The organism is Salmonella sp. 32031103-2018-00083-FB-01-SM-01 (assembly GCF_017571995.1).
In the GTDB taxonomy this organism is placed as follows: domain Bacteria; phylum Pseudomonadota; class Gammaproteobacteria; order Enterobacterales; family Enterobacteriaceae; genus Salmonella; species Salmonella enterica.
In genome coordinates, this window is sequence record NZ_JAGEQL010000003.1 from 56,868 (window position 1) to 113,649 (window position 56,782).

At 52.9% G+C, this 56,782-nt stretch carries 52 protein-coding genes, 3 pseudogenes and 1 riboswitch (2 of these 56 only partly in view); of the genes and pseudogenes, 26 read left to right on the forward strand and 29 right to left on the reverse strand.

All coding sequences use genetic code 11. From position 1 onward, the window contains the following. The 4 genes and pseudogenes from J4614_RS09955 to bssR form a co-directional block, all read right to left on the reverse strand. Window positions 1-75 carry the 5' portion of an electron transfer flavoprotein subunit beta/FixA family protein gene (locus tag J4614_RS09955; protein ID WP_001523061.1) on the reverse strand. It extends 675 nt beyond the left edge of the window, so 75 of the gene's 750 nt are visible here — the first part of the coding sequence; its start codon is at window positions 73-75; the stop codon falls past the left edge of the window. 22 nt (window positions 76-97) lie between these two features. Further along, window positions 98-613 (reverse strand): CoA ester lyase, encoded by a 516-nt coding sequence (locus tag J4614_RS09960; protein WP_080083871.1) that lies wholly within the window; start codon window positions 611-613, stop codon window positions 98-100. Window positions 614-977: 364 nt separating this feature from the next. Then, window positions 978-1,224, reverse strand: a pseudogene (locus J4614_RS22120) (IS4 family transposase); the annotation flags it as partial. A gap of 102 nt (window positions 1,225-1,326) precedes the next feature. Continuing rightward, a complete protein-coding gene (bssR, locus tag J4614_RS09965; protein WP_000259651.1) occupies window positions 1,327-1,710 on the reverse strand; it encodes a biofilm formation regulator BssR in 384 nt (127 codons plus the stop codon). Between the two features lie 230 nt (window positions 1,711-1,940). Here bssR and rimO point away from each other — a divergent pair, with 230 nt between their 5' ends. Continuing rightward, a complete protein-coding gene (gene rimO / locus J4614_RS09970; protein WP_080083873.1) occupies window positions 1,941-3,266 on the forward strand; it encodes a 30S ribosomal protein S12 methylthiotransferase RimO in 1,326 nt (441 codons plus the stop codon). 90 nt (window positions 3,267-3,356) lie between these two features. On the opposite strand, the gene gsiD is transcribed toward rimO, so the two are convergent. From gsiD to iaaA, 5 genes are read right to left on the reverse strand one after another with little or no spacing between them, the layout of a single operon-like run. Beyond that, complete coding sequence (gsiD, locus tag J4614_RS09975; RefSeq protein ID WP_001236024.1) at window positions 3,357-4,268, reverse strand: glutathione ABC transporter permease GsiD; 912 nt, start codon at window positions 4,266-4,268, stop codon at window positions 3,357-3,359. 2 nt (window positions 4,269-4,270) lie between these two features. Then, entirely contained in the window at window positions 4,271-5,191 is a 921-nt protein-coding gene (gene gsiC, locus J4614_RS09980) for a glutathione ABC transporter permease GsiC (protein ID WP_000936067.1), read from the reverse strand. A 60-nt stretch (window positions 5,192-5,251) separates the two neighbouring features. Next, entirely contained in the window at window positions 5,252-6,790 is a 1,539-nt protein-coding gene (gsiB, locus tag J4614_RS09985) for a glutathione ABC transporter substrate-binding protein GsiB (RefSeq protein WP_000191439.1), read from the reverse strand. A gap of 32 nt (window positions 6,791-6,822) precedes the next feature. After that, window positions 6,823-8,694, reverse strand: a complete 1,872-nt coding sequence (gene gsiA / locus J4614_RS09990; RefSeq protein ID WP_001120574.1) for a glutathione ABC transporter ATP-binding protein GsiA — start codon at window positions 8,692-8,694, stop codon at window positions 6,823-6,825. Window positions 8,695-8,704: 10 nt separating this feature from the next. After that, window positions 8,705-9,646 carry a beta-aspartyl-peptidase gene (iaaA, locus tag J4614_RS09995; RefSeq protein ID WP_001030503.1) on the reverse strand — a complete coding sequence of 314 codons (942 nt, stop codon included), beginning with the start codon at window positions 9,644-9,646 and terminating at the stop codon, window positions 8,705-8,707. Window positions 9,647-9,849: 203 nt separating this feature from the next. Between iaaA and moeA the strand changes: the two genes are divergently transcribed. The 4 genes from moeA to J4614_RS10015 all read left to right on the forward strand — a co-directional run bounded on the left by moeA (window position 9,850) and on the right by J4614_RS10015 (window position 15,449). Beyond that, window positions 9,850-11,085 (forward strand): molybdopterin molybdotransferase MoeA, encoded by a 1,236-nt coding sequence (gene moeA / locus J4614_RS10000; protein ID WP_000395790.1) that lies wholly within the window; start codon window positions 9,850-9,852, stop codon window positions 11,083-11,085. After that, window positions 11,085-11,834, forward strand: a complete 750-nt coding sequence (moeB, locus tag J4614_RS10005; RefSeq protein ID WP_000829280.1) for a molybdopterin-synthase adenylyltransferase MoeB — start codon at window positions 11,085-11,087, stop codon at window positions 11,832-11,834. Before moeA ends, moeB begins: the two co-directional genes overlap by 1 nt. A 277-nt stretch (window positions 11,835-12,111) precedes the next feature. Next, window positions 12,112-13,011 carry a glycyl-radical enzyme activating protein gene (locus J4614_RS10010; RefSeq protein ID WP_079963212.1) on the forward strand — a complete coding sequence of 300 codons (900 nt, stop codon included), beginning with the start codon at window positions 12,112-12,114 and terminating at the stop codon, window positions 13,009-13,011. A 5-nt stretch (window positions 13,012-13,016) separates the two neighbouring features. Continuing rightward, on the forward strand, window positions 13,017-15,449 hold the full coding sequence (locus J4614_RS10015) for a glycyl radical protein (RefSeq protein WP_023137169.1): 2,433 nt from the start codon (window positions 13,017-13,019) through the stop codon (window positions 15,447-15,449). 77 nt (window positions 15,450-15,526) lie between these two features. Here the strand turns inward: J4614_RS10015 and J4614_RS10020 are convergent, their stop codons facing one another. Then, complete coding sequence (locus J4614_RS10020; RefSeq protein WP_000217910.1) at window positions 15,527-16,336, reverse strand: Cof-type HAD-IIB family hydrolase; 810 nt, start codon at window positions 16,334-16,336, stop codon at window positions 15,527-15,529. Between the two features lie 261 nt (window positions 16,337-16,597). Here J4614_RS10020 and J4614_RS10025 point away from each other — a divergent pair, with 261 nt between their 5' ends. Then, complete coding sequence (locus J4614_RS10025) at window positions 16,598-17,863, forward strand: DUF1479 domain-containing protein (RefSeq protein ID WP_001586229.1); 1,266 nt, start codon at window positions 16,598-16,600, stop codon at window positions 17,861-17,863. 121 nt (window positions 17,864-17,984) lie between these two features. Here J4614_RS10025 and J4614_RS10030 read toward each other — a convergent pair whose 3' ends face one another. Continuing rightward, a complete protein-coding gene (locus J4614_RS10030) occupies window positions 17,985-19,580 on the reverse strand; it encodes an ABC-F family ATPase (protein WP_000961434.1) in 1,596 nt (531 codons plus the stop codon). Between the two features lie 218 nt (window positions 19,581-19,798). Here J4614_RS10030 and ldtB point away from each other — a divergent pair, with 218 nt between their 5' ends. Further along, on the forward strand, window positions 19,799-20,719 hold the full coding sequence (ldtB, locus tag J4614_RS10035) for a L,D-transpeptidase (RefSeq protein ID WP_001056401.1): 921 nt from the start codon (window positions 19,799-19,801) through the stop codon (window positions 20,717-20,719). 43 nt (window positions 20,720-20,762) lie between these two features. On the opposite strand, the gene J4614_RS10040 is transcribed toward ldtB, so the two are convergent. Further along, the gene (locus J4614_RS10040) at window positions 20,763-21,875 is read right to left on the reverse strand and encodes an anion transporter (protein WP_001046525.1); all 1,113 of its coding nucleotides are present in this window, start codon (window positions 21,873-21,875) and stop codon (window positions 20,763-20,765) included. Further along, window positions 21,872-22,345, reverse strand: coding sequence for a manganese-binding transcriptional regulator MntR (gene mntR / locus J4614_RS10045; protein ID WP_000533542.1), 474 nt, complete (start codon window positions 22,343-22,345; stop codon window positions 21,872-21,874). The genes J4614_RS10040 and mntR overlap by 4 nt, the downstream gene beginning before the upstream one ends. 185 nt (window positions 22,346-22,530) lie before the next feature. Here mntR and mntS point away from each other — a divergent pair, with 185 nt between their 5' ends. Both mntS and J4614_RS10055 read left to right on the forward strand, forming a co-directional pair. Beyond that, window positions 22,531-22,659, forward strand: a complete 129-nt coding sequence (gene mntS, locus J4614_RS10050; protein ID WP_001001755.1) for a manganase accumulation protein MntS — start codon at window positions 22,531-22,533, stop codon at window positions 22,657-22,659. 264 nt (window positions 22,660-22,923) lie between these two features. Beyond that, window positions 22,924-24,504, forward strand: coding sequence for a phosphoethanolamine transferase (locus tag J4614_RS10055; protein ID WP_023137168.1), 1,581 nt, complete (start codon window positions 22,924-22,926; stop codon window positions 24,502-24,504). A 62-nt stretch (window positions 24,505-24,566) separates the two neighbouring features. Here the strand turns inward: J4614_RS10055 and ompX are convergent, their stop codons facing one another. Beyond that, a complete protein-coding gene (gene ompX / locus J4614_RS10060; protein WP_000716763.1) occupies window positions 24,567-25,082 on the reverse strand; it encodes an outer membrane protein OmpX in 516 nt (171 codons plus the stop codon). Between the two features lie 353 nt (window positions 25,083-25,435). Between ompX and rhtA the strand changes: the two genes are divergently transcribed. The 6 genes from rhtA to ybiO all read left to right on the forward strand — a co-directional run bounded on the left by rhtA (window position 25,436) and on the right by ybiO (window position 32,217). Then, entirely contained in the window at window positions 25,436-26,323 is an 888-nt protein-coding gene (rhtA, locus tag J4614_RS10065; RefSeq protein WP_001119555.1) for a threonine/homoserine exporter RhtA, read from the forward strand. A 302-nt stretch (window positions 26,324-26,625) separates the two neighbouring features. Continuing rightward, window positions 26,626-27,129, forward strand: a complete 504-nt coding sequence (gene dps, locus J4614_RS10070; RefSeq protein WP_000100805.1) for a DNA starvation/stationary phase protection protein Dps — start codon at window positions 26,626-26,628, stop codon at window positions 27,127-27,129. A gap of 476 nt (window positions 27,130-27,605) precedes the next feature. Next, window positions 27,606-28,352 carry a glutamine ABC transporter substrate-binding protein GlnH gene (gene glnH, locus J4614_RS10075; protein ID WP_000838671.1) on the forward strand — a complete coding sequence of 249 codons (747 nt, stop codon included), beginning with the start codon at window positions 27,606-27,608 and terminating at the stop codon, window positions 28,350-28,352. A gap of 145 nt (window positions 28,353-28,497) precedes the next feature. Then, a complete protein-coding gene (gene glnP, locus J4614_RS10080) occupies window positions 28,498-29,157 on the forward strand; it encodes a glutamine ABC transporter permease GlnP (protein ID WP_001159076.1) in 660 nt (219 codons plus the stop codon). Next, window positions 29,154-29,876, forward strand: a complete 723-nt coding sequence (gene glnQ / locus J4614_RS10085; RefSeq protein WP_023137167.1) for a glutamine ABC transporter ATP-binding protein GlnQ — start codon at window positions 29,154-29,156, stop codon at window positions 29,874-29,876. The genes glnP and glnQ overlap by 4 nt, the downstream gene beginning before the upstream one ends. A gap of 118 nt (window positions 29,877-29,994) precedes the next feature. Beyond that, on the forward strand, window positions 29,995-32,217 hold the full coding sequence (ybiO, locus tag J4614_RS10090) for a mechanosensitive channel protein (protein ID WP_208293160.1): 2,223 nt from the start codon (window positions 29,995-29,997) through the stop codon (window positions 32,215-32,217). On the opposite strand, the gene rlmF is transcribed toward ybiO, so the two are convergent. Continuing rightward, a complete protein-coding gene (rlmF, locus tag J4614_RS10095) occupies window positions 32,214-33,140 on the reverse strand; it encodes a 23S rRNA (adenine(1618)-N(6))-methyltransferase RlmF (protein ID WP_001275962.1) in 927 nt (308 codons plus the stop codon). The two genes, ybiO and rlmF, sit on opposite strands and share 4 nt — an antisense overlap. 204 nt (window positions 33,141-33,344) lie before the next feature. On the opposite strand from rlmF, the gene J4614_RS10100 reads away from it, so the two are divergent. Beyond that, window positions 33,345-33,611, forward strand: a complete 267-nt coding sequence (locus J4614_RS10100; protein WP_000146332.1) for a DksA/TraR family C4-type zinc finger protein — start codon at window positions 33,345-33,347, stop codon at window positions 33,609-33,611. A gap of 284 nt (window positions 33,612-33,895) precedes the next feature. Further along, on the forward strand, window positions 33,896-34,156 hold the full coding sequence (gene ybiJ / locus J4614_RS10105) for a DUF1471 family protein YbiJ (RefSeq protein WP_000849089.1): 261 nt from the start codon (window positions 33,896-33,898) through the stop codon (window positions 34,154-34,156). A gap of 155 nt (window positions 34,157-34,311) precedes the next feature. Here the strand turns inward: ybiJ and ybiB are convergent, their stop codons facing one another. The 3 genes from ybiB to rhlE all read right to left on the reverse strand — a co-directional run bounded on the left by ybiB (window position 34,312) and on the right by rhlE (window position 39,029). Further along, window positions 34,312-35,286: a DNA-binding protein YbiB gene (gene ybiB / locus J4614_RS10110; protein WP_208293161.1), complete on the reverse strand. Its 975-nt coding sequence runs from the start codon at window positions 35,284-35,286 to the stop codon at window positions 34,312-34,314. Window positions 35,287-35,315: 29 nt separating this feature from the next. Next, window positions 35,316-37,460, reverse strand: a complete 2,145-nt coding sequence (gene dinG / locus J4614_RS10115; protein ID WP_208293162.1) for an ATP-dependent DNA helicase DinG — start codon at window positions 37,458-37,460, stop codon at window positions 35,316-35,318. Window positions 37,461-37,667: 207 nt separating this feature from the next. After that, entirely contained in the window at window positions 37,668-39,029 is a 1,362-nt protein-coding gene (gene rhlE, locus J4614_RS10120; protein ID WP_000007065.1) for an ATP-dependent RNA helicase RhlE, read from the reverse strand. 229 nt (window positions 39,030-39,258) lie between these two features. Here rhlE and cecR point away from each other — a divergent pair, with 229 nt between their 5' ends. The 5 genes from cecR to J4614_RS10145 all read left to right on the forward strand — a co-directional run bounded on the left by cecR (window position 39,259) and on the right by J4614_RS10145 (window position 44,986). Continuing rightward, complete coding sequence (gene cecR, locus J4614_RS10125; protein WP_183051692.1) at window positions 39,259-39,933, forward strand: transcriptional regulator CecR; 675 nt, start codon at window positions 39,259-39,261, stop codon at window positions 39,931-39,933. Beyond that, on the forward strand, window positions 39,933-40,928 hold the full coding sequence (gene hlyD / locus J4614_RS10130; protein WP_000743431.1) for a secretion protein HlyD: 996 nt from the start codon (window positions 39,933-39,935) through the stop codon (window positions 40,926-40,928). The genes cecR and hlyD overlap by 1 nt, the downstream gene beginning before the upstream one ends. Then, entirely contained in the window at window positions 40,921-42,657 is a 1,737-nt protein-coding gene (locus J4614_RS10135; RefSeq protein WP_001287616.1) for an ATP-binding cassette domain-containing protein, read from the forward strand. The genes hlyD and J4614_RS10135 overlap by 8 nt, the downstream gene beginning before the upstream one ends. Continuing rightward, entirely contained in the window at window positions 42,650-43,780 is a 1,131-nt protein-coding gene (locus J4614_RS10140; protein WP_000045762.1) for an ABC transporter permease, read from the forward strand. The genes J4614_RS10135 and J4614_RS10140 overlap by 8 nt, the downstream gene beginning before the upstream one ends. A gap of 99 nt (window positions 43,781-43,879) precedes the next feature. Beyond that, window positions 43,880-44,986 (forward strand): ABC transporter permease, encoded by a 1,107-nt coding sequence (locus J4614_RS10145; protein WP_000469050.1) that lies wholly within the window; start codon window positions 43,880-43,882, stop codon window positions 44,984-44,986. On the opposite strand, the gene J4614_RS10150 is transcribed toward J4614_RS10145, so the two are convergent. Then, window positions 44,948-45,358, reverse strand: coding sequence for a YbhQ family protein (locus tag J4614_RS10150; protein WP_000871970.1), 411 nt, complete (start codon window positions 45,356-45,358; stop codon window positions 44,948-44,950). The two genes, J4614_RS10145 and J4614_RS10150, sit on opposite strands and share 39 nt — an antisense overlap. Window positions 45,359-45,490: 132 nt before the next feature. Here J4614_RS10150 and J4614_RS10155 point away from each other — a divergent pair, with 132 nt between their 5' ends. From J4614_RS10155 to J4614_RS10165, 3 genes are read left to right on the forward strand one after another with little or no spacing between them, the layout of a single operon-like run. Then, window positions 45,491-46,249, forward strand: coding sequence for an endonuclease/exonuclease/phosphatase family protein (locus tag J4614_RS10155; protein ID WP_208293163.1), 759 nt, complete (start codon window positions 45,491-45,493; stop codon window positions 46,247-46,249). Next, complete coding sequence (clsB, locus tag J4614_RS10160; RefSeq protein WP_000649639.1) at window positions 46,246-47,487, forward strand: cardiolipin synthase ClsB; 1,242 nt, start codon at window positions 46,246-46,248, stop codon at window positions 47,485-47,487. The genes J4614_RS10155 and clsB overlap by 4 nt, the downstream gene beginning before the upstream one ends. Continuing rightward, window positions 47,487-48,449: a YbhN family protein gene (locus J4614_RS10165; protein ID WP_001129824.1), complete on the forward strand. Its 963-nt coding sequence runs from the start codon at window positions 47,487-47,489 to the stop codon at window positions 48,447-48,449. Before clsB ends, J4614_RS10165 begins: the two co-directional genes overlap by 1 nt. A gap of 2 nt (window positions 48,450-48,451) precedes the next feature. On the opposite strand, the pseudogene J4614_RS10170 reads toward J4614_RS10165, so the two are convergent. The 9 genes and pseudogenes from J4614_RS10170 to moaA form a co-directional block, all read right to left on the reverse strand. Then, window positions 48,452-48,694 (reverse strand): annotated as a pseudogene (locus J4614_RS10170) (hypothetical protein); the annotation flags it as partial. Then, window positions 48,693-48,860, reverse strand: a pseudogene (locus tag J4614_RS22125) (hypothetical protein); the annotation flags it as partial. The pseudogenes J4614_RS22125 and J4614_RS10170, both read right to left, overlap by 2 nt. Before the next feature lie 23 nt (window positions 48,861-48,883). After that, on the reverse strand, window positions 48,884-49,591 hold the full coding sequence (locus J4614_RS10175; protein WP_063916615.1) for a Bax inhibitor-1 family protein: 708 nt from the start codon (window positions 49,589-49,591) through the stop codon (window positions 48,884-48,886). Window positions 49,592-49,736: 145 nt separating this feature from the next. After that, entirely contained in the window at window positions 49,737-50,441 is a 705-nt protein-coding gene (locus J4614_RS10180; RefSeq protein ID WP_000373611.1) for a Bax inhibitor-1/YccA family protein, read from the reverse strand. 47 nt (window positions 50,442-50,488) lie between these two features. Beyond that, window positions 50,489-50,941: a molybdopterin synthase catalytic subunit MoaE gene (gene moaE / locus J4614_RS10185; RefSeq protein ID WP_000545204.1), complete on the reverse strand. Its 453-nt coding sequence runs from the start codon at window positions 50,939-50,941 to the stop codon at window positions 50,489-50,491. Between the two features lies 1 nt (window position 50,942). Next, the gene (gene moaD, locus J4614_RS10190; protein ID WP_000598596.1) at window positions 50,943-51,188 is read right to left on the reverse strand and encodes a molybdopterin synthase sulfur carrier subunit; all 246 of its coding nucleotides are present in this window, start codon (window positions 51,186-51,188) and stop codon (window positions 50,943-50,945) included. Beyond that, on the reverse strand, window positions 51,181-51,666 hold the full coding sequence (moaC, locus tag J4614_RS10195) for a cyclic pyranopterin monophosphate synthase MoaC (protein ID WP_000080894.1): 486 nt from the start codon (window positions 51,664-51,666) through the stop codon (window positions 51,181-51,183). The genes moaD and moaC overlap by 8 nt, the downstream gene beginning before the upstream one ends. A gap of 2 nt (window positions 51,667-51,668) precedes the next feature. Beyond that, on the reverse strand, window positions 51,669-52,181 hold the full coding sequence (gene moaB / locus J4614_RS10200) for a molybdenum cofactor biosynthesis protein B (protein WP_000084604.1): 513 nt from the start codon (window positions 52,179-52,181) through the stop codon (window positions 51,669-51,671). Between the two features lie 21 nt (window positions 52,182-52,202). After that, window positions 52,203-53,192 (reverse strand): GTP 3',8-cyclase MoaA, encoded by a 990-nt coding sequence (gene moaA / locus J4614_RS10205; protein ID WP_000168180.1) that lies wholly within the window; start codon window positions 53,190-53,192, stop codon window positions 52,203-52,205. Beyond that, window positions 53,180-53,324: riboswitch (molybdenum cofactor riboswitch) on the reverse strand. It overlaps the preceding gene by 13 nt. A gap of 264 nt (window positions 53,325-53,588) precedes the next feature. Here moaA and yvcK point away from each other — a divergent pair. Next, window positions 53,589-54,497: a uridine diphosphate-N-acetylglucosamine-binding protein YvcK gene (yvcK, locus tag J4614_RS10210; protein WP_001246032.1), complete on the forward strand. Its 909-nt coding sequence runs from the start codon at window positions 53,589-53,591 to the stop codon at window positions 54,495-54,497. Window positions 54,498-54,588: 91 nt separating this feature from the next. Here yvcK and slrP read toward each other — a convergent pair whose 3' ends face one another. Further along, window positions 54,589-56,782, reverse strand: partial view of an SPI-1 type III secretion system effector E3 ubiquitin transferase SlrP gene (gene slrP / locus J4614_RS10215; RefSeq protein WP_208293164.1) — the 3' portion only. It continues 74 nt past the right edge of the window; only the last 2,194 of its 2,268 coding nucleotides appear in the window; its start codon lies off the right edge, out of view; its stop codon occupies window positions 54,589-54,591.

Genomic DNA, 56,782 nt, shown 5'->3' on the forward strand with positions numbered 1-56,782 from the left:
ATCAGAATGATCTTGCTTTATTCTAATTCTAACGTTATGATCGACAACTTGTTTTACACAAACTAAAGCTTTCATTGGTGACTCCTTCATATATTTACTAAATGCTATGAGCCAAAATCCTTTTTGCTTTTTCCAGTAACGGTTTATCCACCATTTGCCCTTCATGACTAAACGCTCCATGGGGATATTGAGCCAGTCGCATAATCTGGGGAACCCACTCGATTTCTTGTTTTAAATAGCTGAATGCTCTGTTTACATGTGAAATTTGTGGAGGGTGAATACATACCTTGCCACTGAACCCCATTTTACAGGAGTGAATAGCATTTTGTATTGTCAACTCGTTTTTTATAAATTCAGTTGTGATACCGTCAACAGAAGGATATGATCCAGCCAGGCGTGAAGTTATTACAATTTTTGCACGTACAGCAATCAGTACTTTTTCATCATTACTCATGAAATTCAGAGCATTTTCTCTGGCAATTATTTTTTTCTCAGATGACACCGCATTTTCTAAATCAAGGATTACGCTATCAGCACAACTGCTATTTGCTTTTTCAAATCGTTCAGGTTGGTCCCCCGTAACGAAAAGAAAAAACCGTTCTAACGTTTGCATTCTCGTCTCTCATTTGAATGGAGCATCTGATAATTCAATATATCTTAAAAAAATAATTTTCTGAATTAGCTTTTATCTAACCCCCCATTAAAATTGGTTCAGGTTCGCTGATAACAGAAAGAAACATGTAATTTATTGTTACAATAACAAAGATAAAAATAAAATTTAATTATTTGATATAAATAACGTTTCAGAATAGTAAACGGCCGACATTCCGTACCTGTTTCAGGAGTGAATTCGACTATACCGTTCCCTAAGAACATCAACGATTGTCTGGTGAACCGAATTTAGTCACCTTTGGCGGAGAACAGGCTGGCATATAGGAGAGCATGACAACCCGGGTCATTCCCTCCGTGATTTTTTAGTAACACGCTGAAAAAGTATCTGAAACTTCATTCTGCAAGTGAGACTTTCCCCGAAGTCGATCGATACGTTTTATCTTGTGCCTGACCGATGCTACTCCTGACAAATCACGCCCAATACTGAATAAGTGTAAGAGATGCACCGTTAATCACTACACTGGTAGCCTCAATCAGAGATTGACGGCGGTAAAGGTGCAAAGGCTCCAGTATATTTTTAAAGGATTTTTGGCATAATGAACGAGCAGGCATAGTGATGATTTCCTTGAAAGTGTTAGCGCAATCAATTAGATCACATAACACTATGCCTGTCCTGGTTTGCTGGGGATTCCTCAGGAGTCGCCTCCCCCTTATTCAGACCTGTGTAAGCGGTGAATGTGCTTTCAGACTCTGAATACTCAGCGTCAAAGTTGTCAGACAGTTTTCAAGTTTATCTGCGTTGACGGCAATAAAGGTCGGACAATCATGGTGTCCGCTCATTAAACAAACGGCGGCGGCTGCAAGCGCGCCTTCGGCACGACGCAGCGCGTTCCACTCTTCCTGATCGAGATGCAGTCCCTGCCGTAAAGCGTGATCGTGGAGCTCGCGATTCAGTTCAAAAAAATTGTCACGCAGAGTGTCACTTTCGCTGACTGACATATACCCCTTCGCTTTTCGCAATTGCAGATAAGCGGCAAGATCGATACGCGCGTTTATCAGCTTGTTGAGAAGATCGGTTCTCAGTCTGTCAACGACCATACCTTTTTTCCTCCTCTTTTCTACCAGGGTTCAACTTAATAGTATGGTCGTTTTTTAGACAAAGGGGTGTCAGAGATCAAGAATTTTCTTAGAATTGCCCTTTTTCACCTTTTGCTGATAACCACAACGGTTGATGCCGCCGCTCCCGATGAGATTGCGATACAATTTTTGTTCGGATATCTGTAGAATCCCTGCCCTGACCATTCCAATAAATGAACATTTTTTAAGCTATGAGTAATGTAACCCACCAGCCAAAGATCGGCTTCATTTCCCTTGGCTGTCCGAAAAACCTCGTTGATTCGGAACGCATCCTGACTGAGCTGCGTACCGAAGGCTATGACGTTGTGCCACGCTATGACGATGCGGATATGGTTATCGTTAATACCTGTGGCTTTATTGACAGCGCGGTACAAGAGTCGCTGGAAGCCATTGGCGAAGCGCTGAACGAAAACGGTAAGGTAATCGTCACCGGCTGCCTGGGCGCAAAAGAAGATCAGATCCGCGAAGTGCATCCGAAAGTACTGGAAATCACCGGGCCGCATAGCTATGAGCAAGTTCTGCAGCACGTACATCATTACGTACCGAAGCCGAAGCACAATCCATTTTTAAGCCTCGTACCGGAACAGGGTGTAAAACTGACGCCGCGCCATTATGCGTATCTGAAAATTTCTGAAGGCTGTAATCACCGCTGCACGTTCTGCATCATCCCGTCGATGCGCGGGGATCTGGTCAGCCGTCCGATTGGCGACGTATTAAGCGAAGCGAAACGTCTGGTTGATGCCGGGGTCAAAGAGATTCTGGTGATTTCGCAAGATACCTCCGCCTACGGCGTAGATGTGAAGCACCGCACCGGATTCCATAATGGCGAACCGGTGAAAACCAGTATGGTGAGCCTGTGCGAACAGTTATCAAAACTGGGCGTCTGGACACGTCTGCACTACGTCTACCCCTACCCACACGTTGATGATGTGATTCCGCTAATGGCGGAAGGCAAAATCCTGCCCTATCTGGACATTCCGCTGCAACATGCCAGCCCGCGGATTCTTAAACTGATGAAACGTCCCGGTTCCGTTGACCGCCAGCTGGCGCGCATTAAGCAGTGGCGCGAAATCTGCCCGGAACTGACCTTACGCTCCACCTTTATTGTCGGCTTCCCTGGCGAAACGGAAGAAGACTTCCAGATGCTGCTCGACTTCCTGAAAGAGGCGCGCCTCGATCGTGTAGGCTGCTTCAAGTACAGCCCGGTGGAAGGCGCAGGCGCGAATGAGCTGCCGGATCAGGTGCCGGAAGAGGTGAAAGAAGAGCGCTGGAACCGCTTTATGCAACTGCAACAGCAAATCTCCGCTGAGCGCTTGCAGGAAAAAGTGGGCCGCGAAATTCTGGTGATCGTCGATGAGGTTGACGAAGAAGGCGCTATCGGGCGTAGCATGGCGGATGCGCCGGAAATTGACGGCGCGGTCTATTTGAACGGCGAAACCAACGTCAAGCCGGGCGATATCGTGCGCGTGAAAGTGGAAAACGCCGACGAATATGATTTGTGGGGCAGTCGGGTTTAACGCCACCTCCCCCGGCGCGGGTGTCGGATGTGTTACCCCACCTGGCGAGCCCGTTCCAGGCCCGCCAGGCGTCAACGCCACCGGGCTGGCTTACCCCTTAATCTTCGGGTCCAGCGCATCGCGCAACCCGTCGCCTAACAGGTTAAACGCCAGCACAGTCAGGAAAATCGCCACCGCCGGGAAGAGCGCTACGTGCGGCGCGATGACCATATCCGCCCGCGCTTCATTGAGCATCGCTCCCCACTCCGGCGTTGGCGGCTGCGCGCCTAATCCGAGAAATGACAGGCTTGCCGCGGAAATAATTGACGTACCGATACGCATCGTAAAGAAAACCACAATTGACGAGACCGTTCCCGGCAAGATATGGCTAAACAAAATCGTCGTGTCGCTGGCGCCGATACTGCGGGCAGACTCAATAAACGTCTGCTGTTTTAAGACCAGGGTATTTCCGCGCACCAAACGTGCAAACGCCGGAATAGAGAAAATCGCCACCGCAACGATCACATTAGCAATACCGCTGCCTAACACCGCCACAACGGCAATCGCCAGCAAAATGCCGGGGAAGGCGAACAGCACATCGCAAATGCGCATAATGAAACGATCCCACCAGCCTTCATAATATCCCGCCAGCAATCCCAACACCGTGCCGATTATCGCGCCGATAAATACCGCGAACACGCCCGCCGCCAGTGAGATCTGCGCCCCAACGAGAACCCGGCTAAAGATGTCTCTTCCCAGCGAGTCAACGCCAAACCAGTGCTGCAAAGAGGGGCCATTGTTCAGGCTATCGTAGTCAAAATAGTTTTCCGCATCGTAGGGCGTCAGCCAGCGGGCAAAAATCGCCACCAGAATTAACGCCAGTACGAATCCCCCGGCGACCAACGCGACATGCTGGCGGCGAAAACGACGCCAGAACTCCCGCCATGGCGTGCGTATCTGGTCGGGTTTTACCACCGGCATAGCATGTAAAATCGCCTGACGGCGCCAGTTAAATAATCGCATCCTTACTTATACCTGATAGCCGGATTAATGGCGGCATAGAGGACATCCACCACTAAGTTGATAAGAATAAATTCCAGAGAAAACAGCAGCACTTCCGCCTGAATCACGGGGTAGTCGCGCATGTCGACCGAGTCGACCAGTAATCGCCCAAGCCCCGGCCAGTTAAACACTTTTTCGACGACGATCGATCCGCCAAGCAGAAAGCCAAATTGCAGTCCCATCATGGTGACGACCGGGATCATCGCATTGCGCAGGCCATGTTTTAACACCACCCACGTTTCACTGACGCCTTTCGCCCGCGCGGTCCTCATGTAATCCTCGCTCAGGACATCGACAAACGAGGAGCGCGTAAAACGCGCCATGACTGATGCCACCGCCGCGCCAAGCGTCAGGGAGGGTAAAATATAATGTTGCCAGCTATCCGCCCCCACGGTCGGTAGCCAGCCCAGATCCACGGAAAAAATCTGCATTAACAACATTCCCAGCGCAAAAGCCGGGAAAGAAATGCCGGTCACGGCAAGCGTCATTCCTAACCGGTCAGGCCAGCGATTACGCCACACGGCGGCGGCGATGCCGATCGCCATGCCAAACAGAACCGCCCATATCATACTGGTTATCGTCAGCCACAGCGTCGGCAAAAAGCGGCTGGCGATCTCCTCAGAAACCGGGCGGCGGGAAACCATTGACGTACCGAAATCGCCTTGTAAAACATGGGTGATGTAACGCCAAAACTGGACATGAAGCGGCTGATCAAGCCCCAGCTGCTGACGAACCAGCGCGATCACCTGCGCGTCGGCTTCTGGTCCGGCTATCAGCCGCGCCGGGTCGCCGGGCAACAAATGAACAAATAAAAACACCAACACTGCCACAATCAACAGCGTAGGAATTAATCCCAGCAGGCGCTTGAGAACATAGTTAAGCATCACACGAACCTTTTACCGGATGGCGGACAACGCGCGCGCCATCCAGCCCCATCGCATTACTTACTTCAAATCCGCATCGTCAAAGCTGAAACCGGTATCCGGCATAATCCAGAAACCGGTCAAATTTTTACTGTGCGCAGAAACCAATTTCTCCACCACCAACGGTATCCAGGGCGACTCTTTCCAGATAATATCCTGCGCCTCTTTGTATAATCGTGTTTTCTCCTGCGGATCGTTGGTCTTTAAGGCCGCCGCCAAATCGCTGTCGACCTGCTTGTTGCTGTAAAAAGCGGTATTAAACTGCGTCGGCGGCCAGTTTTGTGATGCGAAGAGCGGCGATAACGCCCAGTCAGCTTCGCCCGTCGACGCCGACCAGCCGGTATAGAACATTCGCACGCCGCTCTCTTTTTGCCCTTTGCCCTCAACTTCCGCGGCGCGCTGGCCAGCGTCCATCGCGGTTATCCGGGCTTTAATGCCAATCTGCGCCAGTTGCTGTTGGGTAAACTGCAACACTTTTTGCGCGGTGCTATGGTTGTGCGATGACCACAGCGTGGTACTGAAACCGTCTGGATACCCCGCCTCTTTCAACAGTTCGCGCGCTTTAGCCGGATCATAGGGCCACGGCTGATAGCTTTGCGCATAGGCTATCGACGGCGGCACCACGCCCGTCGCCGGCGTGGCGTATCCGGCAAACGCCACTTTAACCAGCGCCTGACGATTGATAGCGTAATTCAACGCCTCACGCACCTTAGGATTATCAAACGGCTTCTGCGTCACATTCATACTGATATAACGCTGCATAATGGACGGGCTGGCGACCAGTTCGAGGTTTTTATTTTTCGCCAGTAACGCGGCCTGCTCATAAGGGATAGGAAAAGCAAATTGCGCTTCGCCGGTTTGCAGCATCGCCGCGCGGGTATTGTTGTCAGTAACCGGACGCCAGGTAATAGAATCCAGCTTGGGTAAGCCCTGCTGCCAGTAACCGGCGAACTTTTTCACTTTGACAAAGTCGGTCTGATTCCAGGTTTCAAGCTGGTATGGACCGGTACCGACCGGATGAAAACCAATATCCTTGCCATATTTTTCCAGCGCTTGCGGCGAGATCATCGCCGTCGCCGGGTGCGCCAGAATATTAATGAAAGCGGAGAACGGCTGTTTCAGGGTAATTTTTACCGTTGCCGGGTCGACAACCTCCGTTTTTGCGATATTTTTATACAGGTTATAACGCTTGAGGTGGTTATCCGGATTGCTGGCGCGATCGAGATTCGCTTTCACCGCCGCCGCATCAAAATCCGCGCCGTCCTGAAATTTCACCCCCTGCCGTAGGGTAATGGTGTAGGTCAGACCGTCATCAGAAACGGTATAGCCTTTCGCCAGGACGTTTTTTACCTTCATGTCTTTATCCAGGCCAAACAGCCCCTGATAAAATGACTTCGCCACCGCCTGCGAGAGTGTATCGTTGGCGTCATACGGATCGAGCGTGGTGAAATTAGACCCTACCGCCACCACCACATCTTTGGCCGCCAGGGCCGGAAAAGCCGCAATGGATGAGGCCAGTCCCAGCGCCGCCAGCCATTTATGCGTAATAAATTGCGTCATGTTGTTCTCCTGAAACCCTGCCAGTCTGAATGTTATAAGCGCGAGAGCGCATTATCCTGCAGCGGCCGCGCAACATAATGTCCCGGCCCGACCAACTGTAATGAAACGGCGGGCGTCTCTTCGCCACGTTTATGAATATTGCTGGGTATATCATCTGATAGCAGAACGCGCCGCGGCCGGTGTCTGGAAGGATCGGCAACCGGCACCGCCGCCATCAATTTACGCGTATAAGGATGCTGCGGATTTTCAAAAACGGCGCGCCGCGGCCCCATCTCAACAATTTGACCAAGATACATCACCGCCACGCGATGGCTAATTCGCTCCACGACCGCCATATCATGCGAAATAAACAGGTAGGCGATCCCCATTTCCCGTTGTAAATCGAGCAATAAATTAATGATCTGCCCGCGAACGGAAACATCCAGCGCGGAGACCGCCTCATCGGCAATAATCACTTTAGGATTCAATGCCAGCGCGCGAGCTATGCAGATGCGCTGACGTTGACCGCCGGAAAACTCATGCGGATAACGCCAGGCATGTTCAGGACGTAATCCGACACGCTCAAGCAACCAGGCCACGCGCTTTGCCGCAGCGTCCCCCTGCCCCAGGCCATGAATCCGTAAAGGTTCCATAATGGAATACCCCACGGTCTGGCGCGGGTCGAGCGAGGCGTAAGGGTCCTGGAAAATACACTGAATATCGCGGCGCAACGGCTGGAGTTTGCCCGCAGACAGCGAGTCAATGCGCTGGCCGTTAAAGATAATCTCCCCCTGCCGGGATTCAACCAACCGCAGCAACGCGCGTCCGGTCGTCGATTTTCCGCTACCGGACTCGCCCACCAGCGATAACGTTTCGCCGGGCCAGAGATCGAAACTGATATTCTCAACGGCATGAACTTCACGCGTAACGCGGTTAAAGAGACCGCTACGCAGCGGGAATCGCGTCACCAGCCCCCGAACCTGGAGAATAGGTTCGCCTTCCACCACCGTGTCTTGCTCAATCTGCGATTCATAAAGGGCCGGTTCGTCAGCGGAAATCAACGGGAAACGGCGTGGCAGCGAGTGGCCGCGCATCGCGCCAAGCTGAGGGACGGCGGCCAGCAACGTTTGGGTATAAGGATGCGTCGGCGCATGGAAAATCTGCTCTACGCTGCCGGTTTCCACGGCCTCGCCTTGATACATCACCAGCACGCGATCGGCAATATCCGCCACGACGCCCATGTCGTGGGTGATAAAAATCACGCCCATCGACATCTCTTGCTGCAACACTTTGATAAGTTGCAGAATTTGCGCCTGGATAGTGACATCCAGCGCCGTGGTGGGTTCATCGGCAATCAATACCGCCGGACGGCAGGATAGCGCCATCGCGATCATGACTCGCTGGCGCATCCCGCCGGAAAGCTGATGCGGATAACGCGATAAAATCGCCTGCGACTCCGGGATCCGTACCTGATCGAGCATACGTTTCGCTTCCGCCAGCGCCTCTTCGTGGCTGGCCCCCTGATGCAAACGAATAGATTCGGCAATTTGCTCGCCAACGGTAAATACCGGGTTGAGCGAGGTCATTGGCTCCTGGAAAATCATGGCGATATCCGCGCCGCGCACACGCCGCATCTGCGCGTCACTCTGCTCAGACAACTCAATCACCTGGCGATTACGCCGACGCAACAGCATTTCGCCGCAGCGCACGTTCGCGCCCGACTGCTCAATCAGCCGCATTAACGCCAGCGCCGTCACCGATTTTCCCGATCCCGACTCGCCGACAATCGCCAGAGTCTCTCCACGCTTCAGGCGTAATGACACATTACGCACGGCGTCTATCTGTTGCCCTTCGTGGTGAAACGCGATATTCAGGCCACTGACGGACAGAACATCGCGGCTATCCAGTTCATCGCTGTGCGGCACCTGCGGCTCCTTATTCCCGGTAAATTCCTGTGGTAGGGGTATCCCCGGCATATCCCCAGGCGCGATACATCCCTTCGCTGTTAAACGGCAACGCGACATTACCTTCGTGATCAACGGCGATTAATCCACCGCTGCCGCCCAGCGCCGGTAATTTTTCCATCACCACGCGCTCACAGGCATCGGCAAGGCTGAGTCCGCCATATTCCATCAATGCGGCGATATCGTAAGCCGCGAGCGTGCGAATAAAGACCTCTCCCGTTCCGGTACAGGAAACGGCGACGCTGGCGTTGTTGGCATAACACCCTGCGCCGACCAGCGGGCTGTCGCCGACGCGCCCGGGCAATTTATTGGTCATCCCACCGGTAGACGTTGCCGCCGCCAGATTGCCGAATTTATCCCGCGCCACCGCGCCGACTGTACCCATTTTTTTCGTTTCGTCCAGCGGCGCGCCGCTGTGATCGAGCGCCATTTCGCCCGCCGCACGCGCCGCCAGCAATTGCTCGTAACGCGCCGGGGTGGAAAAGATATCCGGCGAAACGCGCGCCATCCCCTGTGAAAAGGCAAAGTTTTCCGCCCCTTCCCCCACCATGAGTACATGCGGGCTGCGCTCCATCACCAGTCTGGCGGCGAGCACAGGATGGCGAACATGACTCACGCCCGCGACGGCTCCGGCTTTCAGGGTATTGCCGTCCATCACGCAGGCATCCAGTTCATGAGTCCCGTCTCGGGTATAGACCGCGCCGATACCCGCATTGAAGAGCGGACACGCTTCCAGCAGGCGCACCGCTTCCGTCACTACATCAAGCGCGCTGTCACCTGCTTCCAGCATCTTTTGCCCGCTTTCGACAATCTCTGACAGCGCCTGGATATAGCGTAGCTCCTGCTCATGGCTCATTTGCGCGCGAGCAATCGCGCCTGCGCCGCCGTGAATCGCAATCACTGCTTTATTCATTTTTAGGGTCCATTAACGGTGGCACACAACTTTTACTATAACTATCAGAATTGTTGTGAGTTATTCATTCGATTTTTGAATATAGAAAGATGCGTAAGGTATGTAAAGGCGCAAGGCCGTCTCTAAGACCGAGGTAGCATACTGCCCGCCACTGTTTTCTGACATAATAGCCGGATTCGATTTTGCCTCGCAGGAGTATGTTCATGGAATTTTCCGCCGGATTGATGCCGCTTGAAACGGCGCTGACCCAGATGCTTTCACGTATTACCCCGCTCACCGCCGTAGAAACGTTGCCGCTGGTGAACTGCTTTGGCCGCATCCTGGCGACCGATATCGTTTCTCCCCTCGATGTCCCCGGCTTTGATAATTCAGCTATGGATGGTTATGCAGTACGCGTGGCGGATTTGTCCGCCGATAAGCCGCTGCCCGTCGCCGGCAAAGCATTTGCCGGTCAGCCTTACCAGGGAGAGTGGCCTGCGGGCACCTGCATTCGCATTATGACCGGCGCCCCGGTACCGGCAGGTTGCGAGGCGGTAGTTATGCAAGAGCAGACGGAACAAACCGATGATGGCGTGCGTTTTACCGCCGATGTTCGTTGCGGACAAAACATCCGCCGCCGCGGCGAGGATATTCGCCAGGATGCGGTGGTCTTTCCGGCCGGTACGCGCCTGACTACTGCCGAACTGCCGGTGCTGGCGTCGCTGGGAATTGCCGATGCGCAGGTTGTACGTAAAGTGCGCGTAGCGCTGTTCTCGACCGGCGACGAGCTCCAGCTTCCGGGCCAGCCGCTGGAGGCGGGACAAATTTATGACACTAACCGTTTAACCATACATTTGATGCTGCAACAGCTTGGCTGCGAAGTGATCAATTTAGGCATTATTCCTGACGATCCCGGTAAGCTCCGCGCCGCGTTTATCGACGCCGACAGCCAGGCCGATGTAGTGATAAGCTCCGGCGGCGTCTCGGTTGGTGAAGCGGACTATACCAAAACCATCCTTGAGGAGTTGGGCGAAATCGCCTTCTGGAAGCTGGCTATCAAGCCAGGCAAACCGTTTGCCTTCGGCAAACTCAGTAATAGCTGGTTCTGTGGCCTGCCGGGGAATCCAGTCTCTGCGGCGCTCACTTTTTATCAACTGGTTCAGCCTTTACTGGCGAAGCTTGGCGGCAACACGGCAAGCGCTGTACCGCCGCGCCAGCGTGTACGCACAGCATCTCGCCTGAAGAAAACGCCGGGGCGTCTCGATTTCCAGCGCGGCATCCTGCAACGTAGCGCCAACGGCGAACTGGAGGTCACGACCACCGGGCACCAGGGTTCACATATTTTCAGCTCGTTTAGTCTGGGCAACTGCTTTATTGTGCTGGAGCGTGAACGCGGCAATGTTGAGCCGGGAGAATGGGTGGAAGTCGAGCCGTTTAATGCTCTGTTCGGAGGCCTGTAATGGCGGAACTTAGCGACCAGGAGATGCTGCGCTATAACCGACAAATTATTCTGCGCGGCTTCGATTTTGAAGGGCAGGAAGCGTTAAAAGATGCGCGGGTATTAGTGGTCGGGCTGGGCGGACTCGGCTGCGCGGCAACGCAGTATCTGGCCGGCGCTGGCGTCGGGCAACTGACGCTACTCGATTTTGATACCGTTTCCGTTTCCAATCTCCAGCGTCAAACCTTGCACAGCGACGCCACGGTCGGGCAGCCAAAGGTAGAGTCCGCCCGCGACGCGCTGGCGCGAATCAACCCGCATATTACCATTACGCCCGTTAACGCGCGGCTGGACGACGACGCCATGACCAGCCTGATTGCCGGGCATTCGCTGGTACTGGACTGTACCGATAACGTTAGCGTACGTAATCAACTTAACGCCGGGTGCTATACCGCGAAAGTGCCGCTAATCTCCGGCGCGGCAATTCGTATGGAAGGACAAGTTACCGTCTTTACGTATCGGGAAAACGAACCCTGTTACCGCTGCCTGAGCCGTCTGTTTGGCGAAAACGCTCTGACCTGCGTAGAGGCAGGGGTGATGGCGCCGCTGATTGGCGTGATCGGTTCGCTACAGGCAATGGAGGCCATTAAGCTGCTGGCGCATTACGGTCAGCCTGCCAGCGGAAAAATCGTCATGTACGATGCGATGACCTGTCAGTTCCGCGAAATGAAGTTGATGCGCAACCCCGGCTGTGAGGTCTGCGGTCAGTAGTCACTTTACGGATAAACATACCGAAGCACGGTTTATGGCCGTGCTGTATCAACAGATAATTACTGTCATCAGACGCAAAGCCAGCTTACCCAAGCTCCGACTGACGATCGGCTCAAGCAGCGCGGCATCATCTTAAACGCCATATCACAGCCTCAAACCGTGATGTTGTACCTCATTTAACGCCTCTTTATCAGAACCTCTCCATTCGTTGACGCACATCAAGATAACTTTCATTCGAAAGTAATTTAATCTTTATATGAAATAAGAGAGGCCGTTTATGATCTTCAATATTCAGCGCTATTCTACCCACGATGGCCCCGGTATCCGTACCGTAGTATTTTTCAAAGGCTGTTCGTTGGGCTGTCGCTGGTGCCAGAACCCGGAAAGCCGCGCCCGCACTCAGGATCTGTTATACGACGCGCGACTGTGTCTCGAAGGATGCGACCTGTGCGCGCAAGCCGCGCCGGACGTCATTGAGCGCGCGCTAAACGGCCTGCTCATCCATCGCGAGAAACTGACCGACGCCCATTTTTCCATCCTGGCGCATTGCTGCCCCACACAGGCGTTAACCGTGTGCGGCGAAATAAAAAGCGTGGATGAGATCATGGCGACGGTACTGCGCGATAAACCTTTTTACGATCGCAGCGGCGGCGGTCTTACGCTTTCCGGCGGCGAACCGTTTATGCAGCCGGAACTGGCGGCAGAGCTGTTTAAAGCCAGCCATGACGCCGGTATTCATACAGCGGTTGAGACCTGTCTGCATGTTCCATGGAAATACATTGCGCCCTCACTGCCTTATATCGATCTGTTTCTGGCTGATTTGAAGCATGTCGCCGACGGGCCGTTTAAGCAGTGGACCGATGGCAGCGCCTCGCGGGTGCTGGAAAATCTCAGGAAACTCGCCGCCGCGGGCAAAAAAATGGTGATTCGCGTCCCGCTGATTCAGGGATTTAATGCCGATGAGGAGGCCATTAAAGCCATTACCGACTTTGCCGCCGACGAACTGCACGTCGGGGAAATTCATTTTCTGCCCTACCACACGCTGGGCATCAATAAATACCACTTACTCAGTCAACCCTATCATGCCCCGGATAAACCACTGGATGCGCCGGCGTTACTTGATTTTGCCCAGAAGTACGCCTGCCAAAAAGGTTTAACCGCGACCCTACGAGGATAATTATCATGACCCAACTGAAACTGGACACGCTCAGCGACCGCATTAAGGCGCACAAAACCGCGCTGGTACATATCGTGAAACCGCCGGTCTGTACCGAGCGCGCGCAGCATTATACCGAAATGTATCAGCAGCATCTGGATAAACCGATTCCGGTACGCCGCGCGCTGGCGCTGGCCCATCACCTGGCGGAACGCACTATCTGGATAAAACACGATGAACTGATCGTCGGCAACCAGGCAAGTGAAGTCCGCGCCGCGCCGATTTTCCCGGAATATACCGTCTCGTGGATTGAAAAAGAGATCGACGACCTGGCGGACCGGCCCGGCGCAGGTTTTTCCGTAAGTGAAGAAAACAAACGTATTCTGCACGACATCTGTCCGTGGTGGCGCGGTCAAACCGTCCAGGATCGCTGCTACGGCATGTTTACCGATGAACAAAAAGGGCTTCTGGCGACTGGCATTATCAAAGCCGAAGGCAATATGACTTCCGGTGACGCGCACCTGGCGGTGAACTTCCCGCTGCTGCTGGAAAAAGGGCTTGATGGCCTGCGCGATAAAGTCGCCGAGCGCCGCTCACGCATCAACCTGACCGTGCTGGAAGATCTGCATGGCGAGCAGTTCCTGAAGGCGATTGATATAGTGCTGGACGCGGTAAGCCAGCACATCACGCGCTTTGCCGCGCTGGCGCGCCAGATGGCAGGCGAAGAGTCCCGTGAAAGCCGTCGTAAAGAGCTACTTACCATCGCGGAAAACTGCGAGGTGATCGCCCACCAACCGCCGCAGACCTTCTGGCAAGCACTGCAATTGTGCTACTTCATTCAACTGATTCTACAAATTGAGTCTAACGGTCACTCGGTGTCATTTGGTCGTATGGACCAGTATCTTTACCCCTATTATCGTCGCGATGTCGAACTAAACCAGACGCTGGATCGTGAGCACGCCATTGAACTGCTGCACAGCTGCTGGCTGAAACTGCTGGAAGTAAACAAGATCCGTTCCGGTTCGCACTCTAAAGCTTCCGCGGGCAGCCCGCTGTATCAAAACGTCACCATTGGCGGTCAGAATCTCATCAACGGTCAGCCAATGGACGCAGTGAATCCGCTGTCTTACGCCATTCTGGAGTCCTGCGGACGTCTGCGTTCTACCCAGCCCAACCTCAGTGTGCGTTATCACGCCGGAATGAGTAACGATTTCCTTGACGCCTGCGTCCAGGTCATCCGCTGCGGCTTTGGGATGCCGGCGTTTAACAATGATGAAATCGTCATCCCGGAATTTATCAAGTTGGGGATCGAACCGCAGGACGCTTACGATTACGCGGCGATCGGCTGTATCGAAACCGCCGTCGGCGGGAAATGGGGTTATCGCTGCACCGGCATGAGCTTTATTAACTTCGCCCGCGTCATGCTGGCGGCGCTGGAAGGCGGTCGCGACGCCACCAGCGGCAAAGTATTTCTGCCGCAGGAAAAGGCGCTCTCCGCAGGCAACTTTAACAATTTTGACGAAGTGATGGCCGCCTGGGATACCCAAATTCGCTACTACACGCGCAAATCGATCGAAATTGAGTATGTGGTCGACACCATGCTGGAAGAGAATGTCCACGATATTCTCTGCTCAGCGCTGGTAGATGACTGTATTGAGCGAGCGAAAAGTATCAAGCAAGGCGGCGCGAAATATGACTGGGTATCCGGTCTCCAGGTCGGTATCGCCAACCTGGGCAACAGCCTCGCCGCCGTGAAAAAACTGGTCTTCGAACAGGGCGTTATCGGTCAACAGCAGCTTGCCGCCGCGCTGGCCGATGACTTTGACGGCCTGACCCATGAGCAGTTGCGCCAGCGTCTGATTAACGGCGCGCCGAAGTACGGCAACGACGATGACAGTGTCGATACCCTGCTGGCGCGCGCTTATCAGACCTATATTGATGAGCTGAAGCAATATCATAACCCGCGCTATGGTCGTGGCCCTGTCGGCGGCAACTATTACGCCGGTACGTCCTCTATCTCAGCAAACGTGCCATTTGGCGCCGCAACCATGGCTACCCCGGACGGTCGCAAAGCGCATACACCGCTGGCGGAAGGCGCAAGCCCTGCATCAGGTACGGATCATCTCGGCCCGACGGCGGTGATTGGTTCCGTAGGCAAATTACCTACCGGTTCCATTCTCGGCGGCGTGCTGCTCAACCAGAAACTGAACCCAACGACGCTGGAAAACGAATCCGACAAACAGAAACTGATGGTTCTGCTACGGACGTTCTTTGAGGTGCATAAAGGCTGGCATATTCAGTACAACATCGTGTCACGCGAAACGCTGCTGGATGCGAAAAAACATCCGGACCAGTACCGCGATCTGGTCGTGCGTGTGGCAGGCTACTCCGCCTTCTTCACCGCGCTGTCGCCGGATGCGCAGGACGATATCATCGCCCGTACCGAACATATGCTGTAATTTGCCCTGGCGCCATCGGCAATATGTCCGAATTGCCTGATGGCGCTACGCTTAACAGGCCTGCGCAGGCCTGTTAATCAGAAGGGATCGGTGCCGTCAAGCACGGCCTGAATGACGTTGAGCGCGCCTTGATGGTTATTATCATCAGTGTGATAGCGTGAAAGCGCTTTGATATTGTCTGCAGCATTGCCCATGGCAAAAGAGTAATGCGCCATTTTCAACATTTCCGCATCATTACCGCTGTCGCCAATGGCGACGACATTCTGTGGCGACCTGTTCCAGCGCTTTAACAGACGACTGATGCCATTCGCTTTATGCAGTCCCGGGATAATCAGGTCGATAAAACCGAAGCCGCTGGTGACGGGCTTCATGATGCCATCCAGAGATACGTGCAGTTTGTCGATAACCAGCGGAATTTGTTCATCAGGCAAATTCAGGGAGAACTTAAACAGGATATCGTCAATGTCGTGATAATCGTTTACCGGCTGCAGGCGGTGATAATGTTTGGCCATCAGCGCCACGAAAGTCTCGGGAGCGTTTTTGCTGACATAAGCGCTTTTCAGACCGCAGGCGACAAAATTAAGCTGCTTATCCTTCAGCAGTTCGCCAATCACAATACGCGATTCATGCCGGGTTAGCTCCCCGTGAAACAACTGTTTGCCATGTTCATACACCAGCGCGCCATTTTCTGCGACGAAGGAAATTTCGTCTTTCAGCTCGGGGAAGAAGGAGATCAACTGGTAGTACTGATTACCGCTAGCGACCACAAATTCGATATTACGTTTTTTCAGTTCCTGGTATTGCGCCATGAAGCGTACACGATCGTACTGCTTGGCATCGTCGAGAAAAGTGCCGTCCATATCGGTAACGACAACGTTAACGGTCATACTTAAGCTCCTGGCTGTAACTGCGACCAGAAACATTTTAATAACAATGTGAGCAGAACCACAAATTTATTTCGAATGAAAAGTGGCTGAACGAAAGGAATAGCCGCATAAGACATTAAGGCGTCCTGGCCACCTTACGTTTTCCTCTCGCTTCCCTCTTTGTGTTCCCCTGCAATATTTTAAACTTGCATTAACCTTATTTTAACTTAAAGTATCACATGTAACTAATTTTACTTTCGAACGAAAGACGATGAGGTTGATATGACGACTCCTTTTACCCACGAAACGCTGCCCGCCGACCCAAAAGCGGCCATTCGTCAGATGAAGCAGGCGCTACGCGCGCAAATCGGCGACGTACAGGCGGTGTTCGACCGTTTGAGCGCCACCATAGCAGCCCGGGTGGCGGAAATTAACGATCTGAAGGCGCAGGGACAGCCGGTATGGCCAATTATCCCTTTTAGCGAACTGGCGATGGGCAACATTAGCGATGCCACCCGCGCCGAGGTTAAGCGCCGCGGGTGCGCGGTGATTAAAGGTCATTTTCCACGCGAACAGGCGCTGGCGTGGGACCAGTCGATGCTCGACTATCTGGACAAGAACCATTTTGACGAGGTGTATAAAGGACCGGGGGATAATTTTTTCGGTACGCTGAGCGCCTCCCGGCCTGAAATCTATCCTGTCTACTGGTCGCAGGCGCAAATGCAGGCCCGCCAAAGTGAAGAGATGGCGCTGGCGCAGTCGTTCCTCAACCGTCTGTGGCAGGTAGAGCACGACGGCAAGCGATGGTTTAATCCGGATATCAGCATCATTTATCCGGATCGCATCCGTCGCCGCCCGCCGGGCACCACATCCAAAGGACTGGGAGCGCATACCGACTCCGGCGCGCTGGAACGCTGGCTGCTACCAGCCTATCAGCAGGTATTCGCCAGCGTGTTTAACGGCAACGTCGAGCAGTACGATCCGTGGAATGCGGCACACCGTACCGAAGTTGAAGAGTATACGGTGGATAACACCACAAAATGCTCGGTATTTCGCACCTTCCAGGGCTGGACCGCGCTCTCCGATATGCTGCCCGGTCAGGGGTTGCTTCATGTCGTCCCTATCCCGGAGGCGATGGCGTATATTCTGTTGCGCCCGCTGCTGGATGATGTCCCGGAAGATGAATTATGCGGCGTCGCGCCGGGCCGGGTGCTGCCGATTTCTGAACAGTGGCATCCTTTACTGATGGCGGCGTTAACCAGCATTCCGCCACTGGAAGCCGGGGATTCCGTGTGGTGGCATTGCGATGTCATCCACTCCGTCGCCCCCGTAGAAAATCAGCAGGGCTGGGGCAATGTGATGTACATTCCTGCCGCGCCAATGTGTGAGAAAAATCTGGCCTATGCGCGTAAGGTGAAAGCGGCGCTGGAGACAGGCGCATCACCGGGCGATTTCCCGCGCGAGGACTATGAAACCACCTGGGAAGGGCGCTTCACGCTGCGCGATCTGAATATTCACGGTAAACGGGCATTAGGTATGGACGTTTGATGGTCGTACAGCCCTGCCCGCTTAACTGCGGTGCGCCCTTTGTCTGGGCGCACCCGTCTTACCGGACCTACGCGCCAGGATACGTAGGCCCGGTAAGCACAACGCCACCGGGCGTCAGTGTTTAGCTTTCAATCCCTTTACTACGCAAATAATCGTCGTAGTTGCCGCTGAAGTCCACCACGCGCTCCGGCGTAATTTCAATGACGCGGGTTGCCAGCGAGCTGACGAACTCACGGTCGTGCGAAACAAAGATCAGCGTGCCCTGATACAGCTCCAGCGCCATATTCAGCGATTCGATCGACTCCATATCCAGGTGGTTAGTCGGTTCGTCCATAATCAGGATATTCGGCTTTTGCATCATCAGTTTGCCGAAAAGCATACGGCCCTTCTCGCCACCGGAAAGGACTTTCGCAGGCTTTTTGATATCATCCTGGCTAAATAGTAGGCGGCCCAGAATACTGCGCACTGCCTGCTCGTCGTCGCCTTCCTGCTTCCACTGACTCATCCATTCAAACACCGTCAGGTCATTTTCGAATTCATATTCGTGGTCCTGCGCGTAGTAACCAATACGCGCGTTTTCCGACCATTTAACGGTGCCATGATCGGCGTCCAGATCGCCAACCAGCGTCTTCAGCAGCGTAGATTTACCCACGCCATTGGTGCCGAGTACCGCCAGCTTCTCGCCGACTTCGAGCAGCAAATTGACATTTTTAAACAGCGGACCGTTATCAAAACCTTTCGTCAGCGCCTCCACTTCCAGAGCGTTACGGAACAGTTTTTTATCCTGCTCAAAACGGATGAACGGGTTCTGACGGCTGGAGGCTTTCACCTCTTCCAGCTTGATTTTATCAATCTGCCGCGCGCGCGACGTTGCCTGACGCGATTTAGAGGCATTGGCGCTAAAACGGCTAACAAAAGATTGCAGCTCGGCAATTTGCGCTTTTTTCTTCGCATTATCGGCCAACAGACGTTCACGCGCCTGGGTCGCCGCCGTCATATACTCATCATAGTTACCCGGATAGACGCGCAAGTCGCCGTAATCCAGATCCGCCATATGCGTACAAACCATGTTCAGGAAGTGACGGTCGTGCGAAATGATGATCATCGTGCTATCGCGCTCGTTCAGCACCTGCTCCAGCCAACGGATAGTATCAATATCCAGGTTGTTGGTCGGTTCGTCGAGCAACAGGATGTCCGGATTAGAGAATAACGCCTGCGCCAGCAGCACACGCAATTTCCAGCCTGGCGCGACTTCACTCATCAGACCGTAATGCTGCTCCAGCGGGATGCCCACCCCCAACAGCAGTTCGCCCGCGCGCGCCTCAGCGGAATAACCGTCCATCTCGCCGTATTTTACTTCCAGATCGGCGACTTTATAGCCGTCTTCTTCGCTCATTTCCGGCAAGGCATAGATACGGTCGCGCTCCTGCTTGACTTCCCACAGTTCGCCATGCCCCATAATGACAGTATCAAGTACGGTGAATGCTTCAAAAGCGAACTGGTCCTGACGCAGCTTACCGATCCGCTCATTCGGATCGAGGGAAACATTGCCCAGCGTCGGCTCCAGGTCGCCGCCGAGGATTTTCATAAAAGTGGACTTTCCGCTACCGTTGGCGCCGATCAGGCCGTAACGGTTGCCGCCGCCAAATTTGACGGAAATGTTTTCGAACAGCGGCTTACTGCCGAACTGCATGGTAACGTTGCTGGAAACTAACACAGGCTTATCCTGAAAAAAGATGTGACAAACCGCTTATTATGCCACAAGTCTGAAATAAGATCGCGCCCTGTACAAAGGGCTACACTGAACCGTAAGGGAAAAAAACGTGATTTCGTACACATCTGAATTCCCTGTTTACTGGAATGCACCTATAATGCGCTCCCAACATGACAGAATTCTCAACCTACTAGCCTGCTTGGCACAGAATCTCGCATAACATGAATATGAAATTAACAACGCTTTTCGCGGCGGCTTTCGCTGTAGTTGGTTTTTGTAAAACAGCCTCAGCAGTCACTTACCCGCTGCCTACCGATGGTAGCCGTTTAATTGGGCAAAATCAGGTCATCACCGTTCCGGAGGGCAATACCCAGCCGCTGGAGTATTTTGCCGCGGAGTATCAGATGGGGCTCTCCAACATGCTGGAAGCCAACCCTGGCGTGGATACCTTCCTGCCGAAGGGCGGTACCGTGCTGAATATTCCGCAGCAGCTGATCCTGCCGGATACCGTACACGAAGGCATTATCATTAATAGCGCGGAAATGCGCCTCTATTACTACCCGAAAGGCACAAACACCGTTATCGTCCTGCCGATTGGGATCGGTCAGTTAGGTAAAGACACGCCTATCAACTGGACGACTAAAGTTGAACGTAAAAAAGCCGGTCCGACCTGGACGCCTACGGCAAAAATGCACGCTGAATATCGCGCCGCCGGCGAGCCGCTGCCTGCCGTCGTGCCTGCGGGCCCGGATAACCCGATGGGCCTGTACGCGCTGTACATTGGTCGCCTGTATGCTATTCACGGCACCAACGCCAACTTCGGCATCGGGCTTCGCGTGAGCCACGGCTGCGTGCGTCTGCGCAACGACGATATCAAATTCCTGTTTGAAAATGTGCCGGTCGGCACCCGCGTGCAGTTTATCGATGAACCGGTAAAAGCCACCACCGAGCCGGACGGTAGCCGTTACATTGAGGTGCATAACCCGCTGTCAACGACGGAAGCGCAGTTTGAAGGTAAGGAAGCGGTGCCGATCACGCTTAATAAGAGTATCCTGGCCGTCACCAACGAGCCTGACGTTGATCAGGCCGTCGTACAACAGGCGGTTCAGGATCGTTCCGGGATGCCGGTTCGTCTGAACTGACAGACTCTGCCTGCGAAGCCCGATAGACACTATCGGGCTTCTCTTACGGCATCAGTTGCAATAATCCATATCCCACCAGCGCCGCCCATGCCAGCATCGGCAGCGAATAGAAATGAAATCGCCACCAGATTCGGCGATCGTTCGCCATCCGTAAAGCAATAAGATTTGCCAGCGACCCCGGCAGCAGACCAAACCCGCCGATATTCACCGCCCACGCCAGCAGCGTCGAGGCCGGTACATAGTTCAGCAGGAGAATGGTACTGGGCACATTACTGATAACCTGAGACAAGCCGATAGCGGTTAGCCAAAGTCCCAGGTGAGACAGTGCGCCAACCTGGTTGAAAACGCCCTGCAACGCCGGCAATTGCGTTAGCAGATGGACATCAATAAACATCGCCATAAATACCAGCAGCAGCGTCCAGTCCACGCTGACTATCACCCTGCGCGCCAGCACAATAAACCCAGCCGCCACCAACACCAGTCCCCATAACTCTTGCCTGAGCTCCAGCGCGGTAAGAAAAACGACATATAATCCCAGGCAACTCCACACCAGACGGGGCTGCCACTGCGGCGAACGCGTACCGGTATGATACTGTAACGCCCTACCCGGAAAACAAAACCAGCACAGGAGCAGTAACGTCAGCATCATCATGACGGCAAGCGGCGCCATTTGCCCGCTAAATTCAGCAAAGGTTAAGCCGGAGCGTCCCCACAATAGAATATTTTGCGGATTACCGACAGGCGTCAGCAGCGAACCGGCGTTCACCGCCAACGCCTCAAAAATAATCAATCGGTTGACCGGAATCGCACACAGTTTTTTCAACGTTATCGTCAGCGGCACAACGATAAACAGCGCGACATCGTTTGTCAGAAAGGTCGACAGCACCGCCGCAGCCAGCACCAGGAACATCGCCAGTTGCCGCTCGGTATGAAATCGGCGCGTCATCTTGCGTCCCAGCACATCGAAATAGCCGCTCAGCTCAACGCCTTTAGTGAGCAACATTAACCCACTGAGGGTAATAATGGTGTGCCAGTCAATCGCGCCAGGCCAGGCGCGAGGCGCAAAAGGAACAAACAGGCTTAACGCCATCCCCACAATGATCAACAACTGAAAAAAACGGTCACGCCGCAGCGCCCGTAAAAAAGCCAGATTCATTCTGCAGATGTTCCATGCTGTTGCGTGAAGGCCAAAAAGGCATCCAATGTCTCCTGGCTGACATGGTGTTCCATCCCTTCCGCATCACGACGCGCGATCTCCGGACTTACGCCTAACACCAGTAAAAAATTTTCGACAATTTGGTGCCGCTCGCGGCTTTCCTGCGCCAGCTTCTCCCCTTCCGGCGTCAGAAAAACGCCGCGCCAGGGGATCATTTGAATAAATCCTAACGATGCCAGGCGCTTAAGCATTTTGGCCACAGTTGGCTGGGAGACGCCGAGCCGAGCCGCCATATCCACCTGACGCGCTTCCCCTACCTCAATAATTAAATCGGAAATCAGCTCAACGTAATCGTCTATCAACTCACGGCGATGCGCCTCTCTGACCTGACGAAATCCTTCAACGTGTTCTTCTACGTTCACCAATTGCGTCACTTTTTTTGTTGTTGGCGTACCTGCGCGACGACCCATTTTGCTTCCTCGTTTCTGTGACGCGTTAACGCGTCAGCTGACAGAGCGCTCATTGTAAACCAGAGTTGTCCGGGCACAAAAAATTAACGTTTTAGCAATAGCTATAAAACATAGCCTGTGCTATATCTGTATGTAATGCAGACATCCCTCACGGATCGATGGGATAGAAACATCAGGAGGTTTATATGAACGAATTTAAGAGGTGTATACGCGTGTTCAGTCACTCTCCCTTTAAAGTCCGGTTAATGCTGCTCTCTATGTTGTGCGATATGATCAACGGCAAACCGGAACAGGATAACCCTTCCACGAAATAACGCGGCGGTGCGGTACGCCGCTTTATTTTGCATCCTCAACGGAAATGGCGCCCATTTCCCCTGTTTTTTTGTGGTTTTGCTATTCTCTTCGCAAAACATTTTCTTTCCGGCGGTTGACCTTCTTACCCGCACGCTCTATCTTCTGGCAGCCCTGAATATTTTGCGACTCGCCGTTGCGAACCCAATACCTTTTTTACGCATAATCAGGCAGGTAATGACCCTTCGCGCCAGGGTTAGCACATGGCGTTTTTGCAATAGTGGCATATGAATTCAACCCTTATCGATTCACTTCTCGCCCGTCGTCGGGCTGTAAGCCCGTGGGCGGGCCTCTACTTTTTACAGTCGCTGCTGATTAACCTCGCGCTCGGCTACCCCTTTAGCCTGCTTTATACCGCGGCGTTTACCTGCCTGTTGCTGCTGCTCTGGCGCTACCTGCCCCGCGGACAAAAAGCGCTGCTCGGCATTTGTTCGCTGGTAGCCGCTTGCTATTTTCCCTTTGGCCAGGCTTACGGCGCCCCGAACTTTAATACGCTGCTGGCGCTGCACTCCACCAATATGGAAGAGTCGAGCGAAATCCTGACCATCTTCCCGTGGTATAGCTACCTGACCGGACTTTTTATTTTTGCGCTGGGTATTATTGCGCTTCGCCGCCGAAAAGAAGAGGTCAGGCCGCGCTGGAATAGCCTCGACAGCCTGTGCCTGCTGATTAGCGTCGCGGCATTTTTCGTCGCGCCGGTACAAAATCTGGCATGGGGCGGCGTTTTTAAGGTTATTGATACCGGCTATCCGGTTTTTCGCTTCGCTAAAGACGTTATCGTCAATAACAACGAAGTCATTGAAGAGCAGCACCGTATGGCGCAGCTATCCGGCATAAAAGATAGCTGGACGGTTACTACGGTGAAACCCAGATATCACATCTATGTCGTGGTGATAGGTGAAAGCGCGCGACGGGATGCCATGGGCGCTTTCGGCGGCCACTGGGATAATACCCCCTTCGCCAGCCATGTGAATGGCGACTTCTTTATGGATTACATCGCCGCCAGCGGCTCAACGCAAAAATCGCTCGGTTTAACGCTCAATCGCGTGGTGGATAACAAACCGCAGTATCAGGATAACTTCGTCACGCTGGCTAACCGCGCCGGTTTTCAGACATGGTGGTTTTCCAATCAGGGGCAAATCGGTGAATACGACACGGCCATCGCCAGTATCGCCAAACGCGCCGATGAAGCGCATTTCCTGAAAAACGGCGATTTTGAAGCGGATAAAAATACTCGCGACGACGCGCTGTTAACCATGACGGCGCAGGTATTGGCGACAGAACGCACGCAACCGCAGTTGATTGTGTTGCATTTAATGGGATCGCATCCCCAGGCCTGTGACCGTACTCAGGGAAAATACGCGACGTTTGTCCAGTCGAAAGAGACGTCTTGTTATTTATACACCATGACGCAAACCGACGATTTGCTCCGTCAGCTCTATACTCAGCTTCGTCATAGCGGCGACAGTTTTTCGCTCGTGTATTTCTCCGATCACGGGCTGGCGTTTAAAGAGCGCGGCAAAGCGGTACAGTACCTGGCGCATGACGACAAATTCCAGCAAAACTTCCAGGTGCCGTTTATGGTGCTATCCAGCGACAGTAAAGCGCATCGGATCATTAAAGCTCGCCGTTCCGCGAACGATTTCCTGAGTTTTTTCTCGCAATGGACAGGAATTAGCGCTAAAGAGATCAAAAATCGCTATCGATTTATTTCGGAACAGAAAGCCGGGCCCGTTTATATCACCAATTTCAAATTACAGAAAGTGGACTATAACCATCTGGGCAGCGATATTTTTTCACTAAAATAATGCATGTTTCAGGCAAAAAAAATCCGCCCCGAAAGGCGGATTTTTCATTTTCACCGACGTGATTAGAAGCGGTAACCCACGCCAGCAATCCAGGTGCCAACGTCAACGCTACGAATACGGCTCTGCTCGTAAGAGAAGTCCAGAGCAACATTTTCCATCGGGTTGAATTGCAGACCAGCGCCATAGGAGAAGCCATAATCGCTGGTGTCATGCTTGTAGGTTGGGTAATCGGTCGTCTGGAATTTACCGTAACCCACACCGACTACACCGTAGATGCTCGCCCAATCGTTCAGACGGTAAGCCGGGCCGGCAGTGATGCCGTAGTACTGACCTTTGTTGTAATCGCCCGCACCGTTAGTACGATCTTTTTCGGTGTAGGTGAAGGAACCGATTACGCCCAGCGGGTTGTCGTCCTGCTCGTAACGATACTTCAGGTTGAAACCGCTCATTTTATTCGCTACGCCCTGCGCGTCGCTCTGAGCGTAACCACCGGTAACGGTAGAAGTAGCAGCTACTGCAGTACCTGCGGAAAAAGCCAGAACAGCGGCCAGTGCTGAAAGACATGCAATTTTTTTCATAACCACCTCAAATGTGCTTCAAGTAAGTCCTAAGTTTTAAATATATCAAAAATTAATGGGAAACTCTTTGCGATTCACGGTGTCTAAGGGCGCCTTTCATGTAACAGAACGTTTCCATATCGCGCTATCTTATTCAATTAACATCACTTTTCCGGCTGATTGCACCAATAATGCGCGTGCGACGCGATACATTCATCCAGATTATTCCTAAACTAACAGTCTATTTATCCATCAATTTAAGTTCATTTTATGGAATCCTGGAAATTTTTTTTCAACGAATCCTCAACCGCCACGGGGAATTTCCATTACACTGCCACCTTTACTCGTACTGACATTTTTTGACAGGAGAAAGGATGCCGGGGTCAACACGTAAACTACCAGTCTGGTTGCCCATTTTGGTTTTGCTCATTGCCATGTCCTCTATTCAGAGTGGCGCTTCACTGGCGAAATCGTTATTTCCTCTTGTCGGCGCGCCGGGCGTAACGGCGCTTCGTCTGGCGTTGGGAACGCTTATCCTTATCGCCTTTTTCAAACCCTGGCGTTTGCGTTTTGCCAAAGAGCAGCGACTGCCTTTGCTGTTTTATGGTCTGTCGCTGGGCGGGATGAACTATCTATTCTATCTGTCGATTCAGACGGTGCCGTTGGGTATTGCGGTCGCGCTGGAATTTACCGGTCCTCTGGCGGTCGCGCTGTTTTCATCCCGGCGGCCGGTAGATTTTATTTGGGTCGTACTGGCTGTGCTTGGACTCTGGTTCCTGCTGCCATTAGGGCAAGATATGTCTCACGTCGATCTTACCGGGGCCGCGTTGGCGCTCGGCGCTGGCGCCTGTTGGGCTGTCTATATTCTTACCGGCCAGCGAGCAGGCGCGGAACATGGTCCGGCCACGGTGGCGGTAGGCTCGCTGATTGCCGCCATCATTTTCGTGCCGATTGGCGCAGTTCAGGCTGGCGACGCGCTATGGCACTGGTCGATTCTTCCCTTAGGGTTAGCGGTCGCTGTGCTTTCTACGGCACTGCCTTATTCACTGGAAATGATTGCGCTGACGCGTCTACCAACCCGCACCTTCGGTACGCTGATGAGCATGGAACCCGCGCTGGCCGCCGTTTCCGGGATGATTTTTCTGGGCGAAACGCTTACGGGCATACAAATCATGGCCCTGTGCGCCATCATTGCCGCCTCAATGGGATCTACCCTAACGATTCGCCGCGAACCGCAAATTAAACAAGTTGACGTAAAATAGTTTCTTATTCTGCATGATGTGCATAATCATGCAGAATATCACCTCGTTATTCACCTTTTATTATCGCGCTATTACTTCGTCATTTTTTGTCATATTTTTTCTCATTTTTTACATTAAAATGAGAATTATTACCCAACAAACAACAAGCTCGCCTAACTAATTGATTTACAATCAAAATAAATATTAAATCTTGTCTGTACTATTAAAGTGATAGGTAAATTCAAAAAAGCAAAGTTAAAAACCGGTGCTATACTTATTTTCGTTAATTACCTGGGACACAAACATCAAGAGGATATGAGATTATGAGTACCGCTAAACTGGTAAAAACAAAAGCGTCTAATCTGCTTTATACCCGTAACGATGTATCAGAGAGCGATAAAAAAGCGACGGTTGAGTTGCTTAATCGTCAGGTGATCCAGTTCATTGACCTGTCGCTGATCACGAAACAGGCCCACTGGAACATGCGCGGTGCTAACTTTATTGCCGTTCATGAGATGCTGGATGGCTTCCGTACCGCACTGACCGATCATCTGGATACTATGGCCGAGCGCGCCGTACAGCTTGGCGGTGTGGCGTTAGGCACCACGCAAGTTATCAACAGCAAAACTCCGCTGAAAAGCTATCCGCTGGACATCCATAACGTGCAGGATCACTTAAAAGAACTGGCCGATCGCTACGCTGTTGTCGCTAATGATGTTCGCAAAGCTATCGGTGAAGCCAAAGATGAAGACACTGCCGATATCTTTACCGCCGCATCACGCGACCTCGATAAATTCCTGTGGTTTATCGAATCCAACATCGAATAAATCTATCTCTACCCTGAATACTTCGAGTTGCAGGAAGGTACAAACGCAGCGAATCCGCAGGAGCCTGACTTCCGTCGGTCACTGAAGCGAACGCACCTGCAACTTGATGTACACAGGTATATAAGTCATCCCTATACCCCTGCCTGTCACAGGGGTTTTGCACTTAAATAGTGCACACGTCTTGTACTCCCCTCCGATAAAAGTGAATTATTTGTAATAATTAAATCACACAATCGTTAATTAAAGATTGTTTTAACAACAATTTTTACGCTAAATAGACCCTGTATCTCTACTTTGTTATTCATGCACTAAATCAGTGCCCCAAAACGGTGCGGCATACTGGTTTTGCCCGACTTATTGTGCACAGGAATGATTGACGCTTCTGTTAAAACAATGAGTTACATAATTGGCATGATTTTTTCATTACGCTACATGTTCTCGCAGGGGATCGCCCCGTGGATAGAAAAGGAAATGCTATGAAGTCTCTATTAAAAGTTTCACTGGCTGCACTTACCCTGGCTTTTGCGGTGTCTTCGCACGCTGCGGATAAGAAACTCGTTGTGGCAACCGATACGGCGTTCGTTCCGTTTGAATTTAAACAGGGCGACAAATACGTCGGTTTTGATGTTGATCTGTGGGACGCTATCGCGAAAGAACTGAAGCTGGACTACACCCTGAAACCGATGGATTTCAGCGGCATTATTCCGGCATTACAAACCAAAAATATCGATCTGGCGCTGGCGGGTATTACGATTACGGACGAGCGTAAAAAAGCGATCGACTTTTCCGATGGCTATTACAAAAGCGGCCTGCTCGTGATGGTTAAAGCCAATAATAACGACATTAAAAGCGTTAAAGACCTCGATGGCAAAGTCGTTGCCGTGAAGAGCGGAACCGGGTCGGTGGATTACGCGAAAGCGAATATCAAAACCAAAGACCTGCGTCAGTTCCCGAACATTGATAACGCGTACATGGAATTAGGCACCAACCGCGCAGACGCCGTTCTGCACGATACGCCGAACATCCTGTACTTTATCAAAACCGCAGGCAACGGCCAGTTCAAGGCGGTAGGCGAATCGCTGGAAGCACAGCAATACGGAGTTGCCTTCCCGAAAGGCAGCGATGAACTGCGCGAGAAAGTCAACGGCGCGCTGAAAACGCTGCGTGAGAATGGCACCTATAACGAAATCTACAAAAAATGGTTCGGTACAGAACCTAAATAAAACGACCTGATGTTGGCTTGTGGCCCGGTAGTGAGGACGCTCACCGGGCCTACAGCTCTTTTTCGTGACGGATAAGACACTTTCACGCCATTTCCGCGCCGGATAGAGCATTTGACTATTTACACCACGGTAACAGGAACGACATATGCAGTTTGACTGGAGCGCCATCTGGCCCGCCATTCCGCTTTTGCTTGAGGGCGCTAAAATGACCCTGTGGATCTCGGTCCTCGGTCTGGCTGGCGGCCTGGTTATTGGACTGGCGGCAGGTTTTGCCCGTACGTTTGGCGGCTGGTTCGCCAACCACATCGCCCTGGTTTTCATTGAAATTATTCGCGGCACGCCCATCGTTGTCCAGGTCATGTTTATCTACTTTGCCCTGCCGATGGCATTTAATGATTTGCGTATTGATCCGTTCAGCGCAGCGGTCGTGACAATTATGATTAACTCCGGCGCTTATATCGCGGAAATTACTCGCGGCGCAGTACTATCCATTCACAAAGGTTTTCGCGAAGCGGGTCTGGCGCTGGGCCTTTCTCGCCGGGAAACCATCCGCCATGTTATTTTACCGCTTGCTCTGCGCCGTATGCTGCCGCCGCTGGGCAACCAGTGGATCATTAGCATCAAAGACACCTCGTTGTTTATTGTTATCGGCGTAGCCGAGCTGACCCGTCAGGGCCAGGAAATTATTGCCGGTAACTTTCGCGCCCTGGAAATCTGGAGCGCCGTGGCCGTCTTCTATTTGATCATTACGCTGGTGCTGAGCTTTATTTTGCGTCGTCTTGAAAGAAGGATGAAAATCCTGTGATTGAATTTAAAAACGTCTCCAAGCACTTTGGCCCCACCCAGGTGCTGCATAACATTGATTTAAACATCCGTCAGGGCGAAGTGGTTGTGATTATCGGCCCTTCCGGTTCGGGTAAATCCACGTTATTACGCTGTATCAATAAACTGGAAGAGATCACCTCCGGCGATCTGATTGTCGATGGTCTGAAAGTCAACGATCCTAAAGTAGACGAACGGCTGATTCGCCAGGAAGCCGGCATGGTGTTTCAACAGTTTTATCTGTTCCCGCATCTGACCGCGCTCGAAAACGTGATGTTCGGTCCTCTGCGCGTGCGCGGCGTAAAGAAAGAAGAAGCGGAAAAACAGGCGAAAACACTATTAGCGAAAGTTGGACTGGCGGAACGGGCGCACCACTACCCCTCCGAGCTTTCCGGCGGTCAACAACAGCGCGTCGCCATTGCCCGAGCGCTGGCAGTGAAGCCGAAAATGATGCTCTTTGACGAGCCAACCTCCGCTCTGGACCCTGAACTGCGCCATGAAGTGCTGAAAGTCATGCAGGATCTGGCGGAAGAAGGCATGACCATGGTCATTGTCACTCACGAAATAGGCTTTGCCGAAAAAGTCGCCTCACGGCTGATTTTCATCGATAAAGGCCGTATTGCCGAAGATGGCAGTCCGCAGGCGTTGATCGAAAACCCGCCAAGCCCACGTTTACAGGAATTTTTACAGCACGTCTCCTGAGATATCGCCCTTCCTGCCCTGCGGCAGGAAGGGCATCATGGAATAGTCCCATTTCATTTTCCCTCCCCTGCGCCATCTATACTTAGTGTTTTGCGTCTCTTTTCTCACTGGAGGAGTCATGCGGTGGACCCTGTTCATCCTTTTTTGTCTACTGGGCGCGCCTGCCCATGCGGTCGCCATACCCGGCGTGACCACGGGGACATCAACCAGCCAGCAAGCAGCGCCAGAGCCCAGTCCTGAACAAAAAAAAGCGGCCTATGCGGCCCTGGCTGACGTACTGGAGAACGAGGCTTCACGTAACGAATTAATAGCGCAACTCCGCGAAGCCTCAACCACGCCGCCGACCGAGCCGTCGCCAGCGCTTGCGCCGCCTGCGGCCAAAGATGAGAAAACGGTACTGGAGAACGTCACCACCGTTACCCGTCAGTACGGCGATGCTTTCGCTACCCGTTTCGCCCAGCTTTATCGCAACATCACCGATGCGCCGCACAAGCCGTTTAACTCGCAAACCTTCACCAACGCGTTAACCCACTTTTTATTTCTGGCCGTCGCGGTATTTGGTTTTTATAGCGTGATACGGCTTTGCGCCCTGCCGTTATATCGAAAAATGGGCCTGTGGGCGCGCAAGAAAAACCGTGAACGCAGCAACTGGTTACAGCTCCCGGCGATGATCGTCGGCGCGTTTATTATCGACCTCCTGCTACTGGCGCTCACCTTATTTATCGGTCAGATGCTCAGTGATAATTTCCATGCGGGAAGTCGAACTATCGCTTTTCAGCAAAGCCTGTTCCTGAATGCCTTCGCGCTAATAGAGTTCTTTAAAGCGATTCTGCGGCTTATTTTTTGCCCTAATGTACCGGAATTACGCCCATTCGCGATTCAGGATGCGACAGCGCGTTACTGGAATCGCCGTATGAGTTCGCTTAGCAGTTTGATTGGCTACGGGCTGATTGTTGCCGTTCCGATTATTTCCAATCAGGTGAATGTTCAGGTTGGCGCGATGGCTAATGTGGCGATCATGCTCTGCATCACCATCTGGGCGCTGTACCTGATCTTTAAAAACAAAGCGGAGATTACGCAACATTTATTAAGCCTGGCGGAACGATCATTAGCCTTTTTTAGCCTGTTTATCCGCGCCTTTGCGCTGGTGTGGCACTGGCTGGCCAGCGCTTACTTTATCGTGCTGTTTTTCTTCTCGTTATTCGACCCAGGCAATAGCCTGAAGTTTATGATGGGCGCGACCGTGCGCAGTCTGGCGATTATTGGCATCGCCGCGTTTATCTCCGGCATGTTTACCCGCTGGATAGCGAAAACCATCACCCTGTCGCCCCATACGCAGCGCAATTACCCGGAATTACAAAAGCGGCTTAACGGCTGGCTCTCCTCGGCGCTAAAAGTCGCACGCTTTTTGACCGTCTGCGTCGCCGTTATGCTGTTGCTCAACGCCTGGGGGTTATTCGATTTCTGGCACTGGCTACATTATGGCGCGGGGGAAAAGATGGTCGATATCCTCATCCGTATCGCGTTAATCTTATTCTTCTCCGCCGTGGGATGGACGATTCTCGCCAGTCTGATTGAGAATCGCCTGGCCTCCGATATTCATGGTCGCCCGCTACCCAGCGCCCGCACGCGCACGCTGCTGACGCTGTTCCGCAATGCGCTGGCAGTGATTATCAGTACCATAACCATCATGATCGTGTTATCGGAAATCGGCGTCAATATCGCGCCATTGCTGGCTGGCGCGGGGGCGTTAGGTCTGGCTATCTCTTTCGGTTCGCAAACCCTGGTGAAAGATATTATTACCGGCGTCTTTATTCAGTTTGAAAACGGGATGAATACCGGCGACTTAGTCACCATAGGCCCGCTGACGGGGACGGTCGAAAGAATGTCGATTCGTTCCGTCGGCGTGCGGCAGGATACCGGGGCATACCATATTATCCCGTGGTCCTCGATCACCACTTTCGCCAACTTTGTGCGCGGTATCGGCTCTGTTGTCGCCAACTATGACGTGGATCGCCATGAGGATGCGGATAAAGCGAATCAGGCGCTGAAAGACGCGGTAACGGCGCTGATGGAGACGGAGGATATTCGCGGGCTGATTATCGGCGAACCCACGTTCGCCGGTATTGTCGGTTTAACAAACACGGCGTTTACTTTACGCGTATCGTTCACCACCCTACCGCTCAAGCAGTGGACGGTGCGTTTTGCCCTTGATAGCCAGGTGAAAAAGCATTTTGATCTGGCTAATGTGCGCGCGCCGGTGCAAACGTATCAGGTTCTGCCCGCCCCCACCGGCGGCCCGTCGTCTGATTCGCTGCCGCCGCGCGAACCGACGATTTAGCGTTTGCGGGTGATAAAACGGCGACGCTGGTCGTCATCCATAAAGGTCCAGGCAATAAAGCGGCTTTGCTTTTGCCCCTGGGCCATCTCTTTTTTCACCACTTTCACCGCGCCAGCCTCCGTCAACGCCCGGTAAAGCGGCGGTAAATTCTCGCCGCGCGACACCAACGTCGTAAACCACAACACCTGACGGCGGAAGGATTGGCTTTCAGCAATCATTTTTTTAATAAAGGCGACTTCGCCGCCTTCGCACCATAGCTCCTGCTGTTGACCGCCAAAGTTCAGCGCATCATCTTTATTCTGCCCCAAATTGCGGCGCTTACGCTCGCTGCCCGCGCGAGCTGCGGCGGCGGAGTCGTGAAAAGGCGGGTTACAAAGCGTTGCGTCATAAAATTCATTTTTATGAATGATACCGGTAAAAATGGCCGCCGGATCTTTTTGCCGACGCAGACGAATGGCGCGGCTTAACCCCGTATTAGCCTGAATGATAGCCTGCGCGCTGGACATCGCTGCGTCGCTGACTTCACTACCGGTAAATCGCCAGCCATATTCATGAACGCCGATAAGCGGATAAATACAATTGGCGCCCACGCCCACGTCCAGAATAGTTGCCTGCGCCGGAATACTCCCTGTCGTTTCGCCAAGCAGATCCGCCAGATGATGGATATAATCCGCACGGCCAGGCACCGGCGGACATAAAAACCCTGGCGGAATGTCCCAGTGTGTGACGGCATAAAAATGCGCCAGCAACGCCTTATTGAGCGCTTTTACCGCTTGCGGATTAGCAAAATCAACGCTCTGTTCACCGGCGGGCGTGCGGATAAGAAAGGACGTCAATTCCGGCGTGGTCTGACACAGTGCGGCGAGATCATAACGGTGTTGATGGCGGTTGCGCGGGTGTAACCCCGGTTTCTGGGCGGACATGGCATTCTCCTTTTAGCAGCGGCGTAAGATACTCGTATAACGCCACGGGGTAAATATACCACCGCGAATTCCCCGCCTCGCTCGTTTGATCGGCTATCTGAATGACATTGGCTCTGCTCATGGTCTGAAAAGATCGCGCGATGCGATTTTTTCGCCTGACGGCGCTACACTTAACCTCAGGTACCCTAAAATCAGGAGAGCGTGATGGCATCCGGCTGGGCAAATGACGACGCAGTGAATGAACAAATCAACAATACCATTGAAGATGCTGTTGCCCGCGCTCGCGGCGAACTTCCCCACGGCGAAAGTCGCGATGAATGCGAATCTTGCGGCGATCCTATCCCTGAAGCGCGGCGTAAAGCCGTACCGGGCGTTCGGTTATGCATATCCTGTCAACAGGAGAAAGATTTACATAACGCAACATTTTCAGGATATAATCGTAGAGGTTCAAAAGACAGCCAGTTACGCTGACTTTTCTTTACCGAAACCGCCAGTATCATCCATTCCTTTACGCTCATGCTTTTTAGCGTTCTGCGTCGCAGAATGTGCCGTTAACATCGACTCTGTAAAGCCAGATGACAAGAAAGGTAAATTCCACCGTTGAATTAATTAATAATCAATAGGTTATTTGTCATTCAAAAATTTTGAGCAAGGCCGTCAATTCTATTCGATTTTATCTTTCGCAAAAAACCGTGATACTCATCACATCGACGGAACATCGTCCCATAAACAGAATAACCTGCGAGAGATTAATCATGAAAACCATTAAATATGCTGTTGCAGCCATCGCGCTTTCCACCCTTTCTTTTGGCGCTTTTGCCGCAGAACCGGTTAGCGCGTCTCAGACGCAAAACCTGCATAAAATCGGCGTAGTGTCTGCCGATGGCGCCACCACGCTGGATGGCCTGGAAGCTAAACTGGCTGAAAAAGCCGCCGCTGCTGGCGCAAGCGCTTATAACATCACCTCCGCCGTGGGTAATGACAAAATGAGCGGCACTGCGGTGATTTATAAATAATTTACCTGCCCGCCAGATTTCAGGCTGTAACATCGCTGTTGTTTGAATTCTGACGGGTATTACCCTCGTCTGTTTGCCAACAGACCCACTGCTCCAACCCTCATTAACCCTGTTTGTTACCCTTATTTGCCCGTCCGCCACTGGACGGGCTTTTTTTATTCGCTAAAAGCCTGTTCGACGCGCGCAAGCCCGTCTTCTAACGTCGCCGCCTCTCTCGTCGCAACCAGACAACAGGCCATTTGCGTTTTTAATGATTGCGGCACCGGCTCGTGGCCGGCAAGGCAGCGCTCAATCCAGCGCGCGGTGATTTCAGGATCTTTAGTCGCAGGCAGTAAAAGCGGCTCGTCGTGCGTGTCGCTCTGACGCTCATGCAGTACCTGCACACCACGGCTATCAATCAGGCTGATTTGCGGACAGCGTTGCGGGTTGGCATAGACTTCGCCTTCGGTACCATGCATCAGCAAAGCCCGCCCGCCAATGCGGCTAAAAAAGGTCGCCACACGCGGGACATATTCAGGGTGAGAAACGCTTGATAAACGCAGCGCGGCATCCTCAGCAAATGGCGTCGCCAGCTTGGCCAGTGAATGCGCGCTGTTGCGCACACCCATCCGCCAGCGCATCGCCAGCTGTTTTTCCAGCGGCGGGCAGAGCGCGCTCACCGGGATAAACACCGGCTGGTGCCCGTCCAGTTTGGCCTGCGCTTGTCCACCGTGTAGAGTGGGGACAATCCCCATCAGCGCAAATATTGTTTCCGTCAGTACACGGGTCGGATCTTCACTGACGCCGTGTAATACGACTGGAAAGCCCAATTTATGCAGCAGGATAGCCAGCAGCGGCGTTAAATTCGCCTGTTTACGCGCGCCGTTATAGCTGGGAATAACGACCGGCAACGGCCTATCTGCGGGCGGTGTCAGTTTGATGGTATGATTCTGCATGGCTTCATAAAAGCCCAGCATTTCGGCTTCGCCTTCGCCTTTAATACGCAGCGCCATCAATATACTGCCCATTTCCAGGTCGGGGATGTCGCCATTCAGCATTCGGGTATACAAACCGCGCGCGGTGTCCAGATCCAGATCGCGGGCGTGATTTTTACCTCGCCCGATCTCTTTGATGATCTTGCGATAATCCATTGAAAGCTCCTTGAAGTGTGCTCACAGCATTAACGCCGTCGGCGGCGTGCAGGTTTTGCTTTTGGTTTTACTATAACGTCTGGCACGGCAGGCTGCTCTATCGGAAAAACAGGTAAGGCATTCAGTAAACGCTGTCCGTAGTTTTTGGTCAACAACCGCTTATCATAAATGACCACTTCTCCCCGACAGGCATGGCTACGGATCAATCGCCCTACCTGCTGAATTAAATTAAAAGACGCGCTTGGTAAGCTTTGTACCTCAAACGGATAACGATTCAGGCTTTTTAGCCATTCGCCTTCGGTGATCACAACCGGGCTGTCGATCGGCGGGAAGGCAATTTTATGGATATGGACCTGCGTCAGCAGCTCGCCTTTAAGATCCAGCCCTTCGGCAAAAGACTGAAGCCCAACCAGCACGCTGCGTTCGCCGCTCTCCACCCGTTTACGGTGTAGCTCCACCAGCCGGTAACGCGGCTGGTCGCCCTGAACCAGGAGGAGTAAGCGCACATCAGCGACATGCTCCAGAAAACGCTGCATCGCCCGCCCGCTGGCGAACAGTACCAGCATACCATGATGTTTTTTGCTCTCCAGTTGCTCTCGAAAATAGGCTGCCATTTCGGCAATATGCTGCTCTTCGTTATCAATGGTGGGTTCGTAGCGCATTTGAGGAATCACCAGTTTCCCCTGTTCCACATGATTAAACGGCGAATCCAGCGCCACAAAGCGGTCGCCGGCTTTTTCTTTTAAGCCGCTCATTTCCTGCAGGCGCGAAAAGCTATTGAGCGAGCGCAGTGTCGCCGAGGTGACAATAATGTGCGGTACGCTGCGCCATAACAATCTTTCCAGCTGATCGCTGACGCGGATACCGACACAATGGAACCAGACGTGGAGTTGCCCTTCGCGTATTTCACGCGTCGCCCATTTGGACACCGGCGCGCCTGAAGACTGCGCCATCGAAGCCAGCCACCATAATTTACTTTGCGCCTCGAACATTCCCAGCGCCCGGTTCATCTGTAAAATCACCCGATGCAAACGCACAATATCGTGCGACCCGGTTTTTTCGCTGAGATCGTTGAGAAAGGATTCCGCCAGCCCACGCAGCGTCTCGGTCAGCTTCGCCAGTCGCTGACAGATTTCCATGACCTCATCAGGCAACTCGCCCATTGCAAAACGGTGCTCCGCCTCCTGCGCTGCGGGCATATACAGATTAAGAATGGCATTGAGCGAGGCGATCAGTTCGTATACCTCCTCGCAATGGGCGTTAAGTCGCTCAGGATTCGCTAACGGCGGCGTGGTTTTAGGGCGAAATTGCTCCATGCAGGTCGCCACCAGTTTGCTGAACAGATCCAGTTGCAAGCGATACCAGGAGGCGGTAATTTCCGCGCTCATCTCCAGCGCATCGCGAGCGACATCGGGCAGATGATGACCTTCATCCAGTACCAACAGCAGATGCTTTGGTTCCGGCAGTACGGCTTCACTTTCCATCGCCGCCATTACCAGCGCGTGATTCGCCACCACGACTTCCGCTTCCTGTATTTCACGTCGGGCGACAAAGAATGGACATTCGCGGTAATAGTGACAGTTGCGGTTCAGACAACTGGCTTTATCGGTACTTAATCGCCGCCACAGATCGTCGTCAATAGCAATGTCGGTATGATCCCGCAGACCATCCCATTTGTAACCGTCAAGATCCCCTTTCAGCCTGGCGCAGCGCTTTTGCTCTTCCTGGTTGTTAGGCGTCAGTTCGTCATCAAGAAAGGCGAGCAGATCCTGCTGCGTAGGCTCGCTACTGGCGAGCGCCGCCAGGTTTCGCGGACACACGTAACGCCCGCGGCCAAAGGCGGCGGTAAAGCGCAGATCGGGGATGATTTTTCGTAGCAGCGGCAAATCTTTGCTAAAGATCTGATCCTGTAACGCCACGTTAGCGGTACTGACCACCAGTGTTTTTTGCTCTTCCCGGGCAATGGCAATACCGGGAATAAGATAGGAGAGGGTTTTCCCGACGCCGGTCGGCGCTTCAATAGCCAGATGTCTCCCTTCTTCCCCGGCCAGCGTTCTGGCGACGTCAGCAATCATCTGCCGCTGCGGCGCACGGGGAATAAAGTCGGGAATCTGGTCCTGAAGCGCCTTATACCAGGCGGCGATTTGCGCTTTCAGCGCAGCGGTCAATGCCATGAGAAAACCTGAAGTACTGTATAAACAGCCACTATTGTGTCACATTTCAGGGGCGGGAAGTACCTTTTTTACCGGTTCTGGAAGGCGGCTCGCAACGCGATGTGTATTTTGCCGGATGACGGTGCAAGCACCTTATCCGGCCTACGTATTTGCATAGTCCGTAGGCCCGGTAAGCGTCGCGCTACCGGGCATGTTGCCGGATAAAATTTACTGGGCAGGCGTGATTCTGCGCGGGCGACGCGGCGGACGTGCTTTGTCGCCAGCGGGTTTCCCCTCGCCTGTGCGCGGTTTTGGTTTCGCCTTCGCCGCCCCGCTATCCTGACGTCGCGGCTGCTGACTGCGCCCCGCTCCCCCCTGATTTTGTCCGCGACCACGACCGCCGCCGCCGCGCTGCTGACGGCCATTCTGAATCGGCTCCGCTTTAATCGACGGGTCCGGCTCATAGCCCGGCGTCGTAATGCGAGGGATCTCTTTTTTCAGCAACTTTTCGATATCACGCAACAGTTTATGCTCGTCAACACAGACCAGCGACAGCGCCTCGCCAGTTGCCGCCGCGCGACCGGTACGGCCAATACGATGTACATAATCTTCCGGCACGTTCGGCAGCTCATAGTTGACCACGTGCGGCAGCTCTTCAATATCCAGACCACGCGCCGCAATATCCGTCGCCACCAGCACGCGAATATCGCCGGATTTAAAATCGGCCAGCGCGCGGGTACGTGCGCCCTGCGATTTATTACCGTGGATCGCCGCGCTGCGAATACCGTCTTTGTTAAGCTGTTCCGCCAAATGGTTCGCGCCATGCTTGGTGCGGGTGAAGACCAACACCTGCTGCCAGTTGCCCTGGCCAATCATTTGTGACAGCAGTTCGCGCTTACGTTTTTTATCGACAAAGTGCACGTGCTGCGTTACCTGCTCTGAGGCGGTGTTGCGGCGCGCCACTTCGATTTCCAGCGGGTTGCGCAACAGCTTTTCGGCGAGCGCTTTGATGTCGTCGGAGAACGTGGCGGAGAACAGCAGATTCTGACGCTTCGCCGGCAGTTTCGCCAGCACGCGACGAATGTCATGAATGAAGCCCATATCCAGCATACGGTCGGCTTCATCCAGTACCAGAATCTCAATCTGATCCAGCTTCACGGCATTTTGATGTTCCAGGTCGAGCAGACGTCCCGGCGTCGCCACCAGCACATCCACGCCGCCGCGCAGTTTCATCATCTGCGGATTGATGCTTACGCCGCCAAATACCACCAGCGAGCGAATGTTGAGATATTTACTGTAATCTCTGACGTTTTCGCCAATTTGCGCCGCCAGCTCGCGGGTTGGCGTGAGGATCAATGCGCGCACCGGGCGACGACCTTTAGCGTGCGGCTGATGGGTAATCAGATGCTGCAACAATGGCAGGGTAAAACCCGCCGTTTTACCGGTTCCGGTCTGGGCGCTGGCCATCAGATCGCGGCCTTCCAGCACGGCAGGAATCGCCTGTTGCTGAATAGGGGTAGGTTCACGGTAACCCTGCTCGGCAATGGCGCGCAGGATATCAGGGTTTAATCCCAGGGAATCAAAAGACATAACTACTCCGGACCGCCCCGACCGTTGCCGGTGTAGTTTTCAGGGAGATGCTCAAATTTGGAATGACAAAAACCACAATGTCATGAAGGGGCGGAGTGTAGCAGTTTTTGTGATGCGGCGCATAAATTATCCCGGAAGGTGGCAAAGACAAATTAATCGACCACACTGGACAAGTGCCATTATGAGTCATAGTCTTAATCAATCGATTGATTAAGAATTAGGGCGTGTGATGAATATTACCACCACGACCACCAAGGGCGAGCAGGCGAAAAGTCAGCTCATTGCCGCCGCGCTGGCGCAGTTTGGCGAGTATGGCCTCCATGCCACCACGCGCGATATCGCCGCGCTGGCGGGGCAAAATATTGCCGCTATTACTTACTATTTCGGCTCAAAAGAGGATTTATACCTCGCCTGCGCCCAGTGGATTGCCGATTTTCTTGGCGAAAAATTTCGCCCCCATGCTGAAAAAGCGGAACGTCTGTTTAGCCAGCCTGTCCCTGACCGGGACGCCATACGCGAGCTTATTCTGCTCGCCTGCAAGAACATGATTATGCTGCTGACGCAGGAAGACACCGTTAACCTGAGCAAATTCATTTCACGCGAGCAGCTCTCTCCCACGTCGGCCTATCAATTGGTTCATGAACAGGTTATCGATCCGTTGCACACCCATCTGACAAGATTGGTTGCCGCTTATACCGGCTGCGACACCAATGATACGCGCATGATTTTGCATACCCATGCCTTACTGGGCGAAGTGCTGGCGTTCCGTCTCGGCAAAGAAACTATTCTGTTACGTACCGGCTGGCCGCAGTTTGATGAAGAAAAAGCGGAGCTGATTTACCAGACGGTAACCTGCCACATCGATCTTATTCTGCACGGTTTAACGCAAAGGAGTCTGGACTGATGAAAAAACCTGTCGTTATCGGACTGGCAATCGCAGCGATCGTCGCTGTGATTGCCGGTGGAACCTGGTGGTATCAAAGTCGGCAGGACGATGGGCTGACGCTATACGGTAATGTCGATATCCGTACCGTCAATATCAGCTTTCGCGTCGGCGGCAGGCTGGCGTCGCTAAATGTTGATGAAGGCGATGCCATCAAAGCCGGACAGGTGCTCGGCGAACTGGATCACGCGCCATACGAAAACGCGCTGATGCAGGCGAAAGCTGGCGTGTCGGTCGCGCAGGCGCAATATGATTTGATGCTGGCAGGCTATCGCGATGAAGAGATAGCCCAGGCCGCCGCCGCCGTCAGACAGGCACAAGCCGCTTATGACTACGCGCAAAACTTTTATAACCGTCAGCAAGGATTGTGGAAAAGCCGCACCATTTCCGCTAACGATCTGGAAAACGCCCGCTCATCGCGCGATCAGGCGCAGGCGACGCTGAAGTCCGCGCAGGATAAACTGAGCCAGTACCGTACCGGTAATCGTGAACAGGATATCGCCCAGGCGAAAGCCAGCCTGGAACAGGCAAAGGCCCAACTGGCGCAGGCGCAGCTTGATTTACAGGACACTACGCTTATCGCGCCTGCCAACGGAACCTTGCTCACCCGCGCGGTCGAGCCTGGCAGTATGCTGAACGCCGGCAGCACGGTATTAACGCTCTCGCTGACCCGCCCCGTCTGGGTGCGCGCCTATGTTGATGAACGCAACCTCAGTCAGACGCAACCGGGGCGCGACATTCTGTTGTATACCGACGGTCGTCCTGACAAACCTTACCACGGCAAGATTGGTTTCGTTTCGCCCACCGCGGAATTTACGCCGAAAACCGTCGAAACGCCGGATCTGCGTACCGATCTCGTCTATCGCCTGCGCATTATCGTCACCGATGCGGACGATGCGTTACGCCAGGGGATGCCAGTCACGGTGAAATTTAATGACGAGGCACGGCATGAGTGAGGCCGTTATTACGCTGCACGGTCTGACGAAGCGCTTTGCGGGAATGGATAAACCCGCCGTCGCGCCGCTCGACTGTACCATTCATTCCGGTTATGTCACCGGGCTGGTAGGGCCGGACGGCGCAGGAAAAACCACGCTAATGCGTATGCTGGCGGGCCTGCTCAAAGCCGATGGCGGCAGCGCGTCCGTATTGGGCTTCGACCCGATACAAAACGACAGCGAGCTGCACGCGGTTCTGGGCTATATGCCGCAGAAATTCGGTCTGTATGAAGATCTTACCGTCATGGAGAACCTTAATCTCTATGCCGATTTGCGCAGCGTTACCGGCGAGATACGGGAAAAGACCTTTGCCCGTTTGTTGGAGTTTACCGCCCTCGGCCCTTTCACTGGCCGTCTAGCAGGAAAATTGTCCGGCGGGATGAAGCAAAAACTGGGGCTGGCCTGTACGCTGGTCGGCGAACCGAAAGTGCTGCTGTTGGATGAACCGGGCGTTGGCGTTGACCCGATTTCACGGCGCGAGTTGTGGCAGATGGTCCACGAGCTGGCGGGCGACGGGATGCTGATTTTATGGAGCACCTCCTATCTGGATGAAGCCGAACAGTGTCGCGATGTGCTGCTGATGAATGAAGGCGAGCTGCTCTATCAGGGCGAACCTAAAGCGCTGACGCAAACGATGGCCGGTCGTAGCTTTCTGATGAGCAGTCCACAGGAAAACAACCGTAAGTTGCTACAGAGAGCGCTCAGACTGCCGCAGGTGAGCGACGGCATGATTCAGGGACGTTCGGTACGCCTGATCCTGAAAAAAGAGGCGACCGCAGCAGATATTCGCCAGGCCGAAGGGATGCCGGAAATCACCCTCAATGAGACCGCGCCGCGCTTCGAAGATGCGTTTATCGATCTGCTTGGCGGAGCGGGAACCTCGGAGTCTCCGCTGGGTTCAATCCTGCATACGGTTGAAGGCACTGCCGGCGAAACGGTGATTGAAGCGCAGGAACTGACGAAAAAATTTGGCGATTTCGCGGCCACGGACCATGTTAATTTCGTCGTACAGCGCGGCGAGATTTTTGGCCTGCTCGGCCCGAACGGCGCGGGTAAATCAACCACCTTTAAAATGATGTGCGGCCTGCTGGTGCCGACATCCGGCAAGGCGCTGGTGCTGGATATGGACCTGAAAGTCAGCTCCGGCAAAGCCCGTCAGCATCTGGGCTATATGGCGCAAAAATTTTCTCTTTACGGCAACCTGACGGTTGAGCAGAATCTGCGTTTTTTCTCCGGCGTCTACGGTTTGCGGGGCCGCGCGCAAAATGAAAAAATTCAGCGCATGAGTGAAGCATTTGGTCTGAAAAGCATCGCGTCGCATCCCACCGATGCGCTGCCACTGGGTTTTAAACAGCGACTGGCGCTGGCCTGCTCGCTGATGCACGAACCGGATATTTTATTCCTTGATGAACCAACATCCGGGGTTGATCCCCTCACCCGCCGTGAATTTTGGCTGCACATTAATAGCATGGTGGAAAAAGGGGTCACGGTAATGGTGACGACCCACTTTATGGATGAGGCGGAATATTGCGATCGCATCGGACTGGTTTATCGCGGGAAGCTTATCGCCAGCGGTACGCCGGACGATCTCAAAGCGCAGGCCGCCGATGAGCAACAGGCCGATCCGACGATGGAGCAGGCCTTTATCACTCTCATCAATGACTGGGATAAGGAGCATACGCATGAGTAAGTCTCTCTCCTGGCGCCGCGTGCGTGCGTTGTGCGTCAAAGAGACGCGCCAGATCGTGCGCGATCCCAGTAGCTGGCTGATTGCGGTGGTGATCCCGCTGCTGTTGCTGTTTATTTTTGGTTACGGCATTAACCTCGACTCCAGCAAGCTGCGGGTGGGGATTCTGCTTGAACAGCAAAGCCAGGAGGCGCTGGATTTCACTCATGCGATGACCGGTTCACCCTATATCGACGCGACCATTAGCGATAATCGCCATGAATTAATTGAAAAAATGCAGGCCGGACGCATTCGCGGACTGGTGGTGATTCCGGTGGATTTCGCGCAGCAAATGGCGCGCGCCGGTGACAGCGCGCCGATTCAGGTGATTACCGACGGCAGCGAGCCAAACACCGCCAACTTCGTTCAGGGTTATGTTGAAGGCATCTGGCAAATCTGGCAACAGCAGCGGGCGGAAGATCGCGGCGACACCTTTGAACCGCTCATCGACGTCCAGACGCGCTACTGGTTTAACCCGGCGGCGATCAGTCAGCATTTTATTATTCCCGGGGCGGTGACCATTATCATGACGGTAATTGGCGCAATCCTCACCTCGCTGGTCGTTGCCCGCGAATGGGAGCGCGGCACGATGGAGGCGCTGCTCTCAACCGAAGTGACGCGTGTTGAACTGCTGCTGTGTAAGCTTATTCCCTATTACTTTCTCGGTATGCTGGCGATGCTGCTCTGTATGCTGGTATCGGTGTTTATTCTCGGCGTGCCGTATCGCGGTTCGCTGGTGATTCTGTTTATCATCACCAGTCTGTTTTTACTGAGTACGCTGGGGATGGGGCTGTTGATTTCCACCATCACTCGCAACCAGTTTAACGCCGCGCAGGTGGCGCTGAACGCCGCCTTTTTACCCTCGATTATGCTGTCCGGGTTTATCTTCCAGATAGACAGTATGCCTGCGGTGATCCGCGCGGTGACCTATATTATTCCGGCGCGTTATTTTGTTAGCACCCTGCAAAGTCTGTTTCTGGCCGGCAATATTCCGGTCGTGTTAGGCGTTAACGTACTGTTTTTAATCGCCTCGGCGGTGATGTTTATTGGCCTTACGTGGCTAAAAACCAAACGACGGCTGGATTAACTCTGGCGCTCGTATTTTGCCCGGTGGCGCTATGCTTACCGGGCCTACGGGCCATGTAGGTCGGGTTAGCGTAGCGCCACCCGACATGAGGAAGGTTCTATGTTTCATCGCTTATGGACATTAATTCGCAAAGAACTGCAATCGCTTTTACGCGAACCACAAACGCGCGCGATCCTGATTCTGCCGGTGCTGATTCAGGTCATCCTGTTTCCATTCGCCGCGACGCTTGAAGTCACTAACGCGACTATCGCTATCTACAACGAAGATAACGGCAAACATTCGGTAGAACTTACCCAGCGCTTTGCCCGCGCGAAAGCGTTTACCCATGTGCTATTGCTGAACAGTCCGCAGGAGATCCAGCCGACTATCGATACGCAAAAAGCGCTGCTGCTGGTGCGCTTCCCGGCGGATTTCTCGCGGAATCTGGATACCTTCCAGCCTGCGCCGATGCAACTCATTCTTGATGGACGTAACTCCAACAGCGCGCAAATCGCCGCCAATTATCTGCAACAGATCGTCAAGGAGTATCAGCAGACATTGATGGACGGCAAGCCAAAGCCCAACAATAGCGAACTGGTGGTACGCAACTGGTATAACCCGAATCTGGACTACAAGTGGTTTGTGGTGCCCTCGCTGATCGCCATGATCACCACTATTGGCGTGATGATCGTCACTTCGCTGTCCGTCGCCCGCGAGCGTGAACAAGGCACTCTGGATCAGCTGCTGGTCTCTCCGCTCACCACCTGGCAGATTTTCGTTGGTAAAGCGGTGCCGGCGCTGATTGTCGCGACCTTCCAGGCCACGATCGTGCTGGCTATCGGCATTTGGGCATACCAAATTCCCTTCGCCGGTTCGTTAGCGCTGTTTTATTTCACGATGGTGATTTACGGGCTGTCGCTGGTAGGCTTTGGCTTACTGATATCATCGCTTTGCGCCACGCAACAGCAGGCGTTTATCGGCGTTTTTGTCTTTATGATGCCAGCGATTTTGCTCTCGGGGTATGTCTCGCCAGTGGAAAATATGCCGGTCTGGCTGCAAAACCTGACGTGGATAAACCCTATCCGCCACTTTACTGATATTACCAAGCAAATTTATCTTAAGGATGCGAGTCTGGGGATTGTCTGGGGAAGTTTGTGGCCGCTACTGGTGATAGCGGCCACCACGGGTTCAGCGGCGTATGCGATGTTTAGACGCAAAGTGATGTAGCTTTTTATCTTTCGCCAGTAGCGAGACTACGGCGGGCCCGGCCAGGATAGCCAGCCCCGCCAGAGCCAGTAAGACATTGTTTTGCAATACGCGGGATAGCAGCCAGAGGACAATCAGCGCGGTGCCGAAGTACCAGGTGGTAGTCAGCTCTTCCAGCACATCCGCCACATCGCGCCAGCGTTGCTCATGATGGCGCTGCAACGCCAGCATCAGCAGTACCGTCACGCCATAAAGCACGCATAATCCCAGGCCGACGCGCACTAATGTGCCGCTCATCCAGCCTATTACCAGCATCGCCACTACCAGTAAATGCAACATAATCTGCCAACAACCGAGGCCGGTTGCGACACGAACGCGTTGTTGCCACTTCATGGCTTTTCTCCTGAAGCATTTTTCTCTCATTATTCAGAGTACCGAACTTTACGGAAAATTCCGTAAGACCGCATCTTTTTGTGACGACGACTACACTATTTCAATCAGGATAGTGACGCGGACAGGAAGAAAATGACTCAACACACGCGAAATTTTTCATTCAAAGTGCTCACAATTAATACGCACAAAGGTTTTACCGCCTTTAATAAACGCTTCATCCTGCCGGAGCTGCGCGACGCCGTCAGAACGGTCGGCGCCGATATCGTCTGTCTGCAAGAAGTGATGGGCGCGCATGAAGTACATCCGCTGCATATCGAAAACTGGCCGGACACTACCCACTATGAATTTTTGGCCGACACCATGTGGAGCGATTTCGCCTATGGCCGCAATGCGGTCTATCCGGAAGGCCACCACGGTAACGCGGTTCTTTCTCGCTATCCCATTGAACATTATGAAAATCGCGACGTCTCGGTCGGCGGTAGCGAAAAACGCGGCGTGCTCTATTGCCGCATTACGCCGCCCATGCTCAACCGCCCTATCCACGTCATGTGCGTACATCTCGGCCTGCGGGAGAGTCACCGCCAGGCACAGCTAACCATGCTGGCGGGATGGGTGAATGCCTTGCCGGAATCAGAATCGGTGCTGGTGGCCGGAGACTTTAATGACTGGCGGCAAAAGGCCGGCCCGCCGTTAAACGCGGCCGGGTTGGAGGAGATATTCACCCGTGCCCATGGCCGACCGGCGCGCACATTCCCGGTGAGTATGCCGCTGCTGCGACTCGATCGTATTTACGTCAAGAATGCGAACGCCAGTTCTCCTACGGCACTACCGCTGCGGAACTGGCGACATTTATCAGACCATGCCCCCCTTAGCGCGGAGATCCATCTATGAAATGCGGCTGGCGTGAAGGTAATCAAATTCAGCTACTGGAAAACGGCGACCAGTTCTATCCTGCCGTGTTTGAGGCTATCGCTCAGGCACAGCAAAAAATCATTCTGGAAACCTTTATCTTGTTTGAAGATGAGGTGGGTAAAAAACTCCATGCCGCTCTGCTAAAAGCCGCACAGCGCGGCGTAAAAGCCGAAGTATTACTCGACGGCTACGGCTCTCCCGATCTCAGCGACGCGTTTGTCGGCGAATTAACCTCGGCGGGCGTGATTTTTCGCTATTACGACCCCCGCCCGCGTCTACTGGGGTTGCGAACCAATATCTTCCGCCGAATGCACCGCAAAATTGTGGTGATTGATGATCGTATTGCTTTTGTCGGCGGCATTAACTACTCCGCCGAACATATGTCGGATTACGGCCCGCAGGCGAAACAAGACTACGCGGTACGGGTCGAAGGGCCTGTTGTGGCCGATATCCTGCAATTCGAAGTCGAGAATCTGCCGGGGCAAAGCCCCGCGCGCCGCTGGTGGAAGCGCCATCACCAGGCTGAAGAAAACCGTCACCCCGGCGAAGCGCAGGCGCTGTTTGTCTGGCGGGATAACGAAGAGCACCGTGACGATATCGAACGTCATTATCTGAAAATGCTGACCCAGGCAAAGCGTGAAGTGATTATCGCTAACGCCTATTTTTTCCCCGGCTATCGCTTGCTCCACGCAATGCGTAAAGCCGCCCGCCGTGGCGTGAGCGTAAAACTGATTGTCCAGGGGGAACCAGACATGCCGATAGTCAAAGTCGGCGCGCGGTTGCTCTATAACTATCTGGTGAAGGGCGGCGTGCAGGTTTATGAATACCGACGCCGTCCGCTGCATGGCAAGGTGGCGCTGATGGACGATCACTGGGCCACGGTAGGGTCGAGTAATCTCGATCCGCTCAGCCTGTCGCTTAACCTTGAAGCTAACCTGATCATTCACGATCGTACTTTTAACCAGACCCTCCGCGATAACTTACAAGGCATCATCGTGAATGATTGTAAGCAGGTCGATGAGTCTATGCTGCCGAAACGCACCTGGTGGAACCTGACCAAAAGCGTGCTGGCGTTCCACTTTTTACGTCATTTCCCGGCGCTAGTCGGCTGGCTACCTGCGCATACCCCGCATCTGGCGCAGGTTCCCCCGCCTGCCCAGCCAGAAATGGAAACCCAGGATCGCGTTGATCCAGAAAATACAGGAGTGAAGCCCTAATGGCTAAATCGCATCCGCGCTGGCGGCTGGCTAAAAAAGTGCTGACCTGGCTGTTTTTTATTGCGGTCGTCGTTCTGCTGGTGGTTTATGCTAAAAAGGTCGACTGGGGTGATGTCTGGACCGTCATCCGCGACTATAACCGCACGGCGCTTTTAAGCGCTGTAGGACTGGTGATCGTTAGCTATCTTCTGTACGGCTGCTACGACCTGCTTGGACGGCTTTATTGCGGCCATAAACTGGCGAAGCGACAGGTGATGTTGGTATCGTTCGTCTGCTATGCCTTTAACCTGACGCTCAGCACCTGGGTCGGCGGGATCGGGATGCGTTACCGACTATACTCTCGCCTCGGGTTGCCCGGCAGTACTATCACGCGCATTTTCTCGCTCAGCATTACCACTAACTGGCTGGGCTATATTCTGCTGGGCGGCATCATTTTTACCTTCGGCGTTGTCCAGCTTCCCGACCACTGGTATATCGATGAAGGCACGCTACGTATTCTCGGTATCGTTTTATTGTTGATTATCGCGGTCTATCTGTGGTTTTGCGCCTTTGCAAAGCGGCGGCATATGACGATTAAAGGGCAGAAACTGGTGCTGCCATCATGGAAATTCGCGCTGGCGCAGATGGCGATCTCCAGCGCGAACTGGATGGCGATGGGCGCCATCATCTGGCTGCTGATGGGTCAGGATGTGAACTATTTCTTTGTGCTGGGCGTACTGCTGGTGAGCAGTATCGCGGGCGTCATCGTGCATATTCCGGCAGGCATCGGCGTGCTGGAGGCCGTATTCCTCGCGTTGCTGGCGGGCGAACATACGTCGCAAGGCACGATTATCGCCGCCCTGCTCGCGTACCGCGTGCTTTACTATTTTATTCCCCTGTTGCTGGCGCTGGTGTGCTACCTGATCCTGGAAAGCCGGGCGAAGAAGCTGCGGGCGAAAAACGAGCGGGCGATGGCGAAATAAATTTAAGCAGACGCGTTTTCGCTTTCCAGCACAACGCGTTTTATCCGGTAAAAATAAACATATGCTGAGAAAAAAGACGTATTCATCTGTAAGCGGGAAAAAAGCAGCAATGACCAGCTAAACAGCAGCAGGAGCACTTCGTGAAACTCGCCCATGAATACTGATGACAGGGTACAGAACGTTGCCAACGTAACGGAAATAATGGCCAGCAATAGCGCATACCGGTAAATAATGACCCCGTTCATATTCCCATGACAATCCGGTATTGAAATGAGAAATTAGCGCTGGCGGGCATTTCTTATTAAAATCCTCGCCGCCATTTTTAATGGCGCGAGTGACGTCTTTAGCTTCACAAAACGCTAACCAAAATTGTTTGCCACATAATTTACTCATTATACCCATCATCACCAACCCGAATAAAAAACCTGCCACGCCTACGGCCTGAAAGATAATAGTATTTCCAGAATCATCAAAATGATATAACGACACAGCGTAACCACAGCATTAATAATACCAAGGTAAAGCGTCAGCGCGCCAAATAAAGCGCAACGAGGCAGGGATGAAAACTCGCTGTGGTATAACATGCGGGCATAACCATGAAGCGTGGATTTTTCTAGCGCTGTAATCAATGTCCATACTAATACCGTCAGCACACTGACTATCCAGACCAGAGTGCTACTGGCCACCAGGCTATTGACAACTATCGCAGCGATGATCCCGCTTACCGCCATAAAAATTAACGGCCTGAATAGACCAGAACTGATATTCAGGTAGAAAATAAATAAGGCATTAAGACTAAACATGATTCCAACAATCACGAAAATGGTCGCGCCACCTGAGAAAAGGTAAGCTAATGACACGCCGGTAAGCGTAATGATGGCAATATATATCAACGTTGCGACAACAGTGCCAAAGCGGGAAAGACAGGTAATGGCCCCATACCCCAGGCCAAGCAAAAGTGTTGATATCCACAAAACAACAACAGGTTGAACGTAGGTTATCAAAAAATGAGTATACAACGTTAACCATATAATGCCGGCGGTACACCATAGTCCCAACGCAGTATACCAATAGGTAAGGGATAACATTGTCGCGGGAATAAATGCTATTTGCCGTATACGTATTGCAGCCAGAGGGCCCACTTGTCATTTATCACTCTTCACATGATCACGGTGATAAGAATGGCAAGCGCAGGAAAATATTTCTAAGATATCTATGCTGTTTCGCCCTAAATATAGTCCTAAAAAAATCCTGGCGCAGGGCCAGGATTTTAAGAGATCAATATAATTAGCGGCGATTGCCAAAAATACGCAATAACATCAGGAACAGGTTGATAAAGTCCAGGTACAGCGTTAACGCGCCGAGAATCGAATATTTACGCAGATTAGCGCTATCGCGGGTATCTATTTGCTCGCCGATATTTTTCAGTTTCTGCGTGTCATAGGCCGTCAGACCGACAAACACCACCACCCCGATATAGGTTACCGCCCACATCAGCGCTTCACTCTTCAGCCAGAAATTGACCAGCGAGGCCAGAACGATACCAATAAGCGCCATAAACAGCATATTGCCGAAACCGCTAAGATCGCGTTTAGTGGTGTACCCGTACAGGCTCATGGCGCCAAACATTCCCCCCGTCACCACAAAGGTGCTGGCGATAGAGGAGTAGGTGTAAACGATAAAAATACTGGATAACGTCAATCCGGTTAGCGCCGAATAGAGCATAAACAGCGTGGTCGCCATTCCGGCGCTAAGTTTATGCACCAGTCCCGACAGAACAAACACCAGCGCAAGCTGGGCAATAATTAAGCCAAAGAAGGTGATCTTACTGGAAAAGACAAACATCATGACGGCTGGCGTATTAGCCGCATACCACGCGATAAACGCGGTCAGTAACAGTCCGACCGTCATCCAGCCATACACTTGCGCCATATAGGTCTGCAGGCCGGACCGCGCCTGCACTATTGAATCAGATCGTGGAAATCTGTCCATGATGAACTCCTGTGTGGAAATGATACCCTAAAGCGTATCACATTCTGCTACCAACGTTTCGCCGACTGCTGGTCGCTGTCGCGCGCTTCGACCCAGCGATCGCCTTCCGGCGTGGCTTCACGCTTCCAGAACGGCGCACGGGTTTTCAGATAATCCATAATGAACTGACCGGCATCGAACGCGCTACTGCGGTGCGCGCTGGTGACGCCGACAAACACAATCTCATCGCCCGGCCATAATTCGCCAACGCGATGAATCACCGTGACCCGCCCCAGCGGCCAGCGGGAACGCGCCTTCGCGACGATCTCCGCCAGAGCTTTCTCAGTCATGCCGGGATAATGCTCCAGCGTCAGCGCCTTAACGCTATCGCCCAGGTTATGATTGCGCACTTTTCCGGTAAAGGTGACGACCGCGCCGTCTTCGTCGCGCGCCGCCAGCCAGGAATATTCCTCCCCGACGCTAAACGGCGCAGGGCCGACTACAATTCGCGTTTCGTGCATGTTAGCCCCCCGTGACTGGCGGGAAAAACGCCACTTCATCGCCCGCCGTCAGCGGGTGGTCAAAACTTACCAGCGTCTGGTTGACCGCCGCCAACAGCTTGCCGTCTTCCAGCGCCAGCGCCCAACGATCGCTCTTTGTCGCCAGATGCTGTCGCAGCGACTCAACGGTGGAAAAATCTGCTGGAAGATCCAGCGCATCAGTTCCTGTAAGCTCGCGAACCTGGGCGAAGAAAAGCACCTTAATCATGCGCATCCACCTTAAAATCCCCCGATTTGCCGCCGCTTTTCGCCAGCAGGCGCACCGGACCAATTACCATATCTTTTTGTACCGCTTTGCACATGTCGTAGATGGTTAACGCCGCGACGGACGCCGCGGTTAATGCTTCCATTTCGACGCCGGTTTTACCGGTCAGACGGCACAGAGACTCAATACGTACACGGTTATGCTCCGGCTCGGCCTGAAGCTGAATCTCCACTTTACTTAGCAGTAGCGGGTGGCACAGCGGGATCAGCTCCCAGGTGCGTTTGGCGGCCTGAATACCGGCAATTCGGGCGGTCGCGAAAACATCGCCCTTGTGGTGTTTGCCATCAACAATCATCGCCAGCGTTTCACTACGCATGGTAACGAATGCTTCCGCACGCGCTTCACGAACGGTTTCCGCTTTCGCGGAAACGTCCACCATGTGCGCTTCGCCTGCGGCGTTTATATGGGTTAATTGCGACATCGTTATTTCTTTAAATGAGGGTGAAAATTACATGGGCGTGTACGGGCATCCAACTGCGGCGCAATGATATTCTCCCATGCGGTTCTGCACGCTTTTGTGGAGCCCGGCATGGCGAAAATCAAGGTGTTATTCGCCACGCCAGCTACCGCGCGCGACTGCAGAGTTGCGGTGCCGATCTCTTCAAACGAGAGCATGCGAAACACTTCGCCAAATCCTTCCACTTCACGATCGAACAGCGGCAACAGCGCTTCCGGCGCCTGATCGCCTTCGGTCAAACCGGTCCCGCCAGTTATCAATACGACCTGCACCTCATCACTGGCGATCCAGGCGGAAACCTGGGCGCGAATCGCGTAACGGTTTTCTTTAACGATGGCTTTCGCCACCACTTCATGCCCGGCCTCCTGCGCCGAATCACGCAGATAATGACCGGAGGTGTCGTCTTCTTCGCCGCGTCGGCTGGAAACAGTAAGAATAGCGATGCGGGTCGGGATAAATTCAGCGCTGACCTGACTCATCTGAAATCTCCTTATTAAGGATTAACCGCCAATGTAAGATAAATTTTGCGTAATACCAGTATTGCTCTGGTGAAGGAAATGGGTCTGCTTTTTCTCCCGCAACGCGTCGGAAATACGTTCCTCAAGCGCGTATTGCTGCGCATCATCCTGTAACAGGTCGCGTAAACTCACGCCGCCGTCGCCAAACAGACATAAATGCAGCTTACCGACGGACGAAACACGCAGGCGGTTACAGGTGGCGCAGAAATCTTTTTCGTACGGCATAATGAGACCGATCTCACCGGCGTAATCGGGATGACAAAAAACCTGCGCCGGGCCATCGCTACGCTGGCGGAGCTGGTGGATCCAGCCGCGCTTAATCAGCTCGTCGCGTAATACCTGACCCGAAATATGATGTTTGCGGAAGAGATCGCTCCCCTCGCCCGTCTCCATAAGTTCAATGAAGCGTAGCTGAATGGGGCGAGGCTGAATCCAGGCAAGGAAGGTATCCAACTGATGGTGATTCACGTCGCGCATCAGCACGGTGTTGACTTTCACCTTTTCGAAACCGGCGTCAAAGGCGGCATCGATGCCCGCCATCACCTGGCGGAATTTGTCCTGACCGGTAATCGCATGGAACTGACGCGCATCCAGACTATCCACGCTAACATTGACGCCCGTCAGCCCCGCTTCGCGCCAGTTCGCGGCATCGCGCGCCAGTCGATAACCGTTAGTGGTCACCGCGATCTGGCGAATAGCATCATTTTCACCTACGGCGGCAATGATGTCGGTAAAATCGCGGCGTAATGAAGGCTCGCCGCCGGTAAGACGCACCTTCTCCGTGCCAAGACTGGCAAAAGCGCGCGTAACGCGACGAATTTCATCGACGGTAAGGAAACCGTTGTTAGTAACGCCGCCAGGTTTGTAGCCATCCGGCAGACAGTAGGTGCAACGAAAGTTGCACACATCGGTAATCGACAAACGCAAGTAGTAAAACTTACGCGCGAAAGCATCGGTAAGTTGTGAAGCCATGTACACCTTTCCAAATACGGGAGGCGGAGTCATTTCTTCCTGCGCCCTGGTGGCAAACGTTAAACGTTGTCACGGCCAAAGCACCATATCAAAAATGACCCAGGTGCAGAGGCTAGAGTGTTTACTGTGGTTACGCCGATACTAGCGTGTAAATGACAATTTCGCCATCACGCTTTCGCTATATAAACATATACATATCGATATGATCGTGCTATTTAGCGACAGAATACGTGAAAATCACACTTTTACATTGATATATATCATTTAGCCGTGGTAACGCCCTCGCTATAAAGGGGTAGTCGGGAATAATTAATTGTCTTTTAGCCGGTCGGCTAATTGCTGAAAACCCGCGACTTGCGCTACTGTAGCGCTGCTTATTTGACTTCAGGAATTTTTATGCGCAATCGTACGCTGGCTGACCTTGATCGTGTCGTTGCCCTCGGCGGAGGGCATGGATTAGGACGCGTCCTCTCCTCGCTTTCTTCATTAGGTTCGCGCCTGACCGGCATTGTGACTACCACAGATAACGGGGGGTCAACTGGCCGTATTCGCCGCTCGGAAGGCGGAATCGCCTGGGGCGATATGCGCAACTGTCTGAATCAGTTAATAACCGAACCCAGCGTCGCATCCGCTATGTTTGAGTATCGTTTTGGCGGTAATGGCGAACTTTCTGGTCATAACCTCGGAAATTTGATGTTAAAGGCGTTAGATCACCTGAGCGTGCGGCCTCTGGAAGCGATTAATTTAATTCGTAATCTGCTTAAAGTGGACGCGCAGCTGATCCCGATGTCGGAGCTACCGGTAGATCTGATGGCGATTGACGATCAGGGGCATGAGATTTATGGCGAGGTGAATATCGATCAGTTAGCGACGCCGCCGCAGGAGATCATGTTAACGCCAAACGTTCCGGCGACGCGGGAAGCGGTACAGGCCATTAATGACGCGGATCTGATTCTGATTGGCCCTGGCAGTTTTTATACCAGCCTGATGCCTTGCCTGCTGCTTGATGAACTGGCGCAGGCGCTGCGGCGCACCCCGGCGCCAATGGTGTATATCGGCAATCTGGGCCGCGAACTGAGTCTGCCCGCCGCCAGTTTAACGCTGGTCGATAAGCTGGCGATGATGGAGCAATATATTGGCAAAAAAGTCATTGACGCAGTGGTGGTTGGACCGCAAGTTGACGTCAGTGCGGTGAACGATCGGGTGGTGATTCAGGAAGTGCTGGAGGCCAGCGATATCCCCTATCGCCACGATCGTCAGTTACTACACAATGCGCTGGAAAAAGCGCTACAGGCGTTGGGTTAAGCCCGTTTACCGACGACGCTGCGCTTATCAGATGCCTGTTTACACCGAAGGGTAAACAGGCTCTCTCCCCCTTCTGATAAACTGCGTTCAGCTATCGCCAGTAGGCGCTCATGAGCGAGCTCACCTCTTTTTTCAGCAATATATTCTCCATGATCCCAGTAAAGTGGGTCCGATTGATCTCTTCCATTATCCGCATCCCAGCCATGCGCTCTGCGTCAGGATCACCCGCTATTCCTAACGCTTCCAGTTCAGCATTGACCCGGCTCTGATACTCATCCGTTTCAATATACTCAGCCCTTTTAGCCATCATTTCACGCCACTCTTCTGGCGCTATACGCTCCAGCACTTTATGCCACGGCCCCCACAGCGCAAACCATTTGTGAAAATCCCTATTTTCAGCAATTTTTATCCTTAATTCCGCCTCGTCAAGGTCAGACTCAGTGATACCCGAAACGTTATAAAATCGCATATCCTGGGTCATTGTTGTCAGCGACAGCGACTCTCGTAACTGATTCTGAAAACCCAGAAATACTTCGATTTCGTCAATAAAAAACAGCCGTTTTACCTTTTCTCTCGCGAGCGATTCTATTTGCTCCAGCCGAAAGATTTCACGCCCCGCCATAATCAGTTCCGCTAAGTGGCTATCAAAGACGCCTCTTTCAGCATCATGAACCAACGTCGCTTCCTGCATTTGGTGGTATGCCAGTGTGACCCGATCTTCACAGCTTATCGTTGCATCCATCGCTATAATAAATGCGGTTTCTCTTAGTGTGCTATCATCAGCCAGGCGCATTAGCCAGGCGGAGACTTGCTCCTTAAAATCCGAATGTCGGGTGTTCTGCGTATCGCCAAGACGATCCAGAAACATGCTGAAGGCTGCCGCGTTTACTTCCGTCTCAAACGCCCGCCATTGGTTGACGTCTTCCTCCTCGAGATTGGTTAGCCACCCCCGGACAGCTTGATGCAGTGGTCGAGTTACCCGAACAATTGAAAAGTCGCCCATGGCAAACAATACCCGGGGTCCCTGATAACCCACAGAGGACATTAGCCGCTGCATATTCTGTATTGTTCGTTCTGAAAAAGGATTACGTTCTACGATTATTCTTGTAGGTTGAGGTCCTTCACCACGAAAATGGGGTAACGACTCCGGGAGACGGACCAGGCGATTGCGAGAGGCCTGCATTATTTGTAATGCCGCCGGGAGGTTTTCCGGTAGATTACTCAATGCGTTACGGGAAACGTCCAGCGTTGTTATCGTGGGAGGTAGTGTTTCAGGCAGAACAGTAATCTGATTTTTACTTACATCCAGGAACTGTAATTCTGGTGGTAACGATGCGGGCAGACTGGTTAAGGCATTTTCGCCGGCCTCCAGATTCTTCAGGCCCGGCGGCAATGTTTCAGGCAGAGCGGTTAACGAATTACTCTGCACATTCAAATGGGTAATCCCTGACGGAAGATGTTCTGGCAGTGTCCTTATGCGGTTATCATAAACGCTCAGGTACCGAAGTTCCTCAGGTAGATTTTCAGGTAAAGAACTAATTTTATTATGGAAAAGATCCAGCGATTGAAGCGCTGAAGGCAAACGTTCCGGTAATTCAGTAATACGGTTAATGCTCAGCTCCATTTTCTGTATGGTATCCGGTAACGTGGCAGGGATACTGGTTAGCCGATTACTGCTGGCATACAGGGTCTTTATATTTCCCTGTAAATTTTCCGGCAAACTTTTCAGTTCATTGTTATCGAGTGTCAGAGTAGTTATCTGCTCAGGAATACAGGCGGGTATAGTGGTAAGTCCTAATATTTTCAGACGGAGTTCCGTCTTATTATTTTTCAGGCAGTCACGCATCCGTTGTACGGCTTCTTCACGATTTGCTGCCTCTTCCGCTGGTGCCTCTTTTACCCACTCAGACCAGATTAACTCATAATTCACAGCAACTTTGGAGCCGGAAGCGCTACTCGCCTGCTCGCTTTCTGTTACACGGGTATAGGTGACTGACTTTCCCCCTCCCTCAACGGTATAGCCCTCTGTATTAAAAATTATAGACAGAATTTCCTGACTATTTTCATTCAAAATACAGTATTGGTCTGTCCCCCCTCTATTACTCTGAATATTATCCGCATACGCCGGGAAGGCTAACTCCCTCAAACATTCAAACTTGCTTTTGATCTCTTCTGGCGAGGCGGTTTCAGGTGGATGACAAAGATAAGCGATGCAGCTTTGTGCTTCAACCTGATGTTCTGAAGAGAAAAAGGCACTTATTTTATTCCATATCTCTTCTTTTAAA

What these genes read in the sequence shown, in the direction of transcription:
- J4614_RS09960 (WP_080083871.1), bottom strand. Translation starts at nt 613, where the DNA reads ATGCAAACGTTAGAACGGTTTTTTCTTTTCGTTACGGGGGACCAACCT.
- bssR (WP_000259651.1), bottom strand. Translation starts at nt 1,710, where the DNA reads ATGGTCGTTGACAGACTGAGAACCGATCTTCTCAACAAGCTGATAAAC.
- rimO (WP_080083873.1), top strand. Translation starts at nt 1,941, where the DNA reads ATGAGTAATGTAACCCACCAGCCAAAGATCGGCTTCATTTCCCTTGGC.
- gsiD (WP_001236024.1), bottom strand. Translation starts at nt 4,268, where the DNA reads ATGCGATTATTTAACTGGCGCCGTCAGGCGATTTTACATGCTATGCCG.
- gsiC (WP_000936067.1), bottom strand. Translation starts at nt 5,191, where the DNA reads ATGCTTAACTATGTTCTCAAGCGCCTGCTGGGATTAATTCCTACGCTG.
- gsiB (WP_000191439.1), bottom strand. Translation starts at nt 6,790, where the DNA reads ATGACGCAATTTATTACGCATAAATGGCTGGCGGCGCTGGGACTGGCC.
- iaaA (WP_001030503.1), bottom strand. Translation starts at nt 9,646, where the DNA reads ATGAATAAAGCAGTGATTGCGATTCACGGCGGCGCAGGCGCGATTGCT.
- moeA (WP_000395790.1), top strand. Translation starts at nt 9,850, where the DNA reads ATGGAATTTTCCGCCGGATTGATGCCGCTTGAAACGGCGCTGACCCAG.
- moeB (WP_000829280.1), top strand. Translation starts at nt 11,085, where the DNA reads ATGGCGGAACTTAGCGACCAGGAGATGCTGCGCTATAACCGACAAATT.
- J4614_RS10010 (WP_079963212.1), top strand. Translation starts at nt 12,112, where the DNA reads ATGATCTTCAATATTCAGCGCTATTCTACCCACGATGGCCCCGGTATC.
- J4614_RS10015 (WP_023137169.1), top strand. Translation starts at nt 13,017, where the DNA reads ATGACCCAACTGAAACTGGACACGCTCAGCGACCGCATTAAGGCGCAC.
- J4614_RS10020 (WP_000217910.1), bottom strand. Translation starts at nt 16,336, where the DNA reads ATGACCGTTAACGTTGTCGTTACCGATATGGACGGCACTTTTCTCGAC.
- J4614_RS10025 (WP_001586229.1), top strand. Translation starts at nt 16,598, where the DNA reads ATGACGACTCCTTTTACCCACGAAACGCTGCCCGCCGACCCAAAAGCG.
- ldtB (WP_001056401.1), top strand. Translation starts at nt 19,799, where the DNA reads ATGAATATGAAATTAACAACGCTTTTCGCGGCGGCTTTCGCTGTAGTT.
- J4614_RS10040 (WP_001046525.1), bottom strand. Translation starts at nt 21,875, where the DNA reads ATGAATCTGGCTTTTTTACGGGCGCTGCGGCGTGACCGTTTTTTTCAG.
- mntR (WP_000533542.1), bottom strand. Translation starts at nt 22,345, where the DNA reads ATGGGTCGTCGCGCAGGTACGCCAACAACAAAAAAAGTGACGCAATTG.
- mntS (WP_001001755.1), top strand. Translation starts at nt 22,531, where the DNA reads ATGAACGAATTTAAGAGGTGTATACGCGTGTTCAGTCACTCTCCCTTT.
- J4614_RS10055 (WP_023137168.1), top strand. Translation starts at nt 22,924, where the DNA reads ATGAATTCAACCCTTATCGATTCACTTCTCGCCCGTCGTCGGGCTGTA.
- ompX (WP_000716763.1), bottom strand. Translation starts at nt 25,082, where the DNA reads ATGAAAAAAATTGCATGTCTTTCAGCACTGGCCGCTGTTCTGGCTTTT.
- rhtA (WP_001119555.1), top strand. Translation starts at nt 25,436, where the DNA reads ATGCCGGGGTCAACACGTAAACTACCAGTCTGGTTGCCCATTTTGGTT.
- dps (WP_000100805.1), top strand. Translation starts at nt 26,626, where the DNA reads ATGAGTACCGCTAAACTGGTAAAAACAAAAGCGTCTAATCTGCTTTAT.
- glnH (WP_000838671.1), top strand. Translation starts at nt 27,606, where the DNA reads ATGAAGTCTCTATTAAAAGTTTCACTGGCTGCACTTACCCTGGCTTTT.
- glnP (WP_001159076.1), top strand. Translation starts at nt 28,498, where the DNA reads ATGCAGTTTGACTGGAGCGCCATCTGGCCCGCCATTCCGCTTTTGCTT.
- ybiO (WP_208293160.1), top strand. Translation starts at nt 29,995, where the DNA reads ATGCGGTGGACCCTGTTCATCCTTTTTTGTCTACTGGGCGCGCCTGCC.
- rlmF (WP_001275962.1), bottom strand. Translation starts at nt 33,140, where the DNA reads ATGTCCGCCCAGAAACCGGGGTTACACCCGCGCAACCGCCATCAACAC.
- J4614_RS10100 (WP_000146332.1), top strand. Translation starts at nt 33,345, where the DNA reads ATGGCATCCGGCTGGGCAAATGACGACGCAGTGAATGAACAAATCAAC.
- ybiJ (WP_000849089.1), top strand. Translation starts at nt 33,896, where the DNA reads ATGAAAACCATTAAATATGCTGTTGCAGCCATCGCGCTTTCCACCCTT.
- ybiB (WP_208293161.1), bottom strand. Translation starts at nt 35,286, where the DNA reads ATGGATTATCGCAAGATCATCAAAGAGATCGGGCGAGGTAAAAATCAC.
- dinG (WP_208293162.1), bottom strand. Translation starts at nt 37,460, where the DNA reads ATGGCATTGACCGCTGCGCTGAAAGCGCAAATCGCCGCCTGGTATAAG.
- rhlE (WP_000007065.1), bottom strand. Translation starts at nt 39,029, where the DNA reads ATGTCTTTTGATTCCCTGGGATTAAACCCTGATATCCTGCGCGCCATT.
- cecR (WP_183051692.1), top strand. Translation starts at nt 39,259, where the DNA reads ATGAATATTACCACCACGACCACCAAGGGCGAGCAGGCGAAAAGTCAG.
- hlyD (WP_000743431.1), top strand. Translation starts at nt 39,933, where the DNA reads ATGAAAAAACCTGTCGTTATCGGACTGGCAATCGCAGCGATCGTCGCT.
- J4614_RS10135 (WP_001287616.1), top strand. Translation starts at nt 40,921, where the DNA reads ATGAGTGAGGCCGTTATTACGCTGCACGGTCTGACGAAGCGCTTTGCG.
- J4614_RS10140 (WP_000045762.1), top strand. Translation starts at nt 42,650, where the DNA reads ATGAGTAAGTCTCTCTCCTGGCGCCGCGTGCGTGCGTTGTGCGTCAAA.
- J4614_RS10145 (WP_000469050.1), top strand. Translation starts at nt 43,880, where the DNA reads ATGTTTCATCGCTTATGGACATTAATTCGCAAAGAACTGCAATCGCTT.
- J4614_RS10150 (WP_000871970.1), bottom strand. Translation starts at nt 45,358, where the DNA reads ATGAAGTGGCAACAACGCGTTCGTGTCGCAACCGGCCTCGGTTGTTGG.
- J4614_RS10155 (WP_208293163.1), top strand. Translation starts at nt 45,491, where the DNA reads ATGACTCAACACACGCGAAATTTTTCATTCAAAGTGCTCACAATTAAT.
- clsB (WP_000649639.1), top strand. Translation starts at nt 46,246, where the DNA reads ATGAAATGCGGCTGGCGTGAAGGTAATCAAATTCAGCTACTGGAAAAC.
- J4614_RS10165 (WP_001129824.1), top strand. Translation starts at nt 47,487, where the DNA reads ATGGCTAAATCGCATCCGCGCTGGCGGCTGGCTAAAAAAGTGCTGACC.
- J4614_RS10180 (WP_000373611.1), bottom strand. Translation starts at nt 50,441, where the DNA reads ATGGACAGATTTCCACGATCTGATTCAATAGTGCAGGCGCGGTCCGGC.
- moaE (WP_000545204.1), bottom strand. Translation starts at nt 50,941, where the DNA reads ATGCACGAAACGCGAATTGTAGTCGGCCCTGCGCCGTTTAGCGTCGGG.
- moaD (WP_000598596.1), bottom strand. Translation starts at nt 51,188, where the DNA reads ATGATTAAGGTGCTTTTCTTCGCCCAGGTTCGCGAGCTTACAGGAACT.
- moaC (WP_000080894.1), bottom strand. Translation starts at nt 51,666, where the DNA reads ATGTCGCAATTAACCCATATAAACGCCGCAGGCGAAGCGCACATGGTG.
- moaB (WP_000084604.1), bottom strand. Translation starts at nt 52,181, where the DNA reads ATGAGTCAGGTCAGCGCTGAATTTATCCCGACCCGCATCGCTATTCTT.
- moaA (WP_000168180.1), bottom strand. Translation starts at nt 53,192, where the DNA reads ATGGCTTCACAACTTACCGATGCTTTCGCGCGTAAGTTTTACTACTTG.
- yvcK (WP_001246032.1), top strand. Translation starts at nt 53,589, where the DNA reads ATGCGCAATCGTACGCTGGCTGACCTTGATCGTGTCGTTGCCCTCGGC.